Genomic DNA, 57671 nt, shown 5'->3' with positions numbered 1-57671 from the left:
CATAGATTACTACCATGACTAATCCTCCTATTCAGCCTTCCATATCAAAGATACATACTGTAAGTTTAATATGGATAGTACATTAACCACTTATTCCCCAACTCTAGTCTTGTATTCCTACTTCATTCATGTTAGTATTAGAACCATCAAACTTGCTACTGGTATACCTAATTATTTTGGCTAATTCCATCACCTTCACTTTAAACTCTATTGTAAACTTTCCACTATTTGGCATATTATATCTTCCATATTCTCATCTACTTACTCAAAGTATTTCCAAGCTTGGTTACTCCTACATCAGAAAGACAAGTTGATACTTTTGAATGGTTTTGAATTGAAGCATTACTTAAATAACTTTGAGGCTCCAAGCTCATTTGCTGTTTTTCTGCACCACGAACCTCTAATTTACCATCTCCACCGTGTAATATCTGTTGTATTGATTGATTTAGTGCTATATCTAGTTTGTTATCAAATATAGTCATAAACTTGTCAAATTTCTTTGGACTTAACTTACCAGGACATCCTGCTTCTCTACCAGGACATGCTTTCTCTACGTATGAGCGTAAAACCCCTGAAATCTCATTAAATTTACCACTCATGATTTTTCCTGTAACTTCTTTCTGTATTTCCACAAAATCAATATTTAATCGATGCATTGATACACCACTTTTTAATCCAGCCTGCTCTACTACTTTCTCAAATCCCTTTGTAATATTGAGTGTATATCCCTGTGCCTCTAGTGGAGATATAGACTGATCTACTGTAGAAATATACTTTTGACCCGTGACCTTTCTAATCAGCACATCAAGTAACATTATTGTACCATTTACATCCATTTTTGCATCAACTTGTAAGATTGGACTTGAAGTGCTTGATGTTTCCCTAGATAATGTAGGTTTAGAATTTAATAATCCACCTACAGAGCCTTTTACCCAATCAAATAAATCATTTATCCAGGAAGATGGTTTTATTGCACTGCTTGTTGCTATTTCAGGTTGATTACTTGAATCTATAGCAAGTGGTTTTCTTGACATATGATGACGAGCATGATCTCCATGATGATGACGGCGTTTGCGTTGTAAAGGTTCTCCTCTTTCTTCCCTGAACTTTTTTTCTAAGTATTCCACAATATTATTGTGCCCCTTATCTTTAGCAATATCTAGCGGTGTTTTACCGTAATTACCTTTAGCACCAAGATTAGCATGAGCATCGACAAGAACTTTTGCTATATCAAGACTGTTGGTATCAGCAGCATAATGTAAAGGTGTCCAATTGTCTTTGTCTTCAGCGTTAACATTTGCACCACGATTAAGAAGTAATTTGACTACATCTATCCTGTAGTTTTCAACCGCTCCATGCAATGGAGTTGCCTGATATTCCCCGTTTTTAGCTTCAATATTAGCACCGTTATCAAGAAGAAGTTTAACTAGGTTTAAATCACCGATTTCAGCAGCTGAATACAGTAGTGTATTACCGTTCTTGTTATTGGTATCAATGTTAGCACCCTGAGCAACAAGACCTCTAACTTTATTAAGATCACTATTTCCTATTGCGCTTAATAACTGTTTATCTAGGATTAATTGTGTTTGTTGTAAGCACTGTACAAGATTATTATGTCCCTTATCTCTAGCAATATCTAGTGGTGTTTTGCCACTACTATCTTTAGTACTAATATTAGCTCCATTATTTATAAGATGCTGCAATGTATCTAAATGACCACCCCAAGAAGCCAAGTGTAGTGGCGTCTCGCCATTTTTATCAGCTTCATTAATACTTGCTCCTCTCATGAGAAAAAGTTGTATAACCTCTTCATCACTGCTCTCAGCAGTAGTGTATGTAGAACCTCTACCATATACATCTTGAATATCCTTGTGATTATTCATAACAGCAAAGTGAATAGGAGTCCTGCCAAGTATATCCTTAGCATTCACATTAGCTTCCTTATCAACTAAAAACTTAGCAATATCTGAATGACCTTTCAATGCAGCCCAGTGTAGTAATGTGCAGCCATATTTATCAGTCGCATTAACACTCACATCTGTACTAACAAGAAACTCGACTGTGTCTAAGTTACCACTCCAAGTATAATAAAACCCGCCATGCGTTCTGTCGTCAATATCTTTCGCAATAAGATCACTAATTGTCTTTAGATCTTTTTCATTTTTTACAGTAAGTAACAATTCTTTATCTAAGTGTGCTTGCATAAAAACTTGCCTCATTGTATCAGAATTAGTATAACGTTCCTCATCTTCAGGAGTTCTACCACTGTTATCTTTAACATCAATATCAGCGCCTTTACTTATAAGATCTTTAATTTTATTAAGATCACGATTTTGTACTGCAGTTAACAACTGTCTATATAGATCTAATTTTTGCTTTAAAATTTCTACATCTGTAATATTGACATTAGCTTCCAAAGGTAAAGGACTTTTCTGTAAATTAAGAACAGAACTAACATAATTTAACTTCTCAGCACTTTCTGAGTTGTATATTTTATCTATTTCGTTATTTAATAATATTTCTTTGTCAGCAAACCTTATAGATAAAGTTTTCATTTTAGGCTCTTTATAGAAATCTTTAAAACGTATAACACATAACTCGTTTGCTTCTATTTTAGCATCAAAGGCATTTGTAACTATTAAGTCATACTTATCATGAAGATAAGTATAATGCCCTGCTCTTTTAGATACAATTATCTTATTCCTTTCTTCTACGTCTTGAGGTCTTACTAAAGTAATTTTTTTGTCAGAAACAAAGAGTGAAGGCTCCAAATCTAAGCCATCACCTATTTCCATCAGTGCATTATTAAAAATAATTTGTAATTTCTTATACCACTTATTTACAAGTGCATCTTTGAGCCTAACTGTTATTATATCTTGCTGCAAGCCAGTAGCTGATATATACAACTTAATTAACAAATCACTTTCATCTTTAATAACCATTGATACTGGTTTAATACCCAAATCCTCATCTATTTGTTCTACCAACTCACGCAAATATAAAGTACTTCTCAAACTTTTTTTTTCCGTTGACATAATCATTCATTACTACTTCTCGAATAGGGAGGTTTTCTATATCGAGTGTTTCATAGCCTGAAGTAATTACACGTATACTGCTTTCTTCTCTATTAAGTTCATTGCGCATATTTTCCAAAAAAACTGTACAGAGGTCAGAGCTTCTTTTCTTCCTTTCACTTAAACATCTACCTAAATCTAACTTATTTTCTGATTGGCCAAGGAAAGTAGATTCTTCAACATCTTTAACCATAGAAAATATTTTACTTTGCTGATTGCCTACCTCAGTCATCATTAATTTAGAGCACTGGTTTATTATGTCCTGACCATAACCACTTAATAAGAGATTGTTTTGTAAAGTCCTTGACAATGCTGAGATTTGAGTAACATTTAACTTATTTCCAAACTCAGATAACTGTTCTAAGCTGCAGGAATCCTCTGTAAAGCTAATTTGATCTTGAAGTGACGAAAAACCTAAACATTGATACGTTGGATTTCTATTTTCACTTTCAAAACTATCAATTGATATTAAACATTTAAAGTCATTTTCTGTTTTCGGAGTATATTTATCCCTATTCTGATAATTTTCTGAAGCTTTACCAATTAAATCTTGTATTTTTCCCACCTCAGATAAGCTAAACCTATCTAACCTACGGATTGTTACTGGTTCTAAGCCTAGATCAAACTCCAATGTAGAAATCCTATAAGACTTACTATTATTCCAACCTTTTATGTTGACCGTATGATTGGACCTCTTATCACGAAATATCAGATCTGCATCACTGCTGAAAACTTCAACTTGACCAGGACTAATATTCTTTAATATCATTACTCCTATGCGTTCCTCGTCTTGTCCTACAGCAGTAGAGATATTTTTTTCTAACTTTTGATTATGCTGGATAACAGTAGTGGGGTTACTAAAATCTTCAACGTATTCTTTTACAATTCTTTTATAATCACCTCTAAGTTTATCCTTATACTCCATTACATTGTCAACGTTTCCTAGCAACTCAGGAGATGGAAAGAGATCATTATTCTCCCATAAAGAATAAGAAATATTCTTCCATTTACTTTGGTCAGTGTAAAATCCTTCTATTCTAACAATAAAAGGAGTTCCCCTTTCTCTTATTAGTAAGAGATCATCTTGATCTTTATATTTCTCGATATCTTCAAGACGAGAATCTATCACTACATGATCACCTTGAAAATCCTTAGATAACAAAAACATACTTTGAGTCTGTGTAGCTTGTAAAAAAGGAACTAATTTACCCTCTCCTGAATAAGAGGGAGAACAGGACATTAATTGTATATTAGGGGTAAAAGTTTCTCCTTTCTTGTTCATAATTATAAGATGCCTATGATTATGATCTTGCAGATAGTTTTTTACTTGAATACTAGTGTTATTATAATTTAAATGTAAGTTACATTGTTGAACTAAAAAATCTTTTTTAACCTCTGGCATAAATAGTGTATCCGCTTTTTCATCATCTGAATAATTATCAATCTGAATTTCTTTGTTACCTATACCATTAGCAATAACATATACATCACTTCCTCTTCCTCCTCTTGCAAATATAGTACCTTGATCGAAGTTGATTACATCATCTCCTGAAGAACCAAAAGCCATGTGTGGAACTATATTATTATCTTGACCTTGTGTTTTTCCTCTAATAACACTAAAAACCTTGTAATTCTTACCATTGTTTAAAATTTTTTTGTAATGATTTTCTACAGCATTAAGACTATCTAGAGGATGTTCTGAGTGTAATTCAAATGAGGTGATTTCTATAGTTGACGAATCTGATCTTTCAATCTTAGGAACAATATTACTACCATTTTTGTCTATTAGTGCAAAGTGAGGTTTATTACTGCTTTGTTCAACATAATTTTTTATATCAAGAGTAAATTGATTATTTTGACCAAAATTTATCTTTAAAGATAAAGTATTACTGCTTGTAGAATAAGTGATTTGATCACAATCACCTAATAAATCGATTTCCGGAAAAATTATAGTTCCTATTCCATCCACATCAATTTCTGAATATAAACCTTTACCTTTATAGTCTGCAGTTTTTACGTAAAAAGTATAATTGCTTTTTCCACCTTTGACCGTAGTATACGGCGAAATGATTACTTTCTTGCAATTTTCGACTACATCTTTCTTATTATTATCAAAACCACCACCACTATCTACGATAACCTTGCGGTCATCGTTTCCTATAAAGTGCTCAGAGTAACCCATGCACAAGATTTCATCTACCTTGCTCTGCCTTGCAATGTAATGGTAACTAAATAGGTTATTACTAACATAATCATCAATCAACAAACGATTATTTATTTTTACGTTTAATCTTCCATAGGCACTAGGCTTAAAACGATAGTCAATCACACCTGTAACTTTATCTTCCACTAATTGACTTAAATCAAGTATATTAGCAGAGTTACTTCCGCCAATAATCTTGCCTAAAAAGCTAGAGTTATTTACAAGAACAAACCTATTTGCTACATTATTGCCACCGACTATTTCTTCTGTGCCTGGGTAAATCAAAAAGTTATTATTCCATTTATTATGTCCAATAATGGTACCTTCGCTCACATTTTGTAGGTCGTAGACAATTGTTTTATCCTTTTGTTTCTGTTTTACCCTATTATCGTGACTAATAACCATTGCATTATCACAATAGTACTTAGCTGATAGAATAGAACTTTTAATACCTTTTTCATAATCCTGCTCTGTAATCTGCGGCAAGCAAATTCTGTTAGCACCTTTAATATGATCAGGTATAACACGCGAAAGATTTTCTGTATTAGCATTTGTTCTATTCATCATAATTATTGCATAGTCAGGACGAATAGTATCACCGTTTATTTTTCCAAGACCAACACCATAAGCAACAACACTGTTAGGACCATTATTTAGAGCTTGCCAAACTTCTTTAGCCAGACTATTAACTGTCTCCTTTCTAGCTACAAGATGTTGTACATCAGCTGCCATAGGTTGAAAAAGAAGCGTCCTCCAAAATATACTCCAGTTTTCTCCATGGGTTGTATCATACTTTTTCTCGTACTCTACGATATTACTGACACCACTATAAATTCCATAACCTACCATGAGCCCAAACCCAACTGCAATACCAATTACTGGCATACCAGCGGCTGTAAGAGCAACACCAGAAACAAATGATGCACTAGAAAAGGATACAGATGCTATATTATCTCTTATCTCTTTCTCTCCACATGGATCATTACTATTCTCTCTTTTTTTACAATCTACAAGATTACTTGCTGACATGCCTATCTCAACAATATCAAAGACGCCAGCTATAGCCCCTGCTGTACCCTTTGCTATTGTACTTCCAAATTTTACTCCTGCAATTTGAACAGCAAATTTTGTCTGTTTACCTAAAGTACCTGGTACAATTTTTCCCATAACCCTTTCAGCTGATGCTATAACTTTTGGAGTAATTTTAACCATTGCACTTTCAATTGGTTGAGACGTAAAAGACCACCCTATTCCACCTAAATTTAATCCACAATCTGTTGCCGTTCCATCCTTACAAGATACAATGGCACCATGAATTCCTCTTATTAATTGTATTCCACCTGCAGCATTCATTAACCTGCCTTTTAATTTTGAGCCTTTTGTTGCACTACTAGCTTGCTGTGAGATATCTCCATGCAAATTCTTAACACGTTCATTCTGAACATAGCGTTCATACCCTTGATCTCCAACAACCTTATCAAGTAAGTACTTGCGATCACCTTCAATATTTTTGTCCCCAACGAACTCTATTAGCTGAGCATTTTTCGTTTCATCTTGACTGTTTTTAAGATAAGTTAGGAACTTTTCACTATCAATTATAATTTTGTCTACATTATTTTCGTCTACCTTTCCTTTACTAAACTTTTCCACATCATCTTTTGAAAATAAACAAGGATTAGTACTTCTTTTGCTTCTACCACCTTGCTTTGCACAACTATTTGGATTAGAATTTTTTCTAGTATTTTGGTTAAGTTTCTTTCTAGACTGTTGTGTTTCAGAAAGTATAGCCTCTAGGTTAGCTATACGTTGTGGATCCATACTTAATATATTTGAAATATATTCTCTTGAACGCACAAAATGATCTTCATTTCTTTCTCGAACTTGTAAATGGTTGCGTATTTCATCAAGAACATTATTTCTACTCCCTTGCAATACAGTATTAATATCTCTAGCGTTTTCTAACGCCCATAAGCCACAATTGTGACCATCTATCTGTTGAGCAACAGAAACATCATTAACGGCAATTTGAGCACGTTGTAGAACTTGACGAATATTACCTGGGATATTATTACCCAACGAGTCTACATAATATCCACTATACTGACCGTTTTGATACGAGATAACTAACGTAACCCAGTGATTATTATTTAAATTAACAATTAAAGTTAATGGCCTTTTTTCACCACCTCTTACGCTATTTTGAAACTGCTGCAATTGACTGGCTATATGCTCTGGTGATCCAACGATCTCAAACAGCATATCAGTTCCATCATTTCTATAACCATATTGTACCCTTGCAATATCAGCTATATCGTGTTGTTGAAGCCAGTAATGATAGTCCTTCTCTATTGTTGCAGATTCTAAAGTCTCTTTTATAGTCGTACTCTTTAGTCTCTGTATTAGTTGTTTTATATCTTTTAAATGTTTTTCCTTGACTACGTCAATAGAGCTGTGGCTCACTTTAGCAGAAATAAGTTCATCACTCGTCAATATTAGAGAATCTTTGTTTTGAGCTTTTACATTAACAACTACACCCATGAAAAACATTTTATCACTATCTGTAATTGCTTTCAGTGCCGCCCCTTTAGAATATCTAACATTTTGCTCTTTTGTTAATTTATCAACCTCTTTTTTCATTCCTCCTTTATCTAAGTTTTTATCTATAAGCTTAAATTCCAGCGCTATAGAAGTGTATTCTTTAGTACCCTGAGGTGAAGGACCAATACCTTGAATTACCATATCTACACGACCACCTGCTCCTACTTGAAATTCAGGTATAATTATAGTCTTCGCAGAAGTCTCCTGTAGCTTCAAATCACTGTAACTACTAAATAAACCATTAAGAACAGCTTGCAATCTTGCTTCATTAGTAATCAAATCTTTAATAGGGTAAACCGCATCTGCCACTTCACTAAGCAACACTTTATAGGCTTGCAATGAAACCTTACTGTCAGAAACATGTTGAGAAGTGATTGCTTGATCAAGTTTTACCTTTAATTCATTAGAATCAGGTATCTTGAGAAAACTACCTGTAAATTTTTGATCGGCACCACTTGGTTTATACTTACTTATCTGTTCTATTTTAAAAAGGTCGTCTTCAAAGAATAACCCCGCTTCATACTTTTTCAGACTCATTTTAATTTCTATGACATTTCCTATTCTTCCTATTTCAGGTATGTTCAGAACTGGAATTTTTTTGTCAGCATAGAATTCCTTTGTATTGGATTCTCGTATATGAAAAATGAATGCTATTTTCTCTTGTCCTTCATTACCTTGAACAAGTATTAATGTCATAATCGGGCTTTTAGATAAAGTGTACTCTGTTCCCTGAGGCCAATTAAGCGGGTACTCATCATATGAGTATATATATTTTTTAATGTTACTTTGATCTTGACCAATTTTGTTAATTAGAATTGATTGACCTAATATGTCTCTACTGAAATAGTAATGATCTTTTGTTTCTTTATTTGCTGGAAAAGTATGGTATTCACTTGATAATAAATCTGCTATTTCTCGCTTAAAATCTTCTTCAGAAATTTGTTGATTATTCCATCTGTGAGCTAATTTTACAAAATCTTCCATCAAGGGGACAGGAGGTTGTTTAATAGGTTTTACTTCAGTCTTAAACGATTCTGTGTAATCTAAATTTAATCCAACAGCAATAGCATTATCTGCATTGGTTAAAACCCTCATCTTATTTGGTCTAAAACCTTCAATGTAACCTTCTGCTTGCTTCAGTGCATCATTTGGAGTCACTTCGCCTACAGTTCCAGCCTTTAGCTCAATAAGAATTGGAACTGAATCAACAGCACGATTAGGACCACGAACAAGCAAAACAATATCAGCATAACCTCCGCCAGCAAACTGCTCCAGATAGAGTTTGGTATTATCACGATATCGAAAGTTATCAAACATTCCTGCTACAAAACCATGTTGACCAGCTTCACGAGCTTTAATGCCATAAACATTATTTTGTAAATTTAAATTAGTATGAACTTTTTTAATATAATTCAGAATGGCTTTAAGATTTTCCTGAACTTGATCTATTTCTGCATCTGGGTTAGCTAGCTTTTCAATATAACTTTCTAGATAGATAGACTTACCTAACTTTTTTACCACTTCTTGAAACTCTATTGAAGGAAGGATAGGTACATCTTTGATCTTCTTTTTACTTTCTACCTTAATATTGATTTTTTTATTTTCTCCATTACTCTTTAAGGTATATCCCTTTTCTGAAGTCATTCTAGATAACTCCTTCCTGGCATTATCACTAAGATCTTTACCTTGCTTACCTAGAAACTGCTCGACTTCATCGAAAACCTTGCCTTTTAATTGATCACGACTAATCTCGATTGTTTTAACATTACCATATACATTCTTAGTTTTATACTCTAACACATCATCCCTTTTCAGATATAAGTATAACTTCTTTGATTTAACATCTTTGTCTGATTTAGGTTTGCTTTTTACTAACTCATATTTGTCTTTTAGAATTTTTATTACATCAATTTGAAGCTTACGAGCATCCAATTCAGTATAATCTTTACCTATTACACTCTTGAACTCGTCCTTGGTGAATTCAAATCTCCTAGTATGGACATCTGAAGGCTTAGAGTGTTGAGCTTCTATATCTTCAGTAAAAATAAAAACATGTATTTTGGATTCTGTTTCTGCTACAATCTTTAAAGTTCTTGCCCCTTCAAAACGAAAATGTAACTTCTTTATACCTAGCTTATCATTAAGTTTAGTATCTAATACACTGGAAAAAAAACCTAAAAATCGATGAGGAAAAAAGCCAGGTTTTTCACTAGAATGTAAATAGGATTGTATTTGATCAACCAATGACTGATATCTTGCTTCAAACGACTTATCCAGTAAATCCGCTGCATCAGAAGTTGAAGAACCTACCTTACCGAAAAGTAACTCAATTAACTCGAAATCTTGTGGTTTTTCTTGCTGTTGATTGTCATCAACCATAACTACACCCCCATTTGAACTTTTTAAAATTTTTACTCTGACTAAAGCCCTTTATGTGCTTTCGTTTAAGTCTAAGCAACTGAATTCCCTAAACAGAAACACTATACTCTGCTTCTAACATCAGTAATTTCCTGTTTTACAGACTCCACATCTAATGATGAACTTGGCAACTGACTATCACCTGCCCCACGATCCAACTGCGTGTTTCTAACTCTCATAAACAGCTCATATTCTGATTTATCTTCTTCCATAATAGAGTACATTTGCTCTTGGCTAAGGGAGTTAACAATTTCAGATAATATTTTAACAGCTTTATTTTCCTTAATAAGAGAAGCAACCAAATCTCTGGTTGCTGAGAGTTGTTCGCTTAGCTTATTTAAATAGTGTTGTTTATGAGACTCAAAGCCAGGACGATTCCACATAGAGGTGAGCATGTCACTACCAGATTTGATAAAATTATCATCTGATGTAGAAACAAGCGAGTTTAATGCTGAAAACATTGATGTACTATAAGCTTCAGAAGATAAATCTTCTGGCTTTAAATGTTCAAATAGCTTTCTGGCGTTCTCGAAAGAATGGTTTCTTCTTAATATACTTAAAGTATAATAACATCCATGTTGTTTAAAATCTCTTTTTAATAATTCATGATATCTGTTAGGATCAAGATGACGTAGGCAAAAATCAACCATACCAACATCATCAGTAGAAAAACGTCCTTTATTATATGCTACTTCCATTAATAAATCTTCTTTCCTTTTTGGAGATACACAATCAATCGACTGTAACTTACTCCAAAAGAATTCTAAAGCTTCAACATGCTTTTCTAGCATTGCACATTTAAAAGCGTAAACGTATAGATGATCATTATTTAGTTCTAACTGATGTTCCTGATTATTCATAGCATGTGACCAGTAAATCATTAAAGGCCCTTTATCACATCCCTTAACTAAACTCTCTACTGGTTTACTACCTAATGTTAATTTAAATTCCTCAAAAATAGCTCTTACCTCGTCCTCAAAACAACACCAGCAGGCAATTCTGTAGCGGTCAAAGGAATCAAGAAGAGATTTCTGTCCATCTTCAGTTTTTAAAGCTAATAATTTTCTCCCCACAGTATACCTGTTGAGCCTAACCTGATCTGAAGTATCTCCTATTGGTATTTGCCAACAAGCTTCATCCTCTAAAATCTTCTTAAGAAAAGGCGGTATTATTGTTCTGTCCCATCCACGCAATAATGTCTGATATGCAATACAATACCTCTTAATCTCTAACTCTTTAAACCCTTTATAAGGATCATCTTTTTTAATGGAAGTAAGTAATATCTTTTGTACATTTTTGTAATCCATAATGCCCTCTATCTAACAAGATTTAATATACTTTAAGTATGCTGCTCTACCTTTAAAACTTTGTCAATTACTATTTTAGAAAAATTTTCTAACCCAAAGTAGTTTTAGGCAATAAGAAAATCAATATTAATCTAGCAATACATTTTACTAAAAATTTAATAAAATAACCATTTCCAGCAACCAAAACCAGCATACGTGAGAAGAAGTTTTTTTGGGATGGATTGGACTACCACGTGTACCGTTCGAACTTTTCTTTATAATAATTTTACCATATCACAAAACCAGCCATATTAGGCTACTTTTGTCTTATTTACATATGAATTAAGTTGCTTAGCTTTATTGCAACAATTTTGTGTTCTTATTTTCACAACCCTATTTTTACGCAACGTGTTCTCACAAATATACGTACTTTTTTACATTTTTGAAGAGAGTCAACAATTAAAACTTTTGTGACACTAATTGGTTTACGTTTCTGCTAAAAATATTTTTTCAAAAGTATAGTATTTTCTAAAATGAATGATAAATTTCCATTATGGTATTACCAACCAAAAGTTGTAAGTCTGTATATTTATGCATTAAAGGTCTGAGGCGGCTTTTGATGGTATTCCAACAATGCTCTATAGGGTTCAAATCTGGTGAATATGTTGGTAGATAGAGCAAACGGCATCTAGCATTATCTATTAACTCCTTTGTTTTGGGAGTTTTATGGAATGTGGCATTGTCCATAACTATTGTAGTACCATGTGGCAATTTAGGTAATAACATCTTCTCTAACCATGTATTGAATACCTCTTTGTCACACCCACCTTTGAAAGTCATTGGTGCAATAAATCTCTTTCCAATCCACCCGCCTATTATACTGATTCTCTCTCGTTTTCTTCCTGGAATATCTGCATAAATTTTCTTTCCTATTGGAGCACGTCCATACTCTCGGTATAACCTATTATCAACTCCTGCTTCATCTATATATAAGATGCTGGAATGGTCTATTTTTGAGATTTTATCGGTAAATCGCTGCCTATCTTCTTGATTGCGCTCTTGATATAGTGTAACTTTTTTTTAAAGTAATTCTTAGCTGTTTCAGCCTATACCAAATTGAATTTATTCCAAATCCAAGATTTTGTTTCATCTCTGCCAGCGTATGATCTGGATTCTTTTTAACATATTCTTCGAGTATTTTTGGGTCTATTTTTCGAATAAAGCTGCCGTTTTTCGATGGCCTTAGGCTTTCACCAGCGGCTTTCTTTCTTAACCAGCGGTACAGAGTTGCTATTCCTATCTCCAAAAGCTCTGCCACCTCAACCTTTGACTTCCCTTTTTCTATCATCGATACTGCCCTTTCCCTTAAATCCACACTATACGCCATTATAACTCAAATAGCTTATTATACCTTTATCATTTACTTTGGGAAGTACTATATGAGGTTGTCCGGAAACTAGTAAATTCAAGCATATTCCCTCTTTAACATAACCCTACTCATAGCTAGGTATATGAAATTCTCAGTGGATGTTGTGAGTAAATCATACTCCTTCGATAGCCTTCTATTCCTATTAACCCAAGCAAAAGTCCTTTCTACAACCCATCTTCTTGGCTGTACTTTAAACCCTTGTTCTCTTGTTGGTAGTAGCTCAGGTGGCGTATCTTTGTGCACCCAAAATCTACATGGAGGCCTTTTAACAATTTCAATATCTATGTCATATTCTTCCTTTATGTGATTCTTTAAATTTCTTCCTTGGTATCCCATGTCAGCCCACATTTTTTTAACTTTAGTATATTTTGTTCTCATATTGTTTAATGCTATTTTAATACCATCTCTATCATTTTCGTTAGCAGCGCCTACGTAACAACCTAGTATAAAACCCTGAGTGTCTGTAATTATATGCCTTTTTCTACCCTTTACTTTTTTACTTCCATCATAGCCTTTGATCCTCCCTTTTCTGTAGTCTTTACAGATTGACTATCTACTATACAGGCACTCGGCTGCTCATTCCTTCCTATTTTTCTTCTACTATATTTTGTAATTTCATAATTCATTTTCTCAAAAATTCCCTGCTTCTTCCATTGCCTGAACTGCTCATACACAGTCTTCCATAGCGGAAAATCATTTGGTAAATACCGCCATTGACACCCTGTACGCAATACATAGAAAATTGCTTCTAATATTTCTCTTTTGCTATACTTTGGCGGCCTTCCTCCTTTCTTGTATGATACTCTGAAGTGTTTTTCTATTCTTGCCCATTCCCTTTCGCTTAGATCTGTTGGATACTTTTTTCTCATCTTTACCCCGTACTAAAATTTCAGATATTATAGCCTTTTACTTATTTCCGGACAACCTCTATCATAGTAACCATACAAATATCTTGTATCTCAAGACCTTTGGTTTTTGTTGCTGAAAATGGTTGTATTATTTAAGTTATTAACAATATACAATACTAAGTTAATGTAATTTATTTGGAGATGACAGGAAAATTTATTGTAACTTTATATTCTAAATAGAATAAAGTTCTTTTGTTAATATTGTCCTTTTTGTAAAAAATATTCCTAATTTCTTCATCATTTCTGTGGGTAAGGTCATCTGCTTCTCTACCTCAAGTGGTTAACAAAGTTTCTTGTCACGAGGGACCAAATGGAAATCTGCTCGTTTTCACGCGAATTAATGTTACAAATTCTATACATTTCGTTACAAAATGGCATTCGCTTTCTCCATTATCCTTTACCTGCATTTTCATCAGCGTTCCTTGCGGTTTGCTTGCCATATAGGCGGAAATACAGGCTTACCCTGTTCCTTCTGTCATACAACAGTGGGTTAGGTGACTTCTCTATACCGGTGATTTGCGTACATCCAGAAATGAAAAATGTCACATTACCTTTTGGTCGGAGCTTATCAGCATCTTTAGCTCTTTAATCGTTACGATACTTATGAAGCTTCACTTACGTTCACCATACCACTAAGCCTAGCTCTCCAACCACATGATGCTTGTAGTTTATGCTCCTTTCACGATTGAGCATCTTCTTTTTCAAGAGGAGGTTCATTGTCCGCATCGCTTGGCACCAACCGGTTACCCGATTCGCACTGATGCGTAGACTCAGATGGCAAAACATCTGGTTTAATAAGTTTTAGAACTCTTTTAGTTTCTTTCTGAAGGAATTCCTCTCCTTTTAAACAATATGACCGAAGACTTTCAGGTCGCACCATTTCAATAATTAGCTGGGTTCCAGCAGAATCAGTACAGAAAACATCAACAATACTTTGTTTTTTAGAGGCAATCTCAGCATCCATGATAGTGCTGAGAAATTCTATTTCTTCTATTTCATCTTTGCCAGCGAAGCCCAATATATCATTGAGAAAGTGAATGAGAATATCTTTATTTTTCTCAGTGCCAAATATTCTCTTGAACGCGAAATTGTTTTTTGGATCGAGAAATTTCGAAAAGGCCATAATTAAATACAATTAGGAGACGAATAATTATACACTATTTTTCGCAAATGTTCAACCTCTGATTACTCCTTATTCTTTGCCCTTCCTGCACGCTTACGTTCATTTGGATCAAGGAATTTCTTGCGTAAACGTATAGATTTTGGAGTTACTTCCACCAATTCATCATCATCTATATACGCTATCATATCCTCCAGTGTCATTATCTTTGGTGGAGTGAGCTTTATAGCTTCATCACTACCTGAAGCTCTTACGTTTGTTAATTGCTTACCCTTTAACACATTTATCTCCAAATCATTGTCACGGCTATGCTGGCCGACAACCATGCCACAATATACCTTATCCTGTGGCTTAATAAACATAATTCCCCTGTCTTGCAAATTGAAAATTGCATATGCCACAGCCTCACCCTTATCTGTAGAAATTAAAACTCCATTGCGCCTTCCAGAAATTGGACCTCTATGTGGAGCATAACTGTGAAATAAACGGTTAATTATGCCTGTGCCACGAGAATCAGTTAAAAACTCTCCTTGATAACCGATTAATCCTCTTGATGGCACTAAAAACGTTAATCTTGTCCTGCCATTACCAGAAGGTCTCATGTCAGTTACTTCACCTTTACGGAAGCTGAGTTTTTCCATGATGATTCCACTATATTCATCATCTACATCAATTACTACTTCCTCTATAGGTTCAAGTTTTTTACCGCCTTCTTCTTTAAATAACACGCGAGGGCGTGATACCGAAAGCTCAAAACCTTCTCTCCTCATATTTTCAATTAACACTCCAAGCTGTAACTCACCACGCCCACCTACTTCAAATGCTTCACCGCTTGGTGCCAAAGTCACAGTAATTGCAACATTTGTTTCTGCCTCCGCGTATAAGCGATCCTTTATAGCAGTTGAGGTAAGCTTTGTACCTTCTTGTCCAGCAAAAGGCGAATCATTAACGCTTAGAGTAATCGCCATTGTCGGCGGATCAACTGGAGTTGAGCTTACTGCAGTTGTAACCTCTGGTGCTGCTATAGTGTCTGAAACTGAAGCTTCCTCAAGTCCTGCAATTGCAATTATGTCTCCCGCTACAGCTTGTTCTACTGGAATGCGTTTCAAGCCAGAAAATGAGAGCAACTTAGTTAATCTTCCTCGTTCAATTACTTTGCCATCGAGGTCAAGCACCTTAAGATCTGAATTAACTTGTGCAACACCCTGATAAACCTTTCCTGTCAATATTCTGCCAAGAAACTTATCAGACTCAAGTAGAGTGACCAACATAGCAAAAGGTGCATTTTGATCATAAACAGAAGGTTTTATATAATCTATAACCGTTGAAAATAATGGGCTTAAATCTTTTCTTTCATCAGAAAGCTCCTTAGCACACCAACCATTTCTACCTGAAGCATACAACACTGGAAAATCTAGCTGCTCGTTGGTTGCATCAAGGTTAAAAAATAACTCATATATTTCATTTAGTACTTCATCAATTCTGCTGTCTGGTCGGTCGACCTTATTGATTATTACAATTGGTTTCAGATTTGCTTTTAGTGCTTTTGACAACACAAATTTAGTTTGTGGCATGGGACCTTCTGCAGCATCAACCAGCAGCAACACACCATCTGCCATGCACAATACCCTTTCTACTTCTCCACCAAAGTCTGCGTGCCCTGGCGTATCAATAATATTGATTTTTTCATCACCCCACATTATTGATGTGCATTTTGCAAGTATTGTAATCCCGCGCTCACGTTCTTGGTCGCCACTATCCATAACTCGTTCTTGAACTTCTTGATTCTCGCGGAATGTGCCACTTTGTTTTAACATGTTATCAAGTAAAGTAGTTTTACCGTGGTCAACGTGTGCGATTATTGCTATATTTCGGATCGATTTAAATTCGTTCATTTTCTATCATTTCAAAATTAATTTAGTAATAAGTATACATAAAATACACTTGGAGTAAATAACTAAAGCTGTGTATAAATGCTGTGTTTCCAAGATATTATAGGATTACTTTGTTAAATATTCCCTACTCCCAGGTTTTGTTATGGGTAGTTGTTTTAATTCACTTGGAAGTTCTTCCTCGCTGTAGTTTTTGATGTTCAGTTCAATCAAAGATATGACAGGAAAAGGCAGTTTCGTTTCACTATTTCTCTTTATCAAAGAAGCTTCAGCAACAACTTTACCTCCTTCCCCTTCTGCACATTCCACTGCTTCAAGTGAAGATTTACCTGTGGTTATTACATCTTCAATGAGCAATATTTTCTCACCCTTTTTGATCTTAAATCCACGGCGTAATTCAAACTTACCATTAACGCGCTCGCAAAACATTGTCTTTATTCCAAGCTGCCTGCCAATCTCATAACCCACAATTATTCCACCAATTGCAGGAGATAATATTAAATCTATGGAGCTATTTAATTCTTTTTTTATTTTATCTGCTAATAATGCGCAAACTTTCATGGCTCTGCTTGGATTTTCAAAAATCTTCGCACACTGTATGTATGTGTCACTATGCAGCCCGGATGATAAAACAAAATGCCCATGCAAAATTGCTTCTGCTTCTTTAAATTCTTTTATTATTAGGTTATTTTCGTCTAATATCATTTTTTAAGTTTCACTATTACATTCTTTATTAATTATCTGAGTGATACAAACATCAGACCACACATTTATTGCAGTTTCAAACATATCGATGATTGTATAAATAGGCAAAATCAGTCCCATAATATGCAGAGGAACATTCATCGACATGAGATAACTGGTTGCCATAAAATAGCACCCCATCGGCACTCCAGCGTTACCAATTGCAGCCCCTGTAGCTAAAAAAATCCATATCAACATTTCGCTTAAGGAAAATACGTATCCGTTCATTTCTGCAACAAACATTACAGTGATTAGTATAAATGCAGCACATGCATTCATGTTAATTGTTGTGCATATTGGTAAAATAAAAGACGATAATTTCTTTGGCACCTTTAGCTTGTTCTGCACACATTCTATAGTTGTTGGCAATGTTGCACTGGATGATTTAGAAAAAAACGCAAGTGTGAGTGCTGGCATAACCCCTTTCAGCGTTTGAATTGGTGATATGCCTTTATACCACATAAATAGCGGTAAAATCAGAAATGCCTGCACAAAATTTGCAGACATTATGCAAACAAAATACCATAAAAGATTGTAGAACTCACTACCGCCTTTTAATTCATGCAAAAAACATGTGATAAAGGACCACACAGCAAGCGGAATGAATTTTAGTAACCCCTGAGCAATTTTAAGTAGCGTATCAAAAAGTGCAGAGAATATTTGATGTAATATATCCTGCTTTTCTTTTGAAAGTGAAACAATAGCTCCACCCATCAAAAAAGCGATTAATATGCTACCAATCATATTATTTTCAAGAAAAACTTGCACAAAATTAGAAAGAATGAGTGATTTTAAATATGAAAAATAACTGTGGTTATTGCTGTTAATACTCCCTATTGTATTACTTATGAAATTTTTTCTTGCTGGATCTATTAACAAATAAAACGATAATGCAACAAACGCAGCTATAATAGTTGTAAGCAGAGTATAAAATAGTGTTTTCTTAACTAAGACTTTGATTTCAATTGAGTCTTTGAGCCCGGAAATTGTGGAAACTATGGATAAAAAAACCAGAGGTAAGCTTATTAATTTGAGCAAGCTGATAAAGATATCACTAAATAGCTTTGCTATTTCAAATATGATTTCATTGTTTAGGTAGTAAGCAACTATTGCAAGCAGTATAGAAAAAAGTATTGCAAACTTGTGCATTGAAAATAAAACTTCAAAGTAACATTATACAATAATTTTGCTGTTTTGGAATCAGATTGATAGACAAAATAACTTTACAGATTAGGGAAAGATAAGAGGATGTGTTTATTCGGAGACAGTGTAAGATTTCTTAATTTAAATTTAGGTGCACTTAGCCCATTCTGGTGATAACAAATTGGAATAGATAAGATATGATAACTAACTCTTCTGCGAGTATATAGTTTTGCCGGACACAACAGTACGTACTACGTGTCCTTTTACTTTGCGACCATCGAAAGGAGAATTCTTTGATTTACTAGCAAAGTTGTCAGTTTTAATTTCCCATTCATGATTGAGGTCAACTAAAATTAAGTCTGCAGCAAGGTTTTTTTGTATACGACCACGTGGTATGTGTATTATATCTGCAGGCTTATATGTCAATTTTGCGAGCACATCAAGTAGACCCATTTGCCCACTGTGATAGAGTTCAAGTGAAAGGGGCAGCATTGTTTCAAGACCAACAATACCAAATGCAGCATTTTCAAGTGGCAGATCTTTAGAACTACGATCATGCGGAGCATGATCGGTTGCAATGCAATCAATCACACCTGTCTTTAAACCTTCAACCATAGCTAAACGGTCTTCTTCAGTGCGAAGTGGCGGGTTCATTTTTGCAATTGCCCCATGTTGTTTTACTATATCTTCAGTCAAAGTGAAGTGATGAGGGGTTACTTCGCACGTAACATTTAATCCCAAATCTTTTGCACGTTTAATAGCATCAAGTGAATCTTTTGAAGAGACATGTAGAATATGGTAGTGCACATTCTCCATATCTTTCATGAGCAGTATATCGCGACTTACCATAACAGATTCTGACGCACTTAAGATCCCCTTTACTCCCAATTCTTCAGAAATTTTACCTTCGTTGATTGCACCACCTGCTGATAAATTTAAATCTTCTGCATGTTGAGCAATAGGAACACCCAGCATACTTGAATAAAGCAGCGCCTGTCTCATAATCATTGGGTTCATAACTGGCATGCCATCATCAGTGAACCCAACCGCACCTGCTTCCTTTAAAAGTGCCATTTCAGTCAGGTGTTCTTCCGAAGTGGTGATTTTAGCGTAAAATTCAACATTCACATGCGAAGTTTCAAATGCTCTATATTTCAAATATTTAGCCAAAACAACGCTATCAATTGCTGGAACAGTGTTTGGCTGACAAACTACAGTTGTAACGCCTCCTGCAGCTGCAGATTTGCTACCTGTATATATAGTTTCTTTATGTTCCTGGCCTGGTTCACGAAAATGTACGTGAATGTCAATAAGGCCTGGCATTAGAACAAGCCCTTTACAGTCTATTGTTTCATCAACTCCACTTGTTGAAAATAATGATTCACCAAAGTCAACAATTTTATCCCCTTCAGTCAATAATGAACCTTTTATATCAAGTTTAGTTTCCGGGTCGATAATACGAGCATTAGTATACGCAATTTTATAGCCTTCCTTTTGCCCTGTTTGCAACAAATCCCAAGTTTGAGTCATTATATTTGAGTATCGATTATAAAATAAATCTAAAGTTTTTTTAATAAAACACAACCAAATTAAAACACAGACTAAGAGCTGTCTTGAATTAAAGTGCTTTCATTATCCTAAAGATTTGGTTCTTATAACCTAGTTAGCTCAGTTTTAACGTTAATGTGTGAAGCTCTGAGTTCTGTTGAAGGATTTTCCAGCTGAATATCTAGCTCATTCTGTATGTTCGATAAACAAATTAAAGCTGAATCAAAAATTTCATCACACTGCTTTGCTTCATGTATATCATCAATTATTTCCTCGAATTCTTCCACATCATCCATTTCTTGCGGCGCACTTTTTAATATCGCTTTTATTTGGTTTAAGTTTTGACGAATTTTCTCCTGATATCCAACAATTCTCTCTTGATATATATCAATCATTTTTTGACATGCGTTGCCTCTAAATGGATGTTCTTTTTTCTCTTTTATGTAAGAATTTTGAAAGTCTTTACAGTTAAGGATTGCTTCTCTATGTTTTTTTATGTCATTAATTGCGCTGATTATCGACTTATCTATTTTCTTTAAATTTTCTTCCCGTTCTTCTCTTTTAATTATACTTTTGGATTCATTTTTTATCTGGTTCATTTTGTCATACAGGTTTCTGCATCCTTTGTAAGATGCCATTGGTTGTAACATTCCTTCTTTTACACCTTTATTGTAAAAATTCTTCAACTCATCACTTGATAGTATTGTTATAGCATCTTCCCTTTTACCTTGTGATTTAGGATACTTTTTATTCAATAAACTAACATGATTTAACAAGAAATCTCTAACTAGCCCTTCTTTTTTTACTTCGGATAATCTTTCTAGTGTTTCTATATATTTCAGAGTTTCCGCAAAGAGCTGTCCACCAGAGGGAGCAAATCCTTGAAGTGATTTACTCTGTGCTTTACAAAAATCGGTTTGTAAAAAATCTTCAGCTTGTTTTTTTATTACTGAAAGTTCATTAAAGGCTTTTTCTGGATTGATTTTTCTCAAAATACTAATAGCTTTTCTAATCGCTTTTTCTCTCTTTTTATTATCTTGCTTTTCATTTAATATGAGATGTTCAGTTTTGGTAAAAGCATTACCTTGATCACTCTTTGCAATGTTACAAACGATGTTTTTTACAACTTCTTCGGTTGCTGCATAATCTATTTCTTTTGCAAAGCAGTCAACAAATGATTGCCAAACTTTTTTATTAACAAATTTACTTGTCTTATTTTCAAAATCTTCTATATCTTTGAATCCTAAAATAGTATAGAGATTTTTTTCGATTATTGGTTCGGCATGTTGTTTTGCCACTTTACCTTTTATATTGAATGGAAATTTACTAATCTTAGTTGTACCCACAATGTTACCTCAATATTAATGCTATCTATAAAAGTATAAAGATTTAATATTTAATTTTTAATTAATACTAGCACAGCTAACTACGGGAGCATTATGCTAGCATCAATTAACACTTTAACTTCTAACTTGTCATCAGTAATATTGTTTATATAAAAACTATAATTTTTTATGCCTGAACTTGGGAATATATTGCTATTGCTAGCCTGCTTATTGTCTTTGACATATTTGTTTTTACCGCTTAGTTCTTGTCGGTTTATTACCACTGCCATATTTTTTTGTGTATCAGTGTCAATGGCTATTTTGATCTACTGCCACATTACAAATGATTTTTCACTTGAAAACGTATACTACCACTCACACACAACAAAACCTTTGATCTACAAGATTTGTGGTGTTTGGGGAAACAAAGAAGGGTCCATGTTGCTTTGGACCTTAGTGCTTGTCATGTATTTATTACTAATGGATATTTATATACCTTCTGTCATCCCAGTTTCCCCCTCTGTCATCCCAGTCTCTTCTTCTGTCATCCCAGTGCCCAGACACTGGGATCCAGACAATTTAATTGCAAATGAGTACATCAAATGGCAGTGTAATAAAAACTGGATTCCAGTGTCAAGCACTGGAATGACACCAGAACGAACTAATGGTAGTAAATTAAAAAAAATATCTCTTATCACTCATGGGCTGATTTGCTTTTGTTTTTTGCTGTTCACTTTAATTGAATCCAGCCCCTTCACTAAAATGCCAGGCATTGAAACAGATGGATTGGGTTTTAATCCGATATTGCAGGATATAGGCCTTGCTATTCATCCACCGATATTATATTTGGGGTACCTTGGATTTAGCGTTCCTTTTTCGCTCTCTATAGCTGGATTAATTTTAAATACTGAAGGAAATGTTTGGGCTAAAATTGTCAGGCCTTGGGTACTTATTTCTTGGTCGCTGCTCACTTTGGGCATCAGCTTAGGTAGCTGGTGGGCATATCGCGAACTTGGGTGGGGTGGATTTTGGTTTTGGGATCCAGTGGAAAACGTTTCTTTGATGCCGTGGCTAATTGCAGTAGCGCTGACACATTTGTTGCTCGTGGTGCGAAATTTCAATGTTTTAAGGAACTTTGCTATTTTACTTACGCTTACAACTTTTATATTGAGTGTGACTGGAACATTTCTAGTCCGCTCAGGAATACTTACCTCAGTGCACACGTTTGCAGATGATCCAAGATATGGACTATATATATTAGCTCTACTTGGTGTAATTACAGTCAGTAGCTTAGTAATATTTGTAGTATTTACGAGAAAAAATCACACGTCTGCGATGTCATTCCAATGCTTGACACTGGAATCTGAAAAGAAACCTGCTACTCAAGTGACAGAGGGTAGAAGATTCTTTTCACGCCTTACGATGATGCTGCTGAACAATTTATTATTCATCACTGCCTTTTTCATTGTGTTCGTTGGCACTTTATACCCTACAGTGCTCGAATATTTAACCGGTGAATTAATTTCAGTTGGAGCACCATACTATAATTCCTTATTTAACCCTATTGCACTGGCTATTCTAGCCCTCACGATAATTGGGCAATACTGCAGTTGGCAGGGAAATAGTCTATTGCCAATATTCCGTGAATATAGATTTTCATTTTGTAGTGCTGCAGCTATTTTGCCGTTTATTTTTCACATGGAGCTAATAATTGTGCTATCAATTACTATCTCCATAGCATTATTAATCTTTGTTTTAGAAGCATACAGTAAAAGAATTTGTTTATTTAAGGTAGCATTTGGTGAATCAATTTTATTAGCAAGAAAAGTTTCTAAATCCTACTATGCAATGATGGCAGCTCATGCTGGAGTGGCAATTCTAGTGCTTGGTATAGCATATTCGGTTGGTTGGCAGGAGAAAAAAGAAAATTACTTAAAAATAGGGGATAGCATAACAGTCAATAAATTTAAAGTTACTTTACGAAATATTGAGCTAATAAAAGAAAAAAATTTCCATGCAGTGAGGGGTACAATGGATATCAGGAATTTGCTGAATAATAAGATATTAGGTGAGATGACCCCTGAATATAGATTTTACCTTGTGGAAGGTCAGAAAAATGTTGAAAGCAGTATCTACCACAATTTATTTTCTGATATTTATGTTGTAATTGGAGAGATTGATAAGAGTAAGAGCAAAATCGCAGCCAAAGTGCACTATAAACCTGGAATGTCTATAATCTGGCTTGGATCCTTTCTTATCGCTTTTGGTTCACTCTTTGCTGCTTTTCCTTTTAGTAAACGGGCGAAGGTTGTCTAGCTGTCGTGGATTTATTAACAACGCTCCTAGGTCCAGAGTGCAATATATGAGAAATTACCGGGCTATAGATACTGATTTGCAAAGGTTAGAACCAAAGAAAGTTATATTTTTTTATTGACAGACCTATATATTACGATATTCACTAAGGGATTAGTGAGTAATGGTTATACAATATGAATGGTGGGGTATCAGGCAAGGAAAAAGTTATACGCACTGCTTTCGATTTTAAGGAGCCTTACAGCGATTGGCATCAAATTTTTAAACGTCCTAATCAACAGTATAACCCTTCCAACTATGATTCGTCAAGTGAAATAGATGAATACGATATAGAAACTCAAAAGATTGAAGAAGGTGATGGCCATGATTCAGGTATTAGTTCCGATGATGAGGATGACCGGACAACTTATACAGCAGTACAATTAACTAATGATTCTCTTGATAGCCAAAGATATACAGGAATATGCATTCCAACAACAACTGATGGTTGGGTAGGTGAAAATAATCATCAGACTGGTTTATCAGGTAATTTGCCAGACGGAAGTAATAATCCACAAATTTTTAAAAGCGATCCTTTACAGCATGGTAGTAATGGTTTAGGTTATAACTTCAATGATTATAGTCAAGCGACTTGTAGCAAATTAAGTGCTTCAGATCAAGAAGAGGGTCAAGGCTATTCTTTAGGTGATTCTTGTGAAAGTAAAGAAAATTTGACAAAGGGCGCTGGCGGTAGTAATCAGACTTTTGAAGGTGAACAGAAAAGCTCAGAATTTCCGAAAGTTGACAATTGGTCAGATAGTGATGGGAACTCAGAAGATAGTTCGGACTGTGGTGATAATGATGTTGGTCATTATGATACAGATTGTGGTAAACGCTACAGTCATCTGAGTTTTCATGATGAAAACACAAACATAATAAAAAAAGATTCTTTTTCTTTAGCCCAAATAGAACTGAATAAAGCAGAAAAGGAAAAGTATGAAAGTATTTGGCAAGAAATGGATAAAATCCTTAGTAATTCAGATGAAGCTGGTGAATGTGAAGAAGATGATATTGGGAAGTTGAAAGGGAGACTTGATGAAGTTATAAGCCAAGCACTGGAACAAGGAATTATGTTCACTTTTCCATATAAAGACGGCGAGTCCTTTGTAGACCGTATAATTAATACAACACAAGAACTATATTGGGTCGATTCTACTGAGAATTCTAGACTTCTAGAGGAGAAAAAGATATTACAAGTAATATCGGAGGGTGCAACTTTAAATAAATTTACTAAAGAGAGGTACGATGATTATGTAAATTGTATTTACAGAGAAAAAGAGATTTTAAGTCAAAGGAATAAAAATATTTTAGGACTTAATAATTTAGCATATGAAAGTATTGTAAACAAAAGCAAGCAGACTCAAAATGTATTAGGAGCGTCGAACAAGAAAAAAATCTTGTTAAACCGGAAAGAAACTATTTCTTCACTTCCATAGCAATTTTTATATATAATTTATCAAGAAGTACTTCTGCAGTTATAACCGACTGATCAATGGTGCTTAAGTGCCCGTTTAGGAGCGTGGTTTTGGAGGAACGGTTAAACCACTGATGGAGTCTATTATGACTACCTCGATTAGAAGATTGTATAATCTAACCGTCCCAAGCTTAAGTGCTTCTCCATTATAAGTTATAGTAGGATAATTACCATGATAAAGGCAAAAAATAAACTAGAAATAGTGAATCCTGATACAACAGGAATTGATATCGGCTCAGCTGTACATTATGTATGTGTACCTGAAGGAAGAGATGAACAACGTGTCAAAAAATTTGGATGCTTTACAGTTGATCTTCATAACTTAGCAGGGTGGTTAAAGAAATGTAAAGTTAGAACAGTAGCTATGGAATCAACAGGAGTATATTGGATTCCTTTGTTTCAAATACTTGAGTCATATGGATTTGAGGTAAAATTGGTAAATGCACGATATATTAAGAACGTGCCTGGTAGAAAATCCGACGTTCAAGACTGTCAATGGTTACAACAATTACACAGCTATGGATTACTCCATGGGTCGTTTAGACCTGATGATCAAATGTGTGTGTTGCGTAATTACGTTAGGCAACGTAGCAACCTGATTGAAAGTGCATCCACACATATTCTACGTATGCAAAAAGCGTTAATTCAAATGAACGTTCAATTACACAAAGTCATAAGTGATATTACTGGAGTGACCGGTATGCAAATTATCAAAGCAATAATTGAAGGTGAAAGGAATCCTGAAAAATTATCAGAATTGAGAGATGTACGGATAAGAAATGATAGATCTACCATGGCAAAAGCGCTAAAAGGCGACTACAGAAAGGAACTCTTATTTGTGTTAAAGCAAGAATTTGAATTGTATAATATTTATCAGGAAAAAATAGCAGAATGCGACAAAAGCATCGAACAATATTACAAAACATTTGAAACAAAATCTGACGAGAATAAGCGATGCAGCAAAATAAAGAATAGGTTTTCAAAAAACAGACCAGACTTTCCTTTACACGAAGAACTGTATAGAGTAACCGGTATTGATTTTACTAAAGTTCCTGGGCTTGATGTGCTAACTATACAAACAATTATCTCAGAAGTTGGTTTGAACCACGATAAATGGCCATCAGAGAAGCACTTTACTTCTTGGTTGGGGCTAAGTCCTGCTAATAAAGTTACAGGGGAAAAAGTATTTGGGACGAGAACTCGCAAAGTTATTGCTCGTGCTGCAAATGCTTTTAGGATGGCTGCCCAGTGTGTGTCAAGAAGCAACGGTGGGATTGGTGCATATTGCAGAAGGTTAAAAAAACGACTAGGAGCACCGAAAGCGATTACCGCTACGGCTAGGAAATTGGCGTGCATTTTTTATAGTATGCTAAAGTATGGACAGGAATATGTAGAGAAGGGCATTGATTACTATGAAAAGTTATATAAGGAAAAAATAGTGAAGACTCTAAGCAAGAAAGCTAGTGAATTTGGTTATGTCTTGATTAAAAAAGAGCTACTAGCAGAAAGAGTTTCTTAGAAGTAGACAAGGATAATAGATATTTTTGTATAGAGTACTCGCAAGATAGTATTGTTGAAGTTGCAGAAATCCTAAACAATGAAAAAGCCAAAGACTTAAATTTAAGAGTTGGCATACTCAAAATTGGAGAAAGTATAGTAAGAGTTGAAAATGTAGAAGAAATAGGGGGAAAAAGAAATTACATGGATGTCTCAAAAGGTGGTATTGAAATGTCTTTTACTACTGAGGTAGGAGAGATAAGTATTTATCTAAGTCCTAGTGAGAAAGGCAGCAATAAAATAAAAGTGGAGATTGATGGGGAAAACAGAGCAAGGCTTAATGAGTTAAAAAATAGGGGAAAAAGTTTAGGGGAAAACTGTCTTTTAGGAGGAAAAAGTGTTGAGGAAGCTATAGAGCATGAAAGTTTTGAAAGATATGGCAGTGTACCTAACACTGCTATGAAGGAATCTAGCTTAGGTTGCGTTGCTAAGAGGTTGTCCGGAAACTAGTAAATTCAAGCATATTCCCTCTTTAACATAACCCTACTCATAGCTAGGTATATGAAATTCTCAGTGGATGTTGTGAGTAAATCATACTCCTTCGATAGCCTTCTATTCCTATTAACCCAAGCAAAAGTCCTTTCTACAACCCATCTTCTTGGCTGTACTTTAAACCCTTGTTCTCTTGTTGGTAGTAGCTCAGGTGGCGTATCTTTGTGCACCCAAAATCTACATGGAGGCCTTTTAACAATTTCAATATCTATGTCATATTCTTCCTTTATGTGATTCTTTAAATTTCTTCCTTGGTATCCCATGTCAGCCCACATTTTTTTAACTTTAGTATATTTTGTTCTCATATTGTTTAATGCTATTTTAATACCATCTCTATCATTTTCGTTAGCAGCGCCTACGTAACAACCTAGTATAAAACCCTGAGTGTCTGTAATTATATGCCTTTTTCTACCCTTTACTTTTTTACTTCCATCATAGCCTTTGATCCCCCCTTTTCTGTAGTCTTTACAGATTGACTATCTACTATACAGGCACTCGGCTGCTCATTCCTTCCTATTTTTCTTCTACTATATTTTGTAATTTCATAATTCATTTTCTCAAAAATTCCCTGCTTCTTCCATTGCCTGAACTGCTCATACACAGTCTTCCATAGCGGAAAATCATTTGGTAAATACCGCCATTGACACCCTGTACGCAATACATAGAAAATTGCTTCTAATATTTCTCTTTTGCTATACTTTGGCGGCCTTCCTCCTTTCTTGTATGATACTCTGAAGTGTTTTTCTATTCTTGCCCATTCCCTTTCGCTTAGATCTGTTGGATACTTTTTTCTCATCTTTACCCCGTACTAAAATTTCAGATATTATAGCCTTTTACTTATTTCCGGACAACCTCTAACATAGCAAGGGGGGATAAGCTTGCAGAGATAAAATGATGGGCCAAATTGGCAGTATTTCGCTTTTGTAATGTACTTCAAAATGGTAGTATGCAAGCTAGATAGAACTTAATTGACAGACAAGAATTAACTGATGGAAAAATTGACATAATCAAACAATCACAGAATAAACTAGTGAATTTTTTGAAAAGTATATAAAATTCAAGTTTAAGTAAATAGCATGGCACTTAGACTCATTCCAGACAACCTCGATATCAAGTTTAGTAAATATAGGGATTTGACTGCATTAATTAGCATTATTCTTATCATCTTTTCAATATTCACTGTTGTGCTGCGTGGAGTGAACTTAGGCATAGACTTTGCAGGCGGAATTTTGATAGAGATAAAATCTTCAGATGAGAATCACTCTATTCTCGATGCATTAAAAGAAAATGGTTTTACAGTGCAGAGTTCAAAAGCGGGTGATAATTTAGTCATGCGTTTTAAAGATGAAGGAGATGAAGATAAAATCAAAAAGATAAAAAGCATACTAGAAGAAAAGCTGGGGAGCTCAATAAGCTATCGTAAAATAGACTATGTTGGCCCACAAATAAGCTCAACACAAATATTTGAAGGAATGTTATCCATGTTGATCGCGATTGTTGGAATATTTTTTTACGTTTGGTTTAGATTTAATTGGCAATGTGGATTCAGTGGAATAACAGCACTGATTCATGACGTGATTTTAACTGTTGGTTTTATTAGCCTAACTGGCATTGAGTTTAATATTTCATCAGTTGCAGCTCTCCTTACTGTCATTGGTTATTCAATCAATAACTCAGTAATTATATATGATCGGATTCGAGAGTATCGCAGGAGTGGTAAAAGTGGGCGGATGAGTGAGGTAGTAGATGCAAGTATCAACGCTACATTATTTCGCACTATATTAACTTCTGGTACAACCCTTCTTGCTGCTCTTCCTTTGGCATTAATCTGCACAGATGCAGTGAAAGACTTCAGCTTGATCATTTTTTTTGGTATTTTGATTGGCACTTGTTCTGCAATATTTATTTCTGCTCCTATATTGACCTACAGAGCTTTGATAAGTAGATTGTAGAAGTGTTTAGTCGCGGTATAATATCAACTTATTATCTCTTATAGTGAAATGAAAATACCTTAAAAAGCTCATTCCAAGTAGTGAATGAGACATAGAATGAGTGTTAACGCTTGCCTGTACATCATTAATCAAAAAATTTCCTATTTTAACTTGAGGTATTTGAACCACTCCAGCTTTTATTTGACCTTTCGCAGTTTCATATATTTTAAAATCCTGAACATTTTGTAAGTTAATACCAACATGTAATGCGTCTTTTTGTGATAGAACAATATCGGTTGCTCCAGTATCAAGCAAAAACGTTATATTGCGATCATTGACTTGAGCCTGAATATAAAAGTGTCCATCATATGACTTCGTAAATTCAATACTTCCACTATTCTGACCGCTATTTTGAATTCTTCCTTTATATGGTAAAAAAGTACTGAGAAATCTGTCGCTTAGTTTGTCCCTTTGTGAATCAATAAGCATTGCAGTAGTGGCTATTATTAGCAACCAAATAACTAGATTTTTCACCGCGTTCATATTGTTAAAATTTGAAGCTATTAAAATAAATTTTAAAGATCAGCGTTAAAAGTTATTATTAAAAATAAGTAAATTTCATTGTTTTAGTACAATATTTAGTATACACTTTAAGAAGATATGTTTGATTTAATTTCATGTCAGAAGCAAAAAGTTTAATTTTGGCAGCTATCCTTTCCATGTTAATCATGGTGTCTTGGCGTATTATTTATGATAATTTTTTTAGTACAAACCAAAACCAGCCATTGATTGAAAATATTGAACATATCGAATCTTTTAACGACCTTGCTCCTATAATATACCAAAATCGTTCTGAAATTATTAATTCTACTCGAGAACAGAGGGTTAGTTTAACCAATAACATGATTAAAGGATCAATTTCTCTGAAAGGTGCAAGGTTTGATGACTTAATTTTAACTAATTACCACTTAGAACCGAGTTCTTCTTCTCCACAAGTGGTGTTACTGTCACCTGCAGAATCAAAAGATGTATATTTTGCAGAATTTGGGTGGCTCGATCCGAGTAACAAGATTAAAGTTCCAGATTCTAAAGCAGTCTGGCGAGCAGATAAACTTAATCAAAAAGAGGTCAATTTATCTTGGGACAATGAGAATGGCATTTTATTTAGAATGAAAATTAACCTCGACGATAATTACATGTTTAAAGTTGAGCAAGTTGTTGAAAATAATACAAAGGATAATGTAGTTTTGGTTCCTTATGGTAAAATTAACCGTAAACGTGACAATATCAACGAATCTTATTGGATATCCCATGAAGGAGTACTGGGTGCATTTGATAATAAACTAGAGGAGTGGACATATAAGGATATTTCCAAAAAACATTTAATAAAAGCAAGCACGAGTGAAAAAAATTGGTTTGGTTTTGCTGATAAATACTGGCTCACAGCCATCATACCTGAAAAATCTGATAAAATAAATGTAAGCATTAAACACACAAACGTTAATAATACTGATAAATTCCAAGTAGATTTTGTCAAACCTTACAAGAGCATACTTCCTGGTGCAAGCGTTTCTAATGTGAATTATTTTTTTGCTGGAGCAAAAAAGTTGAATTTACTGGATTCTTATAAGGACACTCTCAATATACCCCTGTTTGATAAAGCTGTAGATTTTGGTGTTCTTTACTTTATAACTAAACCAGTGTTTTTACTGCTTGAATATTTTAACTTCGTTTTAAAAAATTTTGGCTTAGCAATATTATTGCTGACTTTAGTAATCAAACTTTTGATGCTTTCCTTATCTAATAGATCATATATTTCGATGTTTAAGGTAAAAAGCCTGCAGCCTGAATTAACTCGTATAAAAGAGTTGTATAAAAATGACAGCTTAAAGCAGCATAAAGAGACAATTGCATTGTTTAAGAGAAACAACGTAAATCCAATGTCGAGCATTTTTCCCATGCTAATACAAATACCGGTATTTTTTGCTCTATATAAAGTATTATTTGTTACTATAGAGATGAGGCATGCTCCTTTTTTTTTATGGATTAAGGATCTTTCAGCTCCTGACCCAACGAACATCTTTACATTATTTGGGTTGTTTAATTATAACTTTCCTATTTCTATAGGCATTTTACCTATAATTTTCGGTGCCACCATGATAATTCAGCAGAAGCTAAGTGAGAAAGATCAAACCAGTAAAGATGATATTCAAGTAAATGTTATGAAGTTTTTACCTTACATTTCTGTCTTTATTTTTTCTTCTTTTCCTGCCGGCCTGGTAATATATTGGATATTTAGTAATATTATAACTCTAATTCAACAGTCATTAATAAAGTTGTTTTTAACAAAAAAAGTGGTAGTAAATGTCGAGAATACTAATAGTTAATTCGATTTATTATACTGAAATAGCGAACCTTTTGCTTGAAGGTGCAATTGATAAATTAAAAGGCAGTAATGCCAGTTACGATGTAGTTGAGGTTCCTGGTACATTTGAGATACCAGCTACAATTCTTTTTGCAGTCAAGAGTGGGCATACTAATTATGATGGTTATTTAGCTCTTGGGTGCGTAATTCGCGGTGAAACCGATCATTATCAATATGTTTGTAAAGGAGTAATTGAAGGCTTAAATGAGGTTGTTATGCATTATGCAATACCCCTTGGTATGGGTGTAATTACCGCTGACAGCAAAGATAAAGCACTAGTTAGAGCTGATAAAAACAAAAAGAACGTTGGTGGCCATGCAGCCTCAACTGTTTTGCGTATGATAGATTTACACAATAAATTAAAATAATGGAGGAAAAACCAGTAGATAAAAAGTGGCGCATAAAAAGAAGCACGGCAAGATTTCTTGCTGTACAAATTGCTTATTCAAATATTTTCGTAGGTTACAACAAAAGCACTTTTAAACTGGAAAATTGTGAGCTTAAGGACTACATAAATAAGTTGAAAGATATATTTGAATGTGAAGAATTTGAACATCAGTTCTTAGAAAACTTGTTATATAAGGTTATAAAAAGCAGTGAAGAATATGATAAAATAATAGAGTCTTATTTACACCCAAGTTGGTCCCTTTCACGGTTAAATCTTATAAGCTTATCTATTTTGCGTGTTGCAATATGTGAGTTAGCTAATTGTGATACGCCAGTTCCAGTTGTCATTAATGAATATACTAACATTGCATCTGATTTACTTGATAAACCAAGCGAAATAGGTTTTATTAATGGGTTATTGGATAAGGCAAAAGATGCAGTTAAATTAAATAAAAATCCTTAGCAATTATAGCCAGCAAGCACAAGGTGTCATCCGAGTAGCTGCTGTATGAACATTGTCTACCAGATCCCAGTGCTTGACACTGGGATCCAGCCTTTATTATTTGGTTGAAATTAAGTCTTCTGGATCCCAGTGGGCTTTGTTGCATCGCTCAAGTGAAAAGAACTGGCAGTTACTGACAAAATTCATTATAAATAGCCATTTAACTGTTGAAGAAAAAATATGCCACAAAAAATGAGAGTCAGTAACTGCCATGAATATAACAAATTTCTCCAAGAAAGAGGAAGCATTTTTTGTTATATCAATGACGCCATAGAAAATTGGTACGAGAATTGTCCAAAAATGCAGGGCGGCAACTATATTTATAGTGATAAAGTTGTGATTTTGGTGCATATAATCGTCAGTTTCTTTAGAATTGGTTTAAGACAAACAGTCGGGTTTATAAAAGGGTATTTGCAACAAATAGGAAGAGATTTGGCAGTTATCAGCTATTCACAAGCATCAAGAAGGTTTAAGAAACTTAATATTAAGATAAATGATTGCAGAATTGATAAAAATAATATGGAAGATATCGAAATTGCTATAGACAGTACAGGAATTAGTATATACAACAACACACAGCAAGGAAAATAGCACTGACAGAAAATATCGTGGCTATGAGCAAACGAGAAAATTGCACGTAATGTTGAATATAAACAACAAAAAAGCCATAGCTGTAAAATACAGTAACGGCTGATCACTATGGAGCTTGTGATTTGCTAAAAGAAGTTGATTTTCAGCATGCCATAAAAGCACTATATGCAGATAGAGCATGTGATAGGCACAAGTTTTATAAGTTGTGTAACGAATATGATATAAAGACAAAAATTCCACCAATAAACAATGCGGCAGAACATCCAGAAATAGATTATATGTCTAACAGGAATGCTGCTATTAGGTTAATAAAATTATACGGTGAAGATGGCATGAAAGAATGGAAAAAAGAAGTAAATTATGGGAAAAGATCTTATATTGAAGGGTTTTTCTCAAGATTAAAGCAAATATTCGGATTTAGTTTTAGGAATAAATCTGAGATAAATCGAGAAAAAGAACTGCTAATCAAATGCTATTTGCTTAATAAATTCACTGATATTGGTATGGCTAAATTTGAGATAGTTACATGAATTTACCATAAATCACCATCTCATAAAGTGTGATGCAACAAAGCCATCCCAGTGTCAGCTACTTGGATGACAAGAAAGGGAACACTGGAATTTTTGTTTCAGCATTAGCCATGCATCTAAACAGATACGTTGCCTTGAGAATCGCAACATCCATGCAGTTATGCGCGTAACACTGAAAATCAAAAAAACAAAGAGGCAGACTTAATCTACCTCTTTTATACTTAGCTGTCTAGTCTGGTACTTTTCCTTTAGCAGCTTGTTCAACAATAGGTGAGCCTAAATAAGTGTTAACCTCTTTAGCACCATCTTTGTCTAAACCTAATGTTTTATTCCACTTTGTTTCATTTACTGCCTCGAACTTACCTTCATCGTTTTTCTCTTTTAGTGAACCTATCTTGAAGAGTAAAGTATTGCCTAGTATACTGGTAAGCTGATTAATATCAACAATAATACGGTAGTTCTTGCCTTCTAAGCTGAAGTCTATATAATATTTATCCTTTTCTACCTTACCTTCTTCATCTTTAACTTGGTTATTCCTTGCAATTTCCCTAAATGCGTCTTTTGTTACTAGCAACCCATCCTTAATAACCTTCAGAGCTTTCAACTCAGATATTTCGTTATTTTTGCTGATAGCATATATTGCTAAATAAGTCAGCGCAGCAGCAACAAATGCTAAAACGCCCATTCCAAGTGGTGTAGCTGCAAAAGCTGCTAGCTTGCAAGTTGAAGGCCTCCAAAGCGGTGTTGAAAGTATTGCTAATCCACCTATAACGTATATAGCAGTAAATGCAACAAATACAGTGTTTGCTTTGTGGAGCTGGCCACAATGATTTTTGAAAGTTAGCATAAACGACTTCATTTAATAAAATATTAATATGCTTAAATTGTGTATAAAAGAACTGTCATAGTTAAGCTTTTTCGTAAGCTACCTGCCGCTTGAGCCAAAGCCCCCTGCATTGCGACCGGTTTCTTCTGCGCAGAATTCTTCTCTGTCATCCCAAATTACCTGAGATACAGGAGAAATAAGGATTTGTGCGATTCTATCTCCTCTTTTTATTTCGTATGGCTGATTACTTAGATTAATTAGACAAATTTTAACTTCACCTCGATAATCAGAGTCTATAGTACCCGGAGAATTTAAGACAGTGATTCCATGTTTTGCAGCAAGACCAGAACGTGGGCGGATTTGCCCCTCAAAACCGTTTGGTATTGCAATCACAATTCCAGTTGGAACAAGTAATCTTTCAAGTGGATTTAAAACAGCAGAATCATTCAATGCAGCATAAAGATCCATGCCAGCACTCTGCGTAGTTGCATAACATGGAAGAGACAAGTCTTCTCCGTGTGATAATCTTTTTATTTCTACTTTAATTTTACTTCTTTGCACTCCAATTTACCATCTATGAAGACTCAATTATAGCATGTAAATTGTATCTGCAAAAGTGATAAATGTAAATGATGTCATTCCAGCGCGTGACGCTAGGCCATAAAATTCCTTGACAAGTTCAGTGCTCCTTTTTTTGTCATCCCAGTGCCTCTATGATGTCATTCCAGTCTGGAATCTAGTCCTTATTATGCAGCCACTTGGTTGAAATTAAGTCTTCTGGATCCCAGTGTCTGGGCACTGGGATGACATCATAAGGGCGCTGGGATGACACCCTGACAACCGTCATCCCGCTACTTGTTAGCGGGATCTAGAGATACCGCGATTCATTCGCGGTATGACGTAGATTGCTGTCATTCCAGTGTCAGCTACTTGAATGACACCCTCTTGGTATTCGTGTAGTTGCAAGCAGTATAGCTATAAATCACTCACAATCGATATGCTTGAATTACTCTCAGTAAATAAATCAAGCATAATGTTAGGTATTCTACCATCAACTATGTGAACAACTCCAGCACATTCCTCCGCCATTTTAACGTATGCCATAAGCCTTTCAATAAATTTTTCCCCTTTAATTTTCCCACAATCAATCGATGCATTTAAATTTTTAACAGATATCTTCCTGCCACCAATTTTATCTATTTCTTCATCTGTGTCACTCAAGATTATCATTTTAGATGCAGAAACTGCGATTGCGATTGCGCTTGCAGTGCTATCGGCATCAATATGATATGTTTCCCCATCTTTTCCATGACCAATTGGTGCAATAACTGGTATAAAATCTGATTCTTCAATAAAAAATAATATATCAGGATTGATTTCAGTGGGTCTACCGATGAACCCCATGTCTAATATCTTTTCGATATTATTTGATCTATCTTCTCTAAGCGTAGCGGTTATTTTTTCGGCTTTAATTAAGTTACCATCTTTTCCACATAATCCAATAGCTGAACCACCAGCAGAATTTATATGCTGAACAATTTTTTTATTAACTGAACCACACAGTGCCATTTCAATGATTTTCATAGTGTCTTTGTCTGTAAGTCTGATACCATTCACAAACTTACTGTTCATATCCAGCATTTTTAACACCGAGTTAATTTCATATTCTCCTTCATGAATTATTACCGGATTTATACCAAGCTGCTTCAACAAGACAACATTATGCACAAAAGTATTAAATAGTGTTTCATTTAAGATTATTGTACCACCGCATTTAATGACAAAAGTCTCGCCTACAAAGCTAGGTATGTTAGATAGCACTTCAAGTAATATTTCTGCTTTTTGTTCAAATGATACCTCACCCTTTAAAAATTCACTACTCTTCATTTTTTTATCTTGTAAACTTGAAAAACTCATCTCTTACCTTGGTTATTTTATGCTTAACACGGATGCTCATTTGATGAATTGACACATTCTCATTATTAATCCATTTTTGAATATCTTCTATAACAGCACCTAAGCTTTTTTGACTTACTTTATCTATTTTTGTTAGCACAATGTTAAAGTTAATGTTATTATATATTAACCAATAAATGAAGTCTTTGTCTATTTCTTTTAATCCTACCTTGCTATCTATCAACACAAACACTCTTCTTAGATTTTCTCTTTGAATTAGATAATACTCAATTAAGTTTAAATATTGTATAATTTCCTCCTTGCCTGCATGAGAGTAGCCATACCCTGGTAGATCAACAAGTCTGAACTTATCATCGTACATAGAGTAAAAATTTATTTGTCTAGTGCATCCAGGTTTAGAGGAAACTCTGGCAGCTTTTTTGCTGTTTATCAGTAAGTTGATCAGACTGGATTTTCCTACATTTGATCTACCAGCAAACGCAATCTCTGGAGCCGACTCATTTGGTAATGATTTTATGTCCGAAGCTCCAAATATGAAATTGCAGTTTGATGTTATCTGTTTTGCCATTATATTCAACTAGAAGGTAGTAGGTATATTATAGTGTTATTGCTTGATATAAGAAATTTTTTATTTCAGTATATATTACTTAGCTAGATCTGTGCTATATGGATATGGAAAATAATTTACAAGACTTAAAGAAAAAATTTAATGATATAGAGAGGAATTTGGAAAATCCTACCAATTTAAGTCAAAAAGAATTCATTACCCTTTCAAAGGAATACTCTGAGCTCAGGCCAATAATCAAGATAATTGATGAATATAACACGCTGAAAGAGGAAATTTCAGACTTAGAAGAAATAATGAAAGATGAAAACAGCGAAGGTGATATAAAAGAGTTAGCAAAAGAAGAATTCTTCGAAAAGCACAAGGTATTATTACCAAAAATAAAAGCAAAATTAAAGTTAGCATTATTGCCCAAAGATGAAGATGACTCAAGGAATGCAATATTAGAAATTAGAGCAGGCACAGGCGGAGAAGAAGCAGCATTATTTGCAGCAATGTTATTTCGTATGTATCAAAAATATGCAGAAAGAAGAAATTGGAAGTTCGAGCCAATAAGCATTTCTAATACAGGTATAGGTGGCTATAAGGAAGCTTCTGCACTCATTAATGGAACAGAAGTTTTTGCAAGGTTGAAATTTGAATCAGGGGTGCACAGAGTACAGAGAGTGCCAGAAACTGAATCTTCAGGAAGGTTGCATACCTCTGCCGCTACTGTTGCGATATTACCTGAAGTAGAAGAAGTTGACTTTAAAATAGAAGAAAAAGACTTACGAATAGATGTTTATAGATCCAGTGGTCCTGGAGGGCAATCAGTGAATACAACCGATAGTGCAGTAAGGGTCACCCACTTGCCAACAGGGATAGTTGTGATACAGCAAGATGAAAAATCGCAGCATAAAAATAAAGCTAAAGCGCTCAAAGTATTGAGGGCAAGGCTATACGAAATTGAAAGACAAAAAAAAGAAATGGAAAGGTCAACAATGAGGAAAAGTCAGATTGGCTCTGGTGATCGTTCCGAGCGCATAAGAACATATAATTTCCCACAATCAAGAATAACAGACCACAGAATTAATCTAACTTCACATCGGCTAGAGCAGATTATAAAAGAAGGCGAACTAGATGAATTTATTGAGGCATTAATCTCACGTAATGAAGCAGAAAGATTGGCAGGGGAAAGTTAGCAGCCTACAATGGAATATCTTTATTAATTACATAGGATCTTTTAAACGCAATAGATAGACAGTAAAAACAAGTTCTAGTACTATCGCGGATAAAACAAGAACAGCTACACTAATTGTTTGACCATTGTAAATGTAGCTTGTTAAGCCGATAAAAATAGCCATGATAAAAGTTCTAATGAACGAGACTGCAGAAGAAGCTGTGCCTTTAATTTCAGGGAAAACATTTATTGATGCATTAAAAATCACTGGCTGGAAAATTGCACAACCGATAGAAAAAATAATCATAGACAGTGTTACTAAGTAGAAAGAGTGGGGTACAATTATACTGAATATTACAAGCAATAGAGACCCAATAGCACCCACGCTCGTACCAGAAATTACACACTTTATTGCTCCAAGTTTCTGCAAGATTTTGCCAGCAAATAGACTGATGAGTGAGAAGCACCCAACTATTGCACCTTGATGTAGTGCATAAATAGTGCTAGATAAACCAAAAGTCTTCATATACAGAAAAGGTCCACAAGTAATGAATGACATATACGCAGCAGAAAAGAGGCTTGACATCAAAGACAACGTAACAAACCTCGGACTAGATAGTATAGTACTTCCCAAAGTAAATGATAAAGGTATAATAAGCTATTTGAGTTATAATGGCGTATAGTGTGGATTTAAGGGAAAGGGCAGTATCGATGATAGAAAAAGGGAAGTCAAAGGTTGAGGTGGCAGAGCTTTTGGAGATAGGAATAGCAACTCTGTACCGCTGGTTAAGAAAGAAAGCCGCTGGTGAAAGCCTAAGGCCATCGAAAAACGGCAGCTTTATTCGAAAAATAGACCCAAAAATACTCGAAGAATATGTTAAAAAGAATCCAGATCATACGCTGGCAGAGATGAAACAAAATCTTGGATTTGGAATAAATTCAATTTGGTATAGGCTGAAACAGCTAAGAATTACTTTAAAAAAAAGTTACACTATATCAAGAGCGCAATCAAGAAGATAGGCAGCGATTTACCGATAAAATCTCAAAAATAGACCATTCCAGCATCTTATATATAGATGAAGCAGGAGTTGATAATAGGTTATACCGAGAGTATGGACGTGCTCCAATAGGAAAGAAAATTTATGCAGATATTCCAGGAAGAAAACGAGAGAGAATCAGTATAATAGGCGGGTGGATTGGAAAGAGATTTATTGCACCAATGACTTTCAAAGGTGGGTGTGACAAAGAGGTATTCAATACATGGTTAGAGAAGATGTTATTACCTAAATTGCCACATGGTACTACAATAGTTATGGACAATGCCACATTCCATAAAACTCCCAAAACAAAGGAGTTAATAGATAATGCTAGATGCCGTTTGCTCTATCTACCAACATATTCACCAGATTTGAACCCTATAGAGCATTGTTGGAATACCATCAAAAGCCGCCTCAGACCTTTAATGCATAAATATACAGACTTACAACTTTTGGTTGGTAATACCATAATGGAAATTTATCATTCATTTTAGAAAATACTATAGTTGTAGCATAACTCAGATCTGTCAATGGCCTATCACTCGTTCTAACTGAATTTACATAATTGAGTAACCGCAGTCCTTCTTCTCCTTCTTCTTTTTCTGATCCTTGCCTGGGAGAATCCTTTACTCCACCCTGACTACACGTGGGAGACTCCAATTTCATACCTGACAGTTCAGTCGATGGTGATCGTGACAATGCTCGAAAACGAAGCTCAGGGTCAATGGACAGTTCATGGTCTTTGTTGATTACAGAGTTTTTTATTATTTTGGTTATCACACAGTGAGAAATTTCTTTATTAGAAAAGTCTATGCCATATATTCCACTGTCTCCACATATTGGTAATTCTGCTTGAACTTTACTATAAAGATTATTAAATACAGCATAATTGAATGCATAACTTAGTTTAAGAGCTTCTTCACTTGCTAACATCCTAGGCTCTCCATTATCTAATACAACAGGTATAAGAATTTTGGCTGTTTTTTCATTTAAAGGGAAATTACGAATAAAGCCAGCCACTGTCACTCTTGTCGCTTGACCAATAGATTCTATTATCATATCTTTAAATAACTTCACTTTATAATTAGCACTACTTTCAACTCCAAGATACATACCTACAAGCCATGCCTTATACCGTGTTACACTATCAATAAAACGAGCGTCATCAAAAACATCTTTGATATATACACTATTGTCTTTAACCTTTAAAGGCTTCTTAGGAACATTTTCATATCTTTCTCTCATCCTTGATAAAAACTTACTCTTAAATTGCTGACTTAATTCTTTATTATCAAATTTAGAACAACACAAATATTTTCCCTTATTAAATGGTACAGTTGTGCTGCTAATTTGCATATCTTCTCGAATATCTTTTGCAAGTGAAGAAGCCAAATGAGACTTTAGATTGAAAATTACGCCATCATCTACAGATGTTACAAACTTAATACTACCTTGTTTATCTACGAACCAATCTCCTTTATAGTTCTTAAGTGGAAAAGATTCAACATCTTTATAGTTTTCAAACGGAAAAGAATTAACATCAAAAATTAGCTTAGCTGTATTCAATATTTCTGCTTTATTACCTTTTTCAATGCCGTAGAATTCACGTATTATCTTCCTTTTTATACTGTCCAGATATCTTCTACACTGATACGTACCCATACTCTTATCAAATGAGACTACAATATAGTCCTCCTTGCCCCTGCTTTGCAGCGTAAAATTAGTTTTAACTGTATTACGAGCATAATTATGTACATTAAAAGCACTAACCAATGCTCTTACTGTTTCTCTATTAGGCATACCAACCTCCCCATTTTTAAATTACAACAACTATTCTTTATTACTACCTTTTGTTACCGCTACCAACTCCACTAGAGCTTGACCCGCTCATAGAACTGCTAGGCTGCTCAGACTGACGTTTCCTTTCTTCTATTTTCCTAGCTGTATCACGATGATCATCAAACCTTTCTTTTTCCACCGAAAGTAATTTTCCACCACCTGGTGCTGTATTCTCACGCTTCCACTTTTCAGCATCAAAACCTTTTTTATCATTACCGCTATGCATATTGCCTCCTAAGTAAAAATATTATGTAACTAATATACTAAAAATAAAATTAAGTGCAAGCATTTTTTTATATTTTTTTTAAAAAAACTTTATTCACTCTTTTTCATAAAACTCAACTTTCAAGATTCCAGCGTCACGCGCTGGAATGACAAGTCATTGGCAACCCTAAGTTCCCTACGTCATACCGCGATTCATTCGCGGTATCTCAAGCATAGATTCCGCTAACACGTAGCGGAATGACGAACTGTCGACATCTATCTATATGCCCCTGGATTCCAGTACTGGAATGACACCCTTTTTTGTCATCTAAGTATTAGCTATCCCCACTATGGTGTCTTTCCTACTGACTGACCTTCTGCACATTTCTCAACTTTTACATCATTAGTCAATTCTTTTGGTGGTTGAGCATTATTCACAGAACTTTCATTCTCAGGACCATTCCAAAAACCAACTGCAAAATCAAGTCTCTCAACAGGTTGCTTTTTAGCCTCTATGTTAGAAGCAGATTTTCCTGGAGTACTTCCACTAGCTTTGTCAGGTTGCCTTGGATCAGGAACAGGACTCTTAGCAGATTGATTCGAAGCTTTTTTGTCAGAAACAAAGCTTTGAGCAGATTGGCTTGAAGCTTGATAGGTATTATTGTTATCTTGCTCTATCATTTTTCTCCAATCACTATTGCATCCATAAACCTCTTTTCTCCCCTGCCCCGTCCCCGTCGTATTCGTTGCAGTCTTTGGAGCAGGTGGACACACCTCTTTCTCCGGCTTCGCTTTTTTATCTTCTTTATTTACTTCTTGTTTTGGCAAATTCTCAATATCCTCCTTACCTCTATCATGTGTTTGCACAAAAGGTACTCGATCTTTCAGAGAATTTGACAAAAGATCAAGTTCTGGTTTGCTCAGAACAACTGGCCTTACAAATCCTGGTGAAATTTCAAAAAGGAAAACTGGCACTTTAGGTTTTTCTCTTTCGTCTAACTTGATTTCTACGTTTTCGCAAACTTCTTTATTTTCTTCCTTTAATGATGTTTTTTCTGCTTTTTTATCTTCTTTTTCTGTAGATGCCTCTACCGCAGCCGCCAACTCAACTCCAAACATCTCTGCGAACATTGTAACAATCCATCCGACAACGGCCATTTGTAACCTGAGTTTCAGATCTTGCAATGCAGTTAATCTTTCTAACGCCCTTGCAAACTCTTCTTCTGATAACTCACCACTGCCTAATTTTTCCTGCAATTCTTTTATCTCTTTGTCCAACCTCTGATTGAAACTTAAATCGCGTGCAAAAATCTTCTTGATTAACTCCTTAAGCTTATCACGCAAAAACTTAATTATCGAAAGAAGCCAATTTTTTTCTTTCTTCTCCTTGAGCATTTGGTAGATTTTCGGATCATCTACATCTACTTCAAAAAGGTTGAAGAGAGATTCAAAGAAATTCCAGAAATCTCCGAGTACTCTTCCTTTTTCACCAGTGAAGTAATCCTCATCATCACCTTCTCCGATATGTAGCTCTGCTTGAGATGATATTTCATCGATACAACTAGAAGCCTGACGCTCACACTCGAGCATCCTGAGCAAATCTTGTCTGGTGAGCTCCTCTACGCACTGCCTCTATTGCTCTGATATAGCTAAAGTGACTTACGATAATTTGAAAAACAAAAATTCGTCATTCCGCTACTTGTTAGCGGAATCTATACCGCGAATGAATCGCGGTATGACGTAGGACTGCTGTCATCCCAGTGCGTGACACTGGGATCTCGTTCCTTAACTTTATAGTGTAAATTATTTCAAATTGTGTCTAGCTGCAAGTATAATAATTTCCATTTATAGATAAAGTATGTTGCAAATGTTATGCCAAAGAGTATAATAAAATCTATATCAAATACTTTACAAGAAAAAGTGGTGATAGAGGCAAAAGCAAATATTAATAAGGATAATTTAAGAAAAGCGCATGCTAGAGTTTGAAAAAACAGCAAGAATAAAAAATATTATTGAAAGGTTAAATGGCGTATGATATAATATAGTGTAAAGATATAAATAATTTTATTGACATCTTTACATTAATACTTCTTAAATATTTAGTACTGTAGAATTAAATTATTAAGTTTTATGAAGGGAGTAAAAATGGTGGAAAGCTTTTCAGGTAACAACAGAGGCAATAATTTTATTGAGGAGGCAAAAATAATGGAAAATTTTTCAGATAATAACGGAAACGGTAGCTCGATCTTCCAAGGAAAACTCAGGGAGCAAGATTTCTCTGCAGAGCAGAAGTTAAATGAACTAAAAGCAGCCATAGAGGAGCTCACCAGACAAGATTTGCTCAGGATGCTCGAGTGTGAGCGTCAGGCTTCTAGTTGTATCGATGAAATATCATCTCAAGCAGAGCTACATATCGGAGAAGGTGATGATGAGGATTACTTCACTGGTGAAAAAGGAAGAGTACTCGGAGATTTCTGGAATTTCTTTGAATCTCTCTTCAACCTTTTTGAAGTAGATGTAGATGATCCGAAAATCTACCAAATGCTCAAGGAGAAGAAAGAAAAAAATTGGCTTCTTTCGATAATTAAGTTTTTGCGTGATAAGCTTAAGGAGTTAATCAAGAAGATTTTTGCACGCGATTTAAGTTTCAATCAGAGGTTGGACAAAGAGATAAAAGAATTGCAGGAAAAATTAGGCAGTGGTGAGTTATCAGAAGAAGAGTTTGCAAGGGCGTTAGAAAGATTAACTGCATTGCAAGATCTGAAACTCAGGTTACAAATGGCCGTTGTCGGATGGATTGTTACAATGTTCGCAGAGATGTTTGGAGTTGAGTTGGCGGCTGCGGTAGAGGCATCTACAGAAAAAGAAGATAAAAAAGCAGAAAAAACATCATTAAAGGAAGAAAATAAAGAAGTTTGCGAAAACGTAGAAATCAAGTTAGACGAAAGAGAAAAACCTAAAGTGCCAGTTTTCCTTTTTGAAATTTCACCAGGATTTGTAAGGCCAGTTGTTCTGAGCAAACCAGAACTTGATCTTTTGTCAAATTCTCTGAAAGATCGAGTACCTTTTGTGCAAACACATGATAGAGGTAAGGAGGATATTGAGAATTTGCCAAAACAAGAAGTAAATAAAGAAGATAAAAAAGCGAAGCCGGAGAAAGAGGTGTGTCCACCTGCTCCAAAGACTGCAACGAATACGACGGGGACGGGGCAGGGGAGAAAAGAGGTTTATGGATGCAATAGTGATTGGAGAAAAATGATAGAGCAAGATAACAATAATACCTATCAAGCTTCAAGCCAATCTGCTCAAAGCTTTGTTTCTGACAAAAAAGCTTCGAATCAATCTGCTAAGAGTCCTGTTCCTGATCCAAGGCAACCTGACAAAGCTAGTGGAAGTACTCCAGGAAAATCTGCTTCTAACATAGAGGCTAAAAAGCAACCTGTTGAGAGACTTGATTTTGCAGTTGGTTTTTGGAATGGTCCTGAGAATGAAAGTTCTGTGAATAATGCTCAACCACCAAAAGAATTGACTAATGATGTAAAAGTTGAGAAATGTGCAGAAGGTCAGTCAGTAGGAAAGACACCATAGTGGGGATAGCTAATACTTAGATGACAAAAAAGGGTGTCATTCCAGTACTGGAATCCAGGGGCATATAGATAGATGTCGACAGTTCGTCATTCCGCTACGTGTTAGCGGAATCTATGCTTGAGATACCGCGAATGAATCGCGGTATGACGTAGGGAACTTAGGGTTGCCAATGACTTGTCATTCCAGCGCGTGACGCTGGAATCTTGAAAGTTGAGTTTTATGAAAAAGAGTGAATAAAGTTTTTTTAAAAAAAATATAAAAAAATGCTTGCACTTAATTTTATTTTTAGTATATTAGTTACATAATATTTTTACTTAGGAGGCAATATGCATAGCGGTAATGATAAAAAAGGTTTTGATGCTGAAAAGTGGAAGCGTGAGAATACAGCACCAGGTGGTGGAAAATTACTTTCGGTGGAAAAAGAAAGGTTTGATGATCATCGTGATACAGCTAGGAAAATAGAAGAAAGGAAACGTCAGTCTGAGCAGCCTAGCAGTTCTATGAGCGGGTCAAGCTCTAGTGGAGTTGGTAGCGGTAACAAAAGGTAGTAATAAAGAATAGTTGTTGTAATTTAAAAATGGGGAGGTTGGTATGCCTAATAGAGAAACAGTAAGAGCATTGGTTAGTGCTTTTAATGTACATAATTATGCTCGTAATACAGTTAAAACTAATTTTACGCTGCAAAGCAGGGGCAAGGAGGACTATATTGTAGTCTCATTTGATAAGAGTATGGGTACGTATCAGTGTAGAAGATATCTGGACAGTATAAAAAGGAAGATAATACGTGAATTCTACGGCATTGAAAAAGGTAATAAAGCAGAAATATTGAATACAGCTAAGCTAATTTTTGATGTTAATTCTTTTCCGTTTGAAAACTATAAAGATGTTGAATCTTTTCCACTTAAGAACTATAAAGGAGATTGGTTCGTAGATAAACAAGGTAGTATTAAGTTTGTAACATCTGTAGATGATGGCGTAATTTTCAATCTAAAGTCTCATTTGGCTTCTTCACTTGCAAAAGATATTCGAGAAGATATGCAAATTAGCAGCACAACTGTACCATTTAATAAGGGAAAATATTTGTGTTGTTCTAAATTTGATAATAAAGAATTAAGTCAGCAATTTAAGAGTAAGTTTTTATCAAGGATGAGAGAAAGATATGAAAATGTTCCTAAGAAGCCTTTAAAGGTTAAAGACAATAGTGTATATATCAAAGATGTTTTTGATGACGCTCGTTTTATTGATAGTGTAACACGGTATAAGGCATGGCTTGTAGGTATGTATCTTGGAGTTGAAAGTAGTGCTAATTATAAAGTGAAGTTATTTAAAGATATGATAATAGAATCTATTGGTCAAGCGACAAGAGTGACAGTGGCTGGCTTTATTCGTAATTTCCCTTTAAATGAAAAAACAGCCAAAATTCTTATACCTGTTGTATTAGATAATGGAGAGCCTAGGATGTTAGCAAGTGAAGAAGCTCTTAAACTAAGTTATGCATTCAATTATGCTGTATTTAATAATCTTTATAGTAAAGTTCAAGCAGAATTACCAATATGTGGAGACAGTGGAATATATGGCATAGACTTTTCTAATAAAGAAATTTCTCACTGTGTGATAACCAAAATAATAAAAAACTCTGTAATCAACAAAGACCATGAACTGTCCATTGACCCTGAGCTTCGTTTTCGAGCATTGTCACGATCACCATCGACTGAACTGTCAGGTATGAAATTGGAGTCTCCCACGTGTAGTCAGGGTGGAGTAAAGGATTCTCCCAGGCAAGGATCAGAAAAAGAAGAAGGAGAAGAAGGACTGCGGTTACTCAATTATGTAAATTCAGTTAGAACGAGTGATAGGCCATTGACAGATCTGAGTTATGCTACAACTAGTTGTGGTGTTCCAGGGATATCTAGAGATCTAAGTGCTGGTGAAGGTACGCTAACAGAGGCTAATATTCCGGATCAGAAAAGATCATCATCGATTCCTTCTCTTAGAGCATGGGATAGTTCAACATTCTTAAATTCTGAAGATTCTCTAAAAGATACGGAGAACATTTGTAATGAGGAACCTGAAAAACAGCAAGTTACTGATGAAAGTGATCGAAAAAGTAGTGATGAGTGTTCTAAAGCAAAGCCACAAGATAGTAAATCTCCGGAGAAGAAACATGGGGATGGTCTTTTGTGTAGTAATTCGTCTATAGGTAGTATGTGGTCAAAACTAAAAGGCAATGTGCTACCTTCTCTTAAGCGAAATAACAAAGGACGTGGTTCGGTGTATTCGATATCTTCAAGTGTAAGTGCTCCTGGGGGTTCTGTACCTGAAAAACTACCTGTTTCTGAATCATCTTCTTCATTCCCAGGCAGAATAAAAGCAAAAAGTAATCCACCCTCAGCGGTGACTTCTCCTACGCATGAAGGTGTACCAGAGTGGCAACAACGTCTTAATCCTGATCAGAGAGAGGAACTACGCCCATTTCTTTCTCCTGAGGAGCGAAAGAAGCTAAACTCCAACTATTTCTCCCCTGGGGAGGAGTGGCATTTATATTTGACGCGTACTCTTTCGGGGAAAAGGGAGCTAAGCAGATTTCTATGTGAGAGTGAAGAATCACAGTTACGGCGACTTGCAGAAGCACAATTATCGTCACCTGATAACTCTAGTTCTAAAAAAGTTGATAGAGATAGTGGTTTTTGTTCTATGGGTTCTCCTGCTGTGCAACATAAGGGAAGTGTCCCTTCAGAGGTTAAAGAGTGTGAGGTAGAGCCTGTATCAGAGGCTTTGAGAAAATAAATTTAGGTTTTTAGATATCCACCCAAGTGTTTTATTAGGGTTGGAGCCAAAATCCCTGACCCTGAAAGCACTGGTGTTAGTTTTTCTCATCCATTGCAGATATTGCGCGGTACTATCCACTTGATCATCATGGCGAGCTTCTGGGAACATTAAAATTTCGTACTCGAAATCGCTGAGCCATACTGCTTGCTGTGGCAAAAAAACCCTACCAGACTCTATCACCGGAACAATTTTGAGTGAGTTTGTCATTGTGTGGAATTATTTCGATAATCGGTAGATCGCTATTTGCCTTTAGCTCTTGTGTTAATTGTTGACCACTCGTTTTTGCTTCGATCAAAATTGCGTGTGGCGTCCATCTTGCAGCTAGTGACAGAACTTGCTCTTTAAGCTTTGGGTACTCAAGCTTTGCTCGATATACATCAAGTAAATAGAATTTATTATCTATTTTTGCCCAGGTGGTGCAGATGCTAAAGTCGCTGGAATCGTTTGTTGAAACTGCAGTGTCCCAGCTTTGAGTTACATGTGAGGGATTATCAGGGAAATTTTTATAGCGCTTTAACCACTCTTGTTTTATTATACCACTTGAAAGCGGCAGGGGGTTTTGTTGGTATTGAGCAGCAAAAGCGTAACTCCCGAGTTCAACTTTTATCATCTCAACTTCTTCTCTTCCTCCCTCCAGGGGATATAATAACTCATTCTCTTCTCTTGAGTATAATACTCTTGCAGGTAGTGTCATTCCAGCACTTGATGCTGGAATCCAGTCTTTTGCGGTTGAATTTTCTGGATCCCAGTGTCTGGGCACTGGGATGACAGGAGGGGGGGTTGGAATGACACCAGTATGGTTATTAATTGAATAAATAACCTCCTTATTTTCAGAAATCATTGGCAAACAAATGTGATGCCATATGTTTTTTGGCTTAGATAAGAGGTGCCCAGTTAAGTCTTCCAGGTGGAGCCTATGCATCACAAGCACAATTACTCCTTTTTTTCTATCGTTGAGTCTCGTTACTAAAGTCTGATCGAACCAGTTTGTGGCACGTTTTCTAAATGTTTCACTCAAAGCTTGAGCAGGGTTAAGCGGATCATCCACAATAATAAAGTCACCACCTTCACCGGTTAATGTTCCTCCAACTGATGTTGCGATTCTGTATCCTCTCTGCACTGTTTGGAATTTATATTTAGTGTTCTGGTCTTTGGATAGTTCTACCTCTGGAAATAGTTCTTTATACCAATCAGATTGCATTATGCACCTCGTATCAAGCGAATGTTTTTCACTAAGCAACTTAGAATAACTTGCAACTATTATTCTTGCAGTTGCCCAGTATCCATGCGGGCCACGCAACACTCATACATATGGACTTCATTGAACGCGGAGGCATATTGAATATTATGCGCCTTACTTCGCCAGCATTCGCTGCTTCCAGCCTGTCTGCTATGACTTTTATGTACTGATAATCATTATACTCACATCCCGGCACTACTGTTTGAAAGCACAGTTCAATGAATTTTAGAAAATTTATATTATCCATATGTGTATTTTAGTGAATGGAATGTAGACTTTAATAGTTTTGATTTGTCTTGTAAGATTGAGGTGTTATAATGACAGGCTTACAATGCTGCTAATTTAGTAAATAACCTACGAGTGCTATTTCTTCAACTTTATCGAAGTAAAGAATTGATTTCCATTGCGGTAAATGAGCAACATTATTGAATCTTTACCGTTTTTCTTTACTGCTGAATCAACTTGTTTTTGAAAATCATTAGTATTTTCTATATCGGTTCCATCTAATTGGATAATAATGTCTCCTTTTTTAATACCACGCAGCGTGGCATTACTGTTACTATCTACATTGGTAACTATCACACCTTTTGTAGGATTACTTTCTTTTGATTCTTTTGGCAGATTTGAGACAGTTAAACCGGTTACATAATCAGATGTTGATTTATTTTCTTCTTGATTGTTATCTTGGCCATCATTTGTAGATTCTCCGATCACAACTTTAATATTAACCTCTTTGCTCTTTCTAAGTAACTTAACTTGCACTTTTTTCTCAGGTCCAGCTCTTGAAACCATTTGAGGTAATTGTGTCATTCTATCGATTTTTTTACCGTCAAATTCTAATAATATATCACCTACTTTAATCCCACCTTTTTCTGCAGGACTATCCTTTACTATACTTGCAACCAATGCGCCTTTTATATCTTTTAAACCCAAGGACTCAGCAAATTCTTTCGTTATAGGCTGAACTTGCACACCAAGCCAACCATGTTTTATTTTTTTGCCACTTTTTAATGTGTCAATAATTGACATAGCTAAATTAGATGGTATGGCAAAACCTATACCCACGTTGCCGCCAGACTCAGATGGAGAATAGATAGCAGTATTAATACCTATAACTTTTCCATTTAAATCAAATAACGGTCCTCCAGAGTTACCCCTATTAATTGCAGCATCAGTTTGAATAAATTCATTCATAGTGCCAATACTAATGTCCCTGGACCTTGCAGATATAATTCCTGTGCTTACAGAGCCACCCAAACCAAATGGGTTACCTATTGCCATAACCGTATCACCAACCCTTGCTTTATCAGAATCACCAAATGCAACAGAAGAAAGATCTTTATCAGAATTAATCTTAAGCACAGCAAGATCAGTTCTTGCATCATAGCCTAAAACTTCTGCTTTGAAATAAGTATTATCGTTCATAGTAACTGTGATATCTTTGGCGTTTTTAATAACGTGATAATTGGTTACTATAGTTCCACCTTTATCTATAATAAACCCAGAACCAAGCAACACCACCTCTTTGTTAACACTAGGGCCCCTATCCATAAAAAACTGATCAAAATGCTCAAAAAACTCTCTAAAATCATCAAAAAAATTATTTCCTGGCATAGATGGAACTCTAGTTCTACTGTTATTTTCTTGTTTGATGATTTGTTCGCTTGAAATATTTACAACCGCAGGAATGAGTTCTTCCACTAAATCGGCAAGTCCTTGATTACAGTTGCATGCAGTAGTGCTAGCATCAACGACCTTTTTTGCATTCCAATCAAACATATTAGCATACGAAGAAAACGCAATTAGAAAATATGCAAATATAGATAAAATAAATGCCTTACTTTTCATAAATTATTTCCATCCTTTATTTAAAATATCTAAAAAGTTATTGTTTGGTGAAAGTACAAATTTAGTATTATTTTCGGCAAATGATTTACTGTAAGCGCTCATAGAGCGATAAAAGTTAAAGAACTCTTCATCAACCTTAAATGCCTCATTATAAATTCTAGTTGCTTCAGCATAACCACGGCCCCTTATTTCGTACGATTCTTTTACTGCACTGGAGATAATTTCCCTTTTTAATTTATCAGCTTTTGATCTAACTTCCTGCCCAGCTTGCTCTCCTTCTGCTCTAATTTCTTTTGCTTCTTTTTCCCTTTCAGTTTGCATACGGCGAAATATTGCAGAACTATTTTCTTCTGGTAAATCTGCTCTCTTAATTCTTACATCTATTATTTCTATGCCAAATTTTTCAGCTTCAGAATAAACTCCACGCTGAATCAATTGCATAACCTCTGATCTTTTTTCATTCAACAAGCTAATCAACAAAAATCTGCCTATATTTTCTCTTATGTGAGCTTCTATAACCGGATATAATCTTCTAACCAGACCTGATTCATTCCTCACAGCCTGGTAAAAAGTAACAGGATTTGTTATTTTATATTTTGCATACGCATCTACTATAATACGTTTTTGATCCGCTGTTATCACTTCCCTTGGGATCTTATCAGGACTTAAATCTAAAACTCTTTTATCAAGAAACTCTACACTATTTATGAATGGCAACTTAAAATATAAGCCACTTTCCCTAACATCCCTTACAACTTTACCCAGTTGTATAACTATTGCTTGCTTTGTTTCTTGCACAACAAATATTGAATTAGATAAAGCAATCAATAAAACAACAAATACAGAAACAAAAACAATTTTAATATTACTACTCATGGTTATTTTCCTAAATTTGTAAGAGGTAAATAAGAAAACATACCTTTCAGATCATCAGTTACAACAACTTTGTCTACCTTACTGAAAATATTTTCCATAGTTTCAAGATAAATACGATTCTTAACGAGAGAAGGATTCTGTCTATATTCCTCATAAAGAGATAAAAAGCGATTTGCATTACCTTTTGCTTCATTTATTATTTCATTTTCATATGCTTGTGCATCTAATTTTATCTTTATCGCTTCACCCTTTGCTCGAGGTATAATATCATTATTATAAGCATATGCTTCGTTTATAGTACGCTCTTTGTCTGCACGAGCACTTTGTACATCTCTAAATGAGCTAATGACTTTTTCTGGTGGATCAATTTTTTTCATTTGAACAGATAAAATCTCTATACCCATTTGGTATCCATCAAGAATCTGCTGCAATAGAATTCTAGTATCTCTAGAAATTTCTGGTCTGCCTTGACCAAGTGCAAAAGAGATCGTATTTTTACCTATTATTTCTCTCATGGCACTTTCAGCAGCATTTTTAACACTGAAACCGGGTTTGTAATCCCGCACTTTGAATAAATAGTCCTTAGCATCTCTAACGCGCCATTGAACCTCGAAGTTAACGTTGACTATATTTTCATCTCCAGTTAGCATCACGCCTTCACCGCGATCTGTATCTCGCCCATAAGAACTACTTACCCCAATTTCTTCACGATTTACTTCCTTAACGTTCACTTTAAAAACCTTGCCAATAGGGTAGGGGAAGTGATAACGCAAACCAGGTGTTTCTGTATTAGAATATTTACCAAAGGTAAGTTCTATACTTTCTTCACTAGGATGGACAATATAAAAGCCAGTGCAAGCATAGAACAGCAAAATAATGAAAATGATGAAATAAGGTTTTTTGCCCCTGTTTCTGGTTAATCCATTAAGAAAGAACCTTATATCAGATACAGCTTTACTTAAAATATCTTCATTATTAGGAGTTTTGTTCCCTACCGGTTTCTTCCCCAGATTCCAAGGATTATTATCATCAAACATAATGATTGATTCTATAATTAATACGCTAATATTACTTCTTTAATAAGAAAATGCAAACATAAATTGCTATTTTATTTACAAATTAATCATCAGGATGGAAAACATGATCGTACACTTCCTTTTCTCTATGTAGTATGGTTGACTCTATGGAATTTTCTGGCTTTTTTTTGAATTCTTTGTTGTCACTCTTTAAGTGCACTACGTCTTTGTGAAAATGGGAATTATACCTAAATAGTAAAGCTATTATTATTAAAGTTATAACAGCCAAAAAGATGAGTGTTCTTTTTCTATACTTCATAAATGCTGCAGCTTCTTGACCTAATTTTCTACGTTACCACAAAACACGTCAAGCGAAATTATTTGAAGACAAATAAATACTGGCAATCAATTTAACACTAACTTAAGAATCAAGGAATACAATTATAATATATTTAATTAATAGTGAGGTTTAAAATGTTACATAATGAAAAAAATTCAAATTCTGTTGGAACTCAACAAAACCAACCAGAAGATAGTTTTGATTTGAATAAAACGATGCAAAATCTACCAAATTCAGATATTGCTAATGATCCCAAGAAGCTAAAAGAAAGAATTACTGACCTGTTAAAAGGGGATACAGAATTCTCTAAGATGAAACAAGGAGATAAGATTCTTGTAGTAAGTGCAGCAAGTGGATTATTTACGGCAGTACTACCACTTTTGGCAGTTGGTGCAACACTTGCTATACCAGGTGCTATAGTTGGTCTTGCTTTATATTTCGCTGTAAAAGTCGCTGTAAAAACAGTTCAATCTGGATATAAAGGGCTCAAGTGGTCAGCAGAAAAAACAGTTGATGGGGTGAAATATACTGCTGGGAAAGTTAAGGACGCATCAACATACGCTGCCGGAAAAGTTAGAGATGGTGCTGTGCATGTTAAAGATAAGGTGAAAGAAGGTTATGAACATTCAGTAGATTCACTGAAAAAAGGCGCTAGTTTTGTAGGCGAAGGAGTGGCAAATAAGTTCCATAAGGCATCTGGTGAGACGGACTATTTAGATAAGGTAAAAAGGTTTACTCCAGATGCAATTAAGAAATCTGACGAAATAAGAAATGATATGAAAGCAATTTTTGCTGATAAAGGAAATAATTCTGGGTTAGTGAAAAATGTACTTTCTGGAATATCGTCAGAAATTGATTTAAAAATGGCAGAGAAGGCAAAATCAGGGGAGATTGAACATACTTCTGGATGGCAAGTACAGAAAGAATTCATTAATAATTTAAATGAAAAAAGCTTGCATAACTTGTTAACACAAAGGTCATTACCTAAAGGTAGTTATTTCATCGACAGTGTTTTCTCTGAACATTACGATGAAATTAAGAAGGTTATTAAAGAATGTAGAGAAAATCATTTGTACTCAAGCGTAAGCAATATGTTTGACAGAGCAGAGAAAAAAGCTAACAGGCCTTCTGTCAAAAGTTTAACTAGGTCTGTGTCATCATCATTCTCTTCACTGGGAAGAAAAGGCTCTGAACAATCTAACAGCTTGTCAAAAAGCAATTCACTAAATTCTATAGGAACTGAAAGTACTGCTACTGTCTCTGATTCAGATTCTCAGAACTTTGCAACAGTCCGTAGAAGCAATTCATCTAGTAGCTTAACTCCTAAGCTTACTCCAGTTGCTCCACCAGAACTACCTAGAAGCGCCTCATTGACTAACTTAAATGGACAAAGTTCTTTCAGTGAAGATGTTCTCAGTGATCCTATTGTGGAGCAAAACCTGGATAGTTTGAGTAACAGAACTCTCACTCACAGTAATTCTACTGATAGTGGAATGGGTTCTGGTTCTTCTACGCTAACAAGAAAACAAGTTCTTCCTTTAAAAGAAGAATTTGACAGAGAACTCGAAGAAAAGTTGGCAAAACGACGCGCATCTCTAGATCAACCTAGTGCAGAACCTGTCAACTCAAGAGCTACAGCAACTCCAGGAACAGTGTAATAAGTAAAACTTCTACCTTCTCCAAAAGGATGTTACTCAATGAGTAACGTCCTTTTTTTGTTTTTAAACTATAGAAAAATCCTAGATCCCAGCGGTATGCGTACAACCGTATGAACATTGTGATTTCTCTGCTAGGAAAGGTGTCATCCGAGTAGCTCTGACACTGGGATCCAGGAAAGTTTGCTTGTTTACAAGCAAACTAGCATAGAAAGTGGTTACAACGTTTTCGATGAGATTATATGGAAAACTGGATTCCAGTGTCAAGCACTGGAATGACATCACAGGGGCACTGGGATGACACCTTTACGTTTGAGGCAAACTAGCTATAACACTTAACATACTACCTTTGCAAACAAATGTTCATACAGTACGCGCTGGCGTTATTTTCTCTTGATGAATAAACCTGAGTGGAGTATAGTAGCAATGCGTTTATATAGATTCTAATGAATAATTTAGTTTTCAACTTTTTCAAATTTAAATGAGGCTAAAACTATTTCTGAAGAATTGTTAAACGAGAAGTTAATTGTATGTGTAACTGAAGTAAATTCTCTGTATTTATGGAAGGGTGAAATTAACAGTGGTTGTGAAGTAGTGGCAATTATGAAGAGCAGGAATGATCAAGTTGATAAAATTGTAGAAAAAATCGAAGCAATGCATTCTTATGATCAGCCAGCTATTGCTGTGATGCCCATAGAAAAAGCAAATAAATCTTTTACTAATTGGGCTAATAGTGTTATTGATGTAAGTAGTATTGGGGTGTAGCCAAGTGGTAAGGCAGCGGTTTTTGATACCGCCACGCGAAGGTTCGAATCCTTCCACCCCAGCCATATTGAAGTGGGTGTGAAATGATATCACTTTTCTATAAATTAAGATTATTGAATTATATATTAGGTAGTCTAAAAGATATAATTGTGAAACTGTTTCTCTTCACAATGTATCTTTACACATTCAGCATTGTGCTCATGTTTCTCAGCAATGGTTTTTGGTATGCTGTAGAATTTTGCTCTTTCAAAAATGCGTTTTACCGTTTGTTTCAATATTGCAAGTGGTATTATGAAAATAGGGAAGATCTCGGTTACGGAATTTCTATTCGAATATTAGTGGCGTTTCTTACTCCGCATTTTCTCTATAAATTATTACTTGGCACAGGCTGGAAGTCCTTTTTAAAGGAAAAGATAATACAGATACTCAACACAAGAAGAAAAAAGGGTAGTGAGTTCAGTAACACAAGTGGCAGTAGTTATAGTGATAAGAATAATTACAGCAATAACAGTGGTAACAATGAGCGTCAAGCTCAAGATGCAAAGCGAAAAGTAAACATGATAAAGCAGCTATTAATCAAAGATATAGAGGCAACTATAGATAGGAGATTGAATTATATTTTTTTCGGTAAAAGGAGTAAACCTCATTAAGTATATAAAAAGGCTTTATCTAGTAAGGCTTTTTAAGGTTGGCTGTATTTTATTTTTTACGTATATCGGATCACAATCAGCCAATATACATGTGTGCACAAAATCTTGACTAAAGTCTGACAACCAAGAAATTGCCTTACGTTTTTCTACCAAGCTTTCTGTTTTTTTACAGTTACTTGCTGCATCAATCATTGCCTGCGCTATTACTGATTTCCACAGCAAATAATACCTTTGTATATCATCTGACGTACTAGAGGTTGTCCGGAAACTAGTAAATTCAAGCATATTCCCTCTTTAACATAACCCTACTCATAGCTAGGTATATGAAATTCTCAGTGGATGTTGTGAGTAAATCATACTCCTTCGATAGCCTTCTATTCCTATTAACCCAAGCAAAAGTCCTTTCTACAACCCATCTTCTTGGCTGTACTTTAAACCCTTGTTCTCTTGTTGGTAGTAGCTCAGGTGGCGTATCTTTGTGCACCCAAAATCTACATGGAGGCCTTTTAACAATTTCAATATCTATGTCATATTCTTCCTTTATGTGATTCTTTAAATTTCTTCCTTGGTATCCCATGTCAGCCCACATTTTTTTAACTTTAGTATATTTTGTTCTCATATTGTTTAATGCTATTTTAATACCATCTCTATCATTTTCGTTAGCAGCGCCTACGTAACAACCTAGTATAAAACCCTGAGTGTCTGTAATTATATGCCTTTTTCTACCCTTTACTTTTTTACTTCCATCATAGCCTTTGATCCTCCCTTTTCTGTAGTCTTTACAGATTGACTATCTACTATACAGGCACTCGGCTGCTCATTCCTTCCTATTTTTCTTCTACTATATTTTGTAATTTCATAATTCATTTTCTCAAAAATTCCCTGCTTCTTCCATTGCCTGAACTGCTCATACACAGTCTTCCATAGCGGAAAATCATTTGGTAAATACCGCCATTGACACCCTGTACGCAATACATAGAAAATTGCTTCTAATATTTCTCTTTTGCTATACTTTGGCGGCCTTCCTCCTTTCTTGTATGATACTCTGAAGTGTTTTTCTATTCTTGCCCATTCCCTTTCGCTTAGATCTGTTGGATACTTTTTTCTCATCTTTACCCCGTACTAAAATTTCAGATATTATAGCCTTTTACTTATTTCCGGACAACCTCCTATAGTATTTTCTAAAATGAATGATAAATTTCCATTATGGTATTACCAACCAAAAGTTGTAAGTCTGTATATTTATGCATTAAAGGTCTGAGGCGGCTTTTGATGGTATTCCAACAATGCTCTATAGGGTTCAAATCTGGTGAATATGTTGGTAGATAGAGCAAACGGCATCTAGCATTATCTATTAACTCCTTTGTTTTGGGAGTTTTATGGAATGT

The 57671-nt window shown here is 35.1% G+C and carries 45 protein-coding genes, 1 tRNA gene and 6 pseudogenes (1 of these 52 cut by a window edge); 20 read left to right on the top strand and 32 right to left on the bottom strand.

Annotated features, from left to right (window positions below; translation table 11 throughout):
• Nucleotides 1-103: 103 nt before the first annotated feature.
• The 14 genes and pseudogenes from AAGD62_RS01155 to AAGD62_RS01090 form a co-directional block, all read right to left on the bottom strand.
• On the bottom strand, nucleotides 104-235 hold the full coding sequence (locus AAGD62_RS01155) for a hypothetical protein (protein WP_265032115.1): 132 nt from the start codon (nucleotides 233-235) through the stop codon (nucleotides 104-106).
• A gap of 22 nt (nucleotides 236-257) precedes the next feature.
• The gene (locus tag AAGD62_RS01150) at nucleotides 258-3014 is read right to left on the bottom strand and encodes an ankyrin repeat domain-containing protein (RefSeq protein ID WP_341812752.1); all 2757 of its coding nucleotides are present in this window, start codon (nucleotides 3012-3014) and stop codon (nucleotides 258-260) included.
• Nucleotides 2989-10254: a hypothetical protein gene (locus AAGD62_RS01145; RefSeq protein WP_341812751.1), complete on the bottom strand. Its 7266-nt coding sequence runs from the start codon at nucleotides 10252-10254 to the stop codon at nucleotides 2989-2991. The genes AAGD62_RS01150 and AAGD62_RS01145 overlap by 26 nt, the downstream gene beginning before the upstream one ends.
• A gap of 101 nt (nucleotides 10255-10355) precedes the next feature.
• Nucleotides 10356-11600: a hypothetical protein gene (locus tag AAGD62_RS01140; protein ID WP_213863502.1), complete on the bottom strand. Its 1245-nt coding sequence runs from the start codon at nucleotides 11598-11600 to the stop codon at nucleotides 10356-10358.
• Nucleotides 11601-12107: 507 nt separating this feature from the next.
• Nucleotides 12108-12590, bottom strand: coding sequence for an IS630 family transposase (locus AAGD62_RS01135; protein WP_231115908.1), 483 nt, complete (start codon nucleotides 12588-12590; stop codon nucleotides 12108-12110).
• A 28-nt stretch (nucleotides 12591-12618) separates the two neighbouring features.
• Nucleotides 12619-12966, bottom strand: coding sequence for an IS630 transposase-related protein (locus tag AAGD62_RS01130; protein WP_155968342.1), 348 nt, complete (start codon nucleotides 12964-12966; stop codon nucleotides 12619-12621).
• Nucleotides 12967-13044: 78 nt separating this feature from the next.
• A pseudogene (locus tag AAGD62_RS01125) lies at nucleotides 13045-13877 on the bottom strand (IS5 family transposase).
• A gap of 916 nt (nucleotides 13878-14793) precedes the next feature.
• A pseudogene (locus AAGD62_RS01120) lies at nucleotides 14794-15039 on the bottom strand (PD-(D/E)XK nuclease family transposase); the annotation flags it as partial.
• Nucleotides 15040-15101: 62 nt separating this feature from the next.
• Nucleotides 15102-16931, bottom strand: a complete 1830-nt coding sequence (gene typA, locus AAGD62_RS01115; RefSeq protein WP_015588882.1) for a translational GTPase TypA — start codon at nucleotides 16929-16931, stop codon at nucleotides 15102-15104.
• A gap of 105 nt (nucleotides 16932-17036) precedes the next feature.
• The gene (gene pyrE, locus AAGD62_RS01110; RefSeq protein WP_006279657.1) at nucleotides 17037-17633 is read right to left on the bottom strand and encodes an orotate phosphoribosyltransferase; all 597 of its coding nucleotides are present in this window, start codon (nucleotides 17631-17633) and stop codon (nucleotides 17037-17039) included.
• A 3-nt stretch (nucleotides 17634-17636) separates the two neighbouring features.
• On the bottom strand, nucleotides 17637-18821 hold the full coding sequence (locus AAGD62_RS01105; protein WP_341812750.1) for a dicarboxylate/amino acid:cation symporter: 1185 nt from the start codon (nucleotides 18819-18821) through the stop codon (nucleotides 17637-17639).
• Nucleotides 18822-19019: 198 nt separating this feature from the next.
• The gene (locus tag AAGD62_RS01100) at nucleotides 19020-20345 is read right to left on the bottom strand and encodes a dihydroorotase (protein WP_155968756.1); all 1326 of its coding nucleotides are present in this window, start codon (nucleotides 20343-20345) and stop codon (nucleotides 19020-19022) included.
• Between the two features lie 122 nt (nucleotides 20346-20467).
• Nucleotides 20468-21709, bottom strand: coding sequence for a hypothetical protein (locus AAGD62_RS01095; RefSeq protein ID WP_155968753.1), 1242 nt, complete (start codon nucleotides 21707-21709; stop codon nucleotides 20468-20470).
• An 80-nt stretch (nucleotides 21710-21789) separates the two neighbouring features.
• Nucleotides 21790-21978, bottom strand: a complete 189-nt coding sequence (locus AAGD62_RS01090) for a hypothetical protein (RefSeq protein ID WP_022626229.1) — start codon at nucleotides 21976-21978, stop codon at nucleotides 21790-21792.
• Nucleotides 21979-22000: 22 nt separating this feature from the next.
• Between AAGD62_RS01090 and AAGD62_RS01085 the strand changes: the two genes are divergently transcribed.
• The 4 genes from AAGD62_RS01085 (at nucleotide 22001) to AAGD62_RS01070 (ending at nucleotide 27521) form a co-directional block, all read left to right on the top strand.
• Nucleotides 22001-24004 carry a heme lyase CcmF/NrfE family subunit gene (locus AAGD62_RS01085; protein ID WP_231115915.1) on the top strand — a complete coding sequence of 668 codons (2004 nt, stop codon included), beginning with the start codon at nucleotides 22001-22003 and terminating at the stop codon, nucleotides 24002-24004.
• Between the two features lie 173 nt (nucleotides 24005-24177).
• Nucleotides 24178-25476, top strand: coding sequence for a hypothetical protein (locus tag AAGD62_RS01080; RefSeq protein WP_231115891.1), 1299 nt, complete (start codon nucleotides 24178-24180; stop codon nucleotides 25474-25476).
• A 210-nt stretch (nucleotides 25477-25686) separates the two neighbouring features.
• Nucleotides 25687-27033 carry an IS110 family transposase gene (locus AAGD62_RS01075; RefSeq protein ID WP_155968747.1) on the top strand — a complete coding sequence of 449 codons (1347 nt, stop codon included), beginning with the start codon at nucleotides 25687-25689 and terminating at the stop codon, nucleotides 27031-27033.
• Nucleotides 27034-27242: 209 nt separating this feature from the next.
• A complete protein-coding gene (locus AAGD62_RS01070) occupies nucleotides 27243-27521 on the top strand; it encodes a hypothetical protein (RefSeq protein ID WP_231115890.1) in 279 nt (92 codons plus the stop codon).
• Nucleotides 27522-27526: 5 nt separating this feature from the next.
• Here AAGD62_RS01070 and AAGD62_RS01065 read toward each other — a convergent pair.
• Nucleotides 27527-28359 (bottom strand): annotated as a pseudogene (locus AAGD62_RS01065) (IS5 family transposase).
• 280 nt (nucleotides 28360-28639) lie between these two features.
• On the opposite strand from AAGD62_RS01065, the gene secF reads away from it, so the two are divergent.
• Nucleotides 28640-29515 carry a protein translocase subunit SecF gene (secF, locus tag AAGD62_RS01060; RefSeq protein ID WP_155969185.1) on the top strand — a complete coding sequence of 292 codons (876 nt, stop codon included), beginning with the start codon at nucleotides 28640-28642 and terminating at the stop codon, nucleotides 29513-29515.
• 6 nt (nucleotides 29516-29521) lie between these two features.
• Here secF and AAGD62_RS01055 read toward each other — a convergent pair whose 3' ends face one another.
• Complete coding sequence (locus AAGD62_RS01055; protein ID WP_006279648.1) at nucleotides 29522-30037, bottom strand: TIGR02281 family clan AA aspartic protease; 516 nt, start codon at nucleotides 30035-30037, stop codon at nucleotides 29522-29524.
• Between the two features lie 134 nt (nucleotides 30038-30171).
• Between AAGD62_RS01055 and yidC the strand changes: the two genes are divergently transcribed.
• The 5 genes from yidC to AAGD62_RS01030 all read left to right on the top strand — a co-directional run bounded on the left by yidC (nucleotide 30172) and on the right by AAGD62_RS01030 (nucleotide 33929).
• Complete coding sequence (yidC, locus tag AAGD62_RS01050) at nucleotides 30172-31881, top strand: membrane protein insertase YidC (RefSeq protein WP_155969187.1); 1710 nt, start codon at nucleotides 30172-30174, stop codon at nucleotides 31879-31881.
• Complete coding sequence (locus tag AAGD62_RS01045) at nucleotides 31859-32287, top strand: 6,7-dimethyl-8-ribityllumazine synthase (RefSeq protein WP_006279647.1); 429 nt, start codon at nucleotides 31859-31861, stop codon at nucleotides 32285-32287. The genes yidC and AAGD62_RS01045 overlap by 23 nt, the downstream gene beginning before the upstream one ends.
• Nucleotides 32287-32769 (top strand): transcription antitermination factor NusB, encoded by a 483-nt coding sequence (gene nusB / locus AAGD62_RS01040; protein WP_007549265.1) that lies wholly within the window; start codon nucleotides 32287-32289, stop codon nucleotides 32767-32769. Before AAGD62_RS01045 ends, nusB begins: the two co-directional genes overlap by 1 nt.
• Nucleotides 32770-32988: 219 nt before the next feature.
• Complete coding sequence (locus AAGD62_RS01035; protein WP_151807722.1) at nucleotides 32989-33399, top strand: transposase; 411 nt, start codon at nucleotides 32989-32991, stop codon at nucleotides 33397-33399.
• A 122-nt stretch (nucleotides 33400-33521) separates the two neighbouring features.
• A complete protein-coding gene (locus AAGD62_RS01030; protein WP_196770142.1) occupies nucleotides 33522-33929 on the top strand; it encodes a transposase in 408 nt (135 codons plus the stop codon).
• 229 nt (nucleotides 33930-34158) lie between these two features.
• Here AAGD62_RS01030 and AAGD62_RS01025 read toward each other — a convergent pair whose 3' ends face one another.
• The 4 genes from AAGD62_RS01025 to yihA all read right to left on the bottom strand — a co-directional run bounded on the left by AAGD62_RS01025 (nucleotide 34159) and on the right by yihA (nucleotide 37240).
• Nucleotides 34159-34776: a hypothetical protein gene (locus AAGD62_RS01025; RefSeq protein WP_231115830.1), complete on the bottom strand. Its 618-nt coding sequence runs from the start codon at nucleotides 34774-34776 to the stop codon at nucleotides 34159-34161.
• Between the two features lie 78 nt (nucleotides 34777-34854).
• Nucleotides 34855-35316, bottom strand: a complete 462-nt coding sequence (dut, locus tag AAGD62_RS01020) for a dUTP diphosphatase (protein WP_006279458.1) — start codon at nucleotides 35314-35316, stop codon at nucleotides 34855-34857.
• A gap of 414 nt (nucleotides 35317-35730) precedes the next feature.
• The gene (argB, locus tag AAGD62_RS01015; protein WP_265032110.1) at nucleotides 35731-36642 is read right to left on the bottom strand and encodes an acetylglutamate kinase; all 912 of its coding nucleotides are present in this window, start codon (nucleotides 36640-36642) and stop codon (nucleotides 35731-35733) included.
• A gap of 4 nt (nucleotides 36643-36646) precedes the next feature.
• Nucleotides 36647-37240, bottom strand: a complete 594-nt coding sequence (yihA, locus tag AAGD62_RS01010; protein WP_010962460.1) for a ribosome biogenesis GTP-binding protein YihA/YsxC — start codon at nucleotides 37238-37240, stop codon at nucleotides 36647-36649.
• A gap of 98 nt (nucleotides 37241-37338) precedes the next feature.
• Between yihA and prfA the strand changes: the two genes are divergently transcribed.
• On the top strand, nucleotides 37339-38418 hold the full coding sequence (gene prfA / locus AAGD62_RS01005; RefSeq protein ID WP_007548640.1) for a peptide chain release factor 1: 1080 nt from the start codon (nucleotides 37339-37341) through the stop codon (nucleotides 38416-38418).
• Nucleotides 38419-38445: 27 nt separating this feature from the next.
• Here prfA and AAGD62_RS01000 read toward each other — a convergent pair.
• Nucleotides 38446-39018, bottom strand: a pseudogene (locus AAGD62_RS01000) (MFS transporter); the annotation flags it as partial.
• A 50-nt stretch (nucleotides 39019-39068) separates the two neighbouring features.
• Here AAGD62_RS01000 and AAGD62_RS00990 point away from each other — a divergent pair.
• Both AAGD62_RS00990 and AAGD62_RS00985 read left to right on the top strand, forming a co-directional pair.
• Nucleotides 39069-39416, top strand: a complete 348-nt coding sequence (locus AAGD62_RS00990) for an IS630 transposase-related protein (protein WP_155968342.1) — start codon at nucleotides 39069-39071, stop codon at nucleotides 39414-39416.
• 19 nt (nucleotides 39417-39435) lie between these two features.
• Complete coding sequence (locus AAGD62_RS00985; RefSeq protein WP_155968340.1) at nucleotides 39436-39927, top strand: IS630 family transposase; 492 nt, start codon at nucleotides 39436-39438, stop codon at nucleotides 39925-39927.
• Here AAGD62_RS00985 and AAGD62_RS00980 read toward each other — a convergent pair.
• From AAGD62_RS00980 to AAGD62_RS00970, 3 genes are all read right to left on the bottom strand, one after another.
• Nucleotides 39848-41233, bottom strand: coding sequence for a hypothetical protein (locus AAGD62_RS00980; protein WP_341812749.1), 1386 nt, complete (start codon nucleotides 41231-41233; stop codon nucleotides 39848-39850). The genes AAGD62_RS00985 and AAGD62_RS00980 overlap by 80 nt on opposite strands.
• Before the next feature lie 43 nt (nucleotides 41234-41276).
• Nucleotides 41277-41498, bottom strand: coding sequence for a hypothetical protein (locus AAGD62_RS00975; protein ID WP_155969355.1), 222 nt, complete (start codon nucleotides 41496-41498; stop codon nucleotides 41277-41279).
• A gap of 326 nt (nucleotides 41499-41824) precedes the next feature.
• The gene (locus AAGD62_RS00970; protein WP_341812748.1) at nucleotides 41825-43066 is read right to left on the bottom strand and encodes a hypothetical protein; all 1242 of its coding nucleotides are present in this window, start codon (nucleotides 43064-43066) and stop codon (nucleotides 41825-41827) included.
• Between the two features lie 555 nt (nucleotides 43067-43621).
• Between AAGD62_RS00970 and AAGD62_RS00965 the strand changes: the two genes are divergently transcribed.
• The 3 genes from AAGD62_RS00965 to AAGD62_RS00955 all read left to right on the top strand — a co-directional run bounded on the left by AAGD62_RS00965 (nucleotide 43622) and on the right by AAGD62_RS00955 (nucleotide 47851).
• Nucleotides 43622-45064, top strand: coding sequence for a hypothetical protein (locus AAGD62_RS00965; RefSeq protein WP_341812747.1), 1443 nt, complete (start codon nucleotides 43622-43624; stop codon nucleotides 45062-45064).
• A 326-nt stretch (nucleotides 45065-45390) separates the two neighbouring features.
• Entirely contained in the window at nucleotides 45391-45612 is a 222-nt protein-coding gene (locus AAGD62_RS00960; protein WP_155969355.1) for a hypothetical protein, read from the top strand.
• A 43-nt stretch (nucleotides 45613-45655) separates the two neighbouring features.
• Nucleotides 45656-47851 (top strand): hypothetical protein, encoded by a 2196-nt coding sequence (locus AAGD62_RS00955; RefSeq protein WP_341812746.1) that lies wholly within the window; start codon nucleotides 45656-45658, stop codon nucleotides 47849-47851.
• A gap of 54 nt (nucleotides 47852-47905) precedes the next feature.
• Here the strand turns inward: AAGD62_RS00955 and terL are convergent.
• From terL to AAGD62_RS00930, 5 genes and pseudogenes are all read right to left on the bottom strand, one after another.
• A pseudogene (terL, locus tag AAGD62_RS00950) lies at nucleotides 47906-49380 on the bottom strand (phage terminase large subunit); the annotation flags it as partial.
• 116 nt (nucleotides 49381-49496) lie between these two features.
• On the bottom strand, nucleotides 49497-50981 hold the full coding sequence (locus AAGD62_RS00945; protein WP_012673276.1) for a DegQ family serine endoprotease: 1485 nt from the start codon (nucleotides 50979-50981) through the stop codon (nucleotides 49497-49499).
• A gap of 3 nt (nucleotides 50982-50984) precedes the next feature.
• Nucleotides 50985-51857, bottom strand: coding sequence for a protease modulator HflC (locus tag AAGD62_RS00940; RefSeq protein ID WP_341812745.1), 873 nt, complete (start codon nucleotides 51855-51857; stop codon nucleotides 50985-50987).
• Between the two features lie 2 nt (nucleotides 51858-51859).
• Nucleotides 51860-52894, bottom strand: a complete 1035-nt coding sequence (gene hflK / locus AAGD62_RS00935; protein ID WP_010962866.1) for an FtsH protease activity modulator HflK — start codon at nucleotides 52892-52894, stop codon at nucleotides 51860-51862.
• Between the two features lie 82 nt (nucleotides 52895-52976).
• Nucleotides 52977-53192 (bottom strand): hypothetical protein, encoded by a 216-nt coding sequence (locus AAGD62_RS00930; protein ID WP_006279848.1) that lies wholly within the window; start codon nucleotides 53190-53192, stop codon nucleotides 52977-52979.
• Between the two features lie 155 nt (nucleotides 53193-53347).
• Between AAGD62_RS00930 and walE1 the strand changes: the two genes are divergently transcribed.
• From walE1 to AAGD62_RS00910, 4 genes are all read left to right on the top strand, one after another.
• Nucleotides 53348-54871, top strand: coding sequence for an actin bundler (gene walE1 / locus AAGD62_RS00925; RefSeq protein WP_155969361.1), 1524 nt, complete (start codon nucleotides 53348-53350; stop codon nucleotides 54869-54871).
• A gap of 492 nt (nucleotides 54872-55363) precedes the next feature.
• A complete protein-coding gene (gene cutA / locus AAGD62_RS00920; RefSeq protein ID WP_395460184.1) occupies nucleotides 55364-55633 on the top strand; it encodes a divalent-cation tolerance protein CutA in 270 nt (89 codons plus the stop codon).
• A tRNA-Gln gene (locus tag AAGD62_RS00915) sits at nucleotides 55624-55698 on the top strand. The genes cutA and AAGD62_RS00915 overlap by 10 nt, the downstream gene beginning before the upstream one ends.
• A 201-nt stretch (nucleotides 55699-55899) precedes the next feature.
• Nucleotides 55900-56283, top strand: coding sequence for a hypothetical protein (locus AAGD62_RS00910; protein WP_341812744.1), 384 nt, complete (start codon nucleotides 55900-55902; stop codon nucleotides 56281-56283).
• 15 nt (nucleotides 56284-56298) lie between these two features.
• Here AAGD62_RS00910 and AAGD62_RS00905 read toward each other — a convergent pair whose 3' ends face one another.
• The 3 genes and pseudogenes from AAGD62_RS00905 to AAGD62_RS00895 all read right to left on the bottom strand — a co-directional run.
• Complete coding sequence (locus tag AAGD62_RS00905) at nucleotides 56299-56568, bottom strand: hypothetical protein (RefSeq protein ID WP_341812743.1); 270 nt, start codon at nucleotides 56566-56568, stop codon at nucleotides 56299-56301.
• Nucleotides 56561-57393, bottom strand: a pseudogene (locus AAGD62_RS00900) (IS5 family transposase). The gene AAGD62_RS00905 and the pseudogene AAGD62_RS00900 overlap by 8 nt, the downstream one beginning before the upstream one ends.
• 71 nt (nucleotides 57394-57464) lie before the next feature.
• Nucleotides 57465-57671: the 3' end of an IS630 family transposase gene (locus AAGD62_RS00895; protein ID WP_231115908.1), read on the bottom strand. Its footprint extends 276 nt past the window's final position; the window shows 207 of its 483 coding nt (coding positions 277-483); its start codon lies off the right edge, out of view; its stop codon occupies nucleotides 57465-57467.

It is taken from the genome of Wolbachia endosymbiont (group A) of Eristalinus aeneus (assembly GCF_964026915.1).
In the GTDB taxonomy this organism is placed as follows: Bacteria; Pseudomonadota; Alphaproteobacteria; order Rickettsiales; family Anaplasmataceae; genus Wolbachia; species Wolbachia pipientis.
Note: the sequence above shows the minus strand (reverse complement) of the source record. Positions and strands in the feature narration are given on the sequence as shown.

Coding starts and splice junctions, on each gene's coding strand:
- AAGD62_RS01155 (WP_265032115.1), bottom strand. CDS start 235: ATGCCAAATAGTGGAAAGTTTACAATAGAGTTTAAAGTGAAGGTGATG.
- AAGD62_RS01145 (WP_341812751.1), bottom strand. CDS start 10,254: ATGGTTGATGACAATCAACAGCAAGAAAAACCACAAGATTTCGAGTTA.
- AAGD62_RS01140 (WP_213863502.1), bottom strand. CDS start 11,600: ATGGATTACAAAAATGTACAAAAGATATTACTTACTTCCATTAAAAAA.
- AAGD62_RS01130 (WP_155968342.1), bottom strand. CDS start 12,966: ATGGCGTATAGTGTGGATTTAAGGGAAAGGGCAGTATCGATGATAGAA.
- typA (WP_015588882.1), bottom strand. CDS start 16,931: ATGAACGAATTTAAATCGATCCGAAATATAGCAATAATCGCACACGTT.
- pyrE (WP_006279657.1), bottom strand. CDS start 17,633: ATGATATTAGACGAAAATAACCTAATAATAAAAGAATTTAAAGAAGCA.
- AAGD62_RS01105 (WP_341812750.1), bottom strand. CDS start 18,821: ATGCACAAGTTTGCAATACTTTTTTCTATACTGCTTGCAATAGTTGCT.
- AAGD62_RS01100 (WP_155968756.1), bottom strand. CDS start 20,345: ATGACTCAAACTTGGGATTTGTTGCAAACAGGGCAAAAGGAAGGCTAT.
- AAGD62_RS01090 (WP_022626229.1), bottom strand. CDS start 21,978: ATGGCAGTGGTAATAAACCGACAAGAACTAAGCGGTAAAAACAAATAT.
- AAGD62_RS01085 (WP_231115915.1), top strand. CDS start 22,001: ATGGCTATTTTGATCTACTGCCACATTACAAATGATTTTTCACTTGAA.
- AAGD62_RS01080 (WP_231115891.1), top strand. CDS start 24,178: ATGAATGGTGGGGTATCAGGCAAGGAAAAAGTTATACGCACTGCTTTC.
- AAGD62_RS01075 (WP_155968747.1), top strand. CDS start 25,687: ATGATAAAGGCAAAAAATAAACTAGAAATAGTGAATCCTGATACAACA.
- AAGD62_RS01070 (WP_231115890.1), top strand. CDS start 27,243: ATGTCTTTTACTACTGAGGTAGGAGAGATAAGTATTTATCTAAGTCCT.
- secF (WP_155969185.1), top strand. CDS start 28,640: ATGGCACTTAGACTCATTCCAGACAACCTCGATATCAAGTTTAGTAAA.
- AAGD62_RS01055 (WP_006279648.1), bottom strand. CDS start 30,037: ATGAACGCGGTGAAAAATCTAGTTATTTGGTTGCTAATAATAGCCACT.
- yidC (WP_155969187.1), top strand. CDS start 30,172: ATGTCAGAAGCAAAAAGTTTAATTTTGGCAGCTATCCTTTCCATGTTA.
- AAGD62_RS01045 (WP_006279647.1), top strand. CDS start 31,859: ATGTCGAGAATACTAATAGTTAATTCGATTTATTATACTGAAATAGCG.
- nusB (WP_007549265.1), top strand. CDS start 32,287: ATGGAGGAAAAACCAGTAGATAAAAAGTGGCGCATAAAAAGAAGCACG.
- AAGD62_RS01035 (WP_151807722.1), top strand. CDS start 32,989: ATGCCACAAAAAATGAGAGTCAGTAACTGCCATGAATATAACAAATTT.
- AAGD62_RS01025 (WP_231115830.1), bottom strand. CDS start 34,776: ATGCTAACTTTCAAAAATCATTGTGGCCAGCTCCACAAAGCAAACACT.
- argB (WP_265032110.1), bottom strand. CDS start 36,642: ATGAAGAGTAGTGAATTTTTAAAGGGTGAGGTATCATTTGAACAAAAA.
- yihA (WP_010962460.1), bottom strand. CDS start 37,240: ATGGCAAAACAGATAACATCAAACTGCAATTTCATATTTGGAGCTTCG.
- prfA (WP_007548640.1), top strand. CDS start 37,339: ATGGATATGGAAAATAATTTACAAGACTTAAAGAAAAAATTTAATGAT.
- AAGD62_RS00990 (WP_155968342.1), top strand. CDS start 39,069: ATGGCGTATAGTGTGGATTTAAGGGAAAGGGCAGTATCGATGATAGAA.
- AAGD62_RS00980 (WP_341812749.1), bottom strand. CDS start 41,233: ATGCCTAATAGAGAAACAGTAAGAGCATTGGTTAGTGCTTTTAATGTA.
- AAGD62_RS00975 (WP_155969355.1), bottom strand. CDS start 41,498: ATGCATAGCGGTAATGATAAAAAAGGTTTTGATGCTGAAAAGTGGAAG.
- AAGD62_RS00970 (WP_341812748.1), bottom strand. CDS start 43,066: ATGCTCGAGTGTGAGCGTCAGGCTTCTAGTTGTATCGATGAAATATCA.
- AAGD62_RS00965 (WP_341812747.1), top strand. CDS start 43,622: ATGGTGGAAAGCTTTTCAGGTAACAACAGAGGCAATAATTTTATTGAG.
- AAGD62_RS00960 (WP_155969355.1), top strand. CDS start 45,391: ATGCATAGCGGTAATGATAAAAAAGGTTTTGATGCTGAAAAGTGGAAG.
- AAGD62_RS00955 (WP_341812746.1), top strand. CDS start 45,656: ATGCCTAATAGAGAAACAGTAAGAGCATTGGTTAGTGCTTTTAATGTA.
- AAGD62_RS00945 (WP_012673276.1), bottom strand. CDS start 50,981: ATGAAAAGTAAGGCATTTATTTTATCTATATTTGCATATTTTCTAATT.
- AAGD62_RS00940 (WP_341812745.1), bottom strand. CDS start 51,857: ATGAGTAGTAATATTAAAATTGTTTTTGTTTCTGTATTTGTTGTTTTA.
- hflK (WP_010962866.1), bottom strand. CDS start 52,894: ATGTTTGATGATAATAATCCTTGGAATCTGGGGAAGAAACCGGTAGGG.
- AAGD62_RS00930 (WP_006279848.1), bottom strand. CDS start 53,192: ATGAAGTATAGAAAAAGAACACTCATCTTTTTGGCTGTTATAACTTTA.
- walE1 (WP_155969361.1), top strand. CDS start 53,348: ATGTTACATAATGAAAAAAATTCAAATTCTGTTGGAACTCAACAAAAC.
- AAGD62_RS00905 (WP_341812743.1), bottom strand. CDS start 56,568: ATGCTTGAATTTACTAGTTTCCGGACAACCTCTAGTACGTCAGATGAT.